General features: G+C 43.8%; 40 protein-coding genes (2 of these 40 cut by a window edge). 19 read left to right on the plus strand and 21 right to left on the minus strand.

The window, feature by feature from the left end; all coding sequences use genetic code 11:
• Positions 1–1,409: the 5' portion of a bifunctional alpha,alpha-trehalose-phosphate synthase (UDP-forming)/trehalose-phosphatase gene (locus tag INQ51_RS21205; RefSeq protein ID WP_233379989.1), read on the minus strand. 793 nt of this gene lie to the left of the window's left edge; 1,409 of the gene's 2,202 nt are visible here — the first part of the coding sequence; it begins with the start codon at positions 1,407–1,409; its stop codon lies off the left edge, out of view.
• Between the two features lie 214 nt (positions 1,410–1,623).
• Here INQ51_RS21205 and ablA point away from each other — a divergent pair, with 214 nt between their 5' ends.
• The 5 genes from ablA (at position 1,624) to INQ51_RS21230 (ending at position 6,671) form a co-directional block, all read left to right on the plus strand.
• Positions 1,624–2,928 (plus strand): lysine 2,3-aminomutase, encoded by a 1,305-nt coding sequence (gene ablA / locus INQ51_RS21210; RefSeq protein WP_233379990.1) that lies wholly within the window; start codon positions 1,624–1,626, stop codon positions 2,926–2,928.
• On the plus strand, positions 2,929–3,765 hold the full coding sequence (gene ablB, locus INQ51_RS21215) for a putative beta-lysine N-acetyltransferase (RefSeq protein ID WP_233379991.1): 837 nt from the start codon (positions 2,929–2,931) through the stop codon (positions 3,763–3,765). It begins immediately after the preceding gene.
• Between the two features lie 189 nt (positions 3,766–3,954).
• A complete protein-coding gene (locus INQ51_RS21220; RefSeq protein ID WP_233379992.1) occupies positions 3,955–4,182 on the plus strand; it encodes a hypothetical protein in 228 nt (75 codons plus the stop codon).
• A gap of 224 nt (positions 4,183–4,406) precedes the next feature.
• The gene (locus INQ51_RS21225) at positions 4,407–5,243 is read left to right on the plus strand and encodes a mechanosensitive ion channel family protein (RefSeq protein WP_233379993.1); all 837 of its coding nucleotides are present in this window, start codon (positions 4,407–4,409) and stop codon (positions 5,241–5,243) included.
• 183 nt (positions 5,244–5,426) lie between these two features.
• Positions 5,427–6,671 carry a glycoside hydrolase family 27 protein gene (locus INQ51_RS21230; protein WP_233379994.1) on the plus strand — a complete coding sequence of 415 codons (1,245 nt, stop codon included), beginning with the start codon at positions 5,427–5,429 and terminating at the stop codon, positions 6,669–6,671.
• A 70-nt stretch (positions 6,672–6,741) separates the two neighbouring features.
• Here the strand turns inward: INQ51_RS21230 and INQ51_RS21235 are convergent, their stop codons facing one another.
• The 10 genes from INQ51_RS21235 to INQ51_RS21280 all read right to left on the minus strand — a co-directional run bounded on the left by INQ51_RS21235 (position 6,742) and on the right by INQ51_RS21280 (position 23,637).
• Entirely contained in the window at positions 6,742–9,633 is a 2,892-nt protein-coding gene (locus INQ51_RS21235) for a M16 family metallopeptidase (protein ID WP_233379995.1), read from the minus strand.
• 81 nt (positions 9,634–9,714) lie between these two features.
• Positions 9,715–10,635, minus strand: coding sequence for a PorV/PorQ family protein (locus INQ51_RS21240; protein ID WP_233379996.1), 921 nt, complete (start codon positions 10,633–10,635; stop codon positions 9,715–9,717).
• A complete protein-coding gene (locus INQ51_RS21245; RefSeq protein WP_233379997.1) occupies positions 10,632–13,313 on the minus strand; it encodes a S8 family serine peptidase in 2,682 nt (893 codons plus the stop codon). The genes INQ51_RS21240 and INQ51_RS21245 overlap by 4 nt, the downstream gene beginning before the upstream one ends.
• 6 nt (positions 13,314–13,319) lie before the next feature.
• Positions 13,320–13,988, minus strand: coding sequence for a hypothetical protein (locus tag INQ51_RS21250; RefSeq protein ID WP_233379998.1), 669 nt, complete (start codon positions 13,986–13,988; stop codon positions 13,320–13,322).
• A 153-nt stretch (positions 13,989–14,141) separates the two neighbouring features.
• Positions 14,142–15,839 carry a hypothetical protein gene (locus tag INQ51_RS21255; protein WP_233379999.1) on the minus strand — a complete coding sequence of 566 codons (1,698 nt, stop codon included), beginning with the start codon at positions 15,837–15,839 and terminating at the stop codon, positions 14,142–14,144.
• Positions 15,840–15,868: 29 nt separating this feature from the next.
• Complete coding sequence (locus tag INQ51_RS21260) at positions 15,869–16,744, minus strand: Calx-beta domain-containing protein (protein WP_233380000.1); 876 nt, start codon at positions 16,742–16,744, stop codon at positions 15,869–15,871.
• A gap of 27 nt (positions 16,745–16,771) precedes the next feature.
• Positions 16,772–18,205, minus strand: coding sequence for a RagB/SusD family nutrient uptake outer membrane protein (locus INQ51_RS21265; RefSeq protein WP_233380001.1), 1,434 nt, complete (start codon positions 18,203–18,205; stop codon positions 16,772–16,774).
• 34 nt (positions 18,206–18,239) lie between these two features.
• Positions 18,240–21,218, minus strand: coding sequence for a SusC/RagA family TonB-linked outer membrane protein (locus INQ51_RS21270; RefSeq protein ID WP_233380002.1), 2,979 nt, complete (start codon positions 21,216–21,218; stop codon positions 18,240–18,242).
• Between the two features lie 341 nt (positions 21,219–21,559).
• On the minus strand, positions 21,560–22,741 hold the full coding sequence (locus tag INQ51_RS21275) for a DUF5009 domain-containing protein (RefSeq protein ID WP_233380003.1): 1,182 nt from the start codon (positions 22,739–22,741) through the stop codon (positions 21,560–21,562).
• A 23-nt stretch (positions 22,742–22,764) separates the two neighbouring features.
• Complete coding sequence (locus tag INQ51_RS21280; protein WP_233380004.1) at positions 22,765–23,637, minus strand: M23 family metallopeptidase; 873 nt, start codon at positions 23,635–23,637, stop codon at positions 22,765–22,767.
• Between the two features lie 53 nt (positions 23,638–23,690).
• On the opposite strand from INQ51_RS21280, the gene INQ51_RS21285 reads away from it, so the two are divergent.
• Positions 23,691–24,161 (plus strand): DUF4268 domain-containing protein, encoded by a 471-nt coding sequence (locus INQ51_RS21285; protein WP_233380005.1) that lies wholly within the window; start codon positions 23,691–23,693, stop codon positions 24,159–24,161.
• A gap of 14 nt (positions 24,162–24,175) precedes the next feature.
• Here the strand turns inward: INQ51_RS21285 and INQ51_RS21290 are convergent, their stop codons facing one another.
• From INQ51_RS21290 to INQ51_RS21305, 4 genes are all read right to left on the minus strand, one after another.
• Entirely contained in the window at positions 24,176–24,673 is a 498-nt protein-coding gene (locus INQ51_RS21290; protein WP_262909974.1) for a cupin domain-containing protein, read from the minus strand.
• Positions 24,673–25,050, minus strand: a complete 378-nt coding sequence (locus tag INQ51_RS21295) for an SRPBCC domain-containing protein (RefSeq protein WP_233380007.1) — start codon at positions 25,048–25,050, stop codon at positions 24,673–24,675. The genes INQ51_RS21290 and INQ51_RS21295 overlap by 1 nt, the downstream gene beginning before the upstream one ends.
• 87 nt (positions 25,051–25,137) lie before the next feature.
• Positions 25,138–27,129 carry a DUF3078 domain-containing protein gene (locus tag INQ51_RS21300; protein ID WP_233380008.1) on the minus strand — a complete coding sequence of 664 codons (1,992 nt, stop codon included), beginning with the start codon at positions 27,127–27,129 and terminating at the stop codon, positions 25,138–25,140.
• 125 nt (positions 27,130–27,254) lie between these two features.
• Positions 27,255–27,713 (minus strand): CYTH domain-containing protein, encoded by a 459-nt coding sequence (locus tag INQ51_RS21305; RefSeq protein WP_233380009.1) that lies wholly within the window; start codon positions 27,711–27,713, stop codon positions 27,255–27,257.
• A gap of 87 nt (positions 27,714–27,800) precedes the next feature.
• Between INQ51_RS21305 and INQ51_RS21310 the strand changes: the two genes are divergently transcribed.
• Together INQ51_RS21310 and INQ51_RS21315 are read left to right on the plus strand one after the other, a co-directional pair.
• A complete protein-coding gene (locus tag INQ51_RS21310; RefSeq protein WP_233380010.1) occupies positions 27,801–28,355 on the plus strand; it encodes an HDIG domain-containing metalloprotein in 555 nt (184 codons plus the stop codon).
• Positions 28,356–28,514: 159 nt separating this feature from the next.
• The gene (locus INQ51_RS21315) at positions 28,515–29,672 is read left to right on the plus strand and encodes a hypothetical protein (protein ID WP_233380011.1); all 1,158 of its coding nucleotides are present in this window, start codon (positions 28,515–28,517) and stop codon (positions 29,670–29,672) included.
• 60 nt (positions 29,673–29,732) lie between these two features.
• Here the strand turns inward: INQ51_RS21315 and INQ51_RS21320 are convergent, their stop codons facing one another.
• The 3 genes from INQ51_RS21320 to INQ51_RS21330 all read right to left on the minus strand — a co-directional run bounded on the left by INQ51_RS21320 (position 29,733) and on the right by INQ51_RS21330 (position 34,085).
• Positions 29,733–31,229 (minus strand): TolB family protein, encoded by a 1,497-nt coding sequence (locus INQ51_RS21320; RefSeq protein ID WP_233380012.1) that lies wholly within the window; start codon positions 31,227–31,229, stop codon positions 29,733–29,735.
• Positions 31,230–31,240: 11 nt separating this feature from the next.
• Positions 31,241–32,233 carry a GntR family transcriptional regulator gene (locus INQ51_RS21325; RefSeq protein WP_233380013.1) on the minus strand — a complete coding sequence of 331 codons (993 nt, stop codon included), beginning with the start codon at positions 32,231–32,233 and terminating at the stop codon, positions 31,241–31,243.
• 70 nt (positions 32,234–32,303) lie between these two features.
• Positions 32,304–34,085 carry an L-fucose isomerase gene (locus INQ51_RS21330; protein WP_233380014.1) on the minus strand — a complete coding sequence of 594 codons (1,782 nt, stop codon included), beginning with the start codon at positions 34,083–34,085 and terminating at the stop codon, positions 32,304–32,306.
• A gap of 326 nt (positions 34,086–34,411) precedes the next feature.
• On the opposite strand from INQ51_RS21330, the gene INQ51_RS21335 reads away from it, so the two are divergent.
• Positions 34,412–37,075: a DUF5686 and carboxypeptidase regulatory-like domain-containing protein gene (locus INQ51_RS21335; protein ID WP_233380015.1), complete on the plus strand. Its 2,664-nt coding sequence runs from the start codon at positions 34,412–34,414 to the stop codon at positions 37,073–37,075.
• A gap of 8 nt (positions 37,076–37,083) precedes the next feature.
• Here the strand turns inward: INQ51_RS21335 and INQ51_RS21340 are convergent, their stop codons facing one another.
• Positions 37,084–42,618, minus strand: a complete 5,535-nt coding sequence (locus INQ51_RS21340; RefSeq protein WP_233380016.1) for a hypothetical protein — start codon at positions 42,616–42,618, stop codon at positions 37,084–37,086.
• Positions 42,619–42,801: 183 nt separating this feature from the next.
• On the opposite strand from INQ51_RS21340, the gene nhaC reads away from it, so the two are divergent.
• The 3 genes from nhaC (at position 42,802) to INQ51_RS21355 (ending at position 45,772) form a co-directional block, all read left to right on the plus strand.
• The gene (gene nhaC, locus INQ51_RS21345) at positions 42,802–44,268 is read left to right on the plus strand and encodes a Na+/H+ antiporter NhaC (RefSeq protein ID WP_233380017.1); all 1,467 of its coding nucleotides are present in this window, start codon (positions 42,802–42,804) and stop codon (positions 44,266–44,268) included.
• 251 nt (positions 44,269–44,519) lie between these two features.
• The gene (locus INQ51_RS21350) at positions 44,520–45,311 is read left to right on the plus strand and encodes a hypothetical protein (RefSeq protein WP_233380018.1); all 792 of its coding nucleotides are present in this window, start codon (positions 44,520–44,522) and stop codon (positions 45,309–45,311) included.
• A gap of 122 nt (positions 45,312–45,433) precedes the next feature.
• On the plus strand, positions 45,434–45,772 hold the full coding sequence (locus INQ51_RS21355; RefSeq protein WP_233380019.1) for a helix-turn-helix domain-containing protein: 339 nt from the start codon (positions 45,434–45,436) through the stop codon (positions 45,770–45,772).
• 59 nt (positions 45,773–45,831) lie between these two features.
• On the opposite strand, the gene INQ51_RS21360 is transcribed toward INQ51_RS21355, so the two are convergent.
• The gene (locus INQ51_RS21360) at positions 45,832–48,855 is read right to left on the minus strand and encodes a DNA polymerase III subunit alpha (protein ID WP_233380020.1); all 3,024 of its coding nucleotides are present in this window, start codon (positions 48,853–48,855) and stop codon (positions 45,832–45,834) included.
• Between the two features lie 211 nt (positions 48,856–49,066).
• A complete protein-coding gene (dinB, locus tag INQ51_RS21365; protein ID WP_233380021.1) occupies positions 49,067–50,281 on the minus strand; it encodes a DNA polymerase IV in 1,215 nt (404 codons plus the stop codon).
• Positions 50,282–50,425: 144 nt separating this feature from the next.
• Here dinB and INQ51_RS21370 point away from each other — a divergent pair, with 144 nt between their 5' ends.
• The 7 genes from INQ51_RS21370 to INQ51_RS21395 all read left to right on the plus strand — a co-directional run.
• Positions 50,426–50,572: a four helix bundle protein gene (locus INQ51_RS21370; RefSeq protein ID WP_233380022.1), complete on the plus strand. Its 147-nt coding sequence runs from the start codon at positions 50,426–50,428 to the stop codon at positions 50,570–50,572.
• On the plus strand, positions 50,563–50,778 hold the full coding sequence (locus INQ51_RS22775; protein ID WP_410796565.1) for a four helix bundle protein: 216 nt from the start codon (positions 50,563–50,565) through the stop codon (positions 50,776–50,778). Before INQ51_RS21370 ends, INQ51_RS22775 begins: the two co-directional genes overlap by 10 nt.
• Positions 50,779–50,828: 50 nt before the next feature.
• A complete protein-coding gene (locus tag INQ51_RS21375; protein ID WP_233380023.1) occupies positions 50,829–51,539 on the plus strand; it encodes an XRE family transcriptional regulator in 711 nt (236 codons plus the stop codon).
• Between the two features lie 379 nt (positions 51,540–51,918).
• Positions 51,919–53,250, plus strand: a complete 1,332-nt coding sequence (locus INQ51_RS21380; protein WP_233380024.1) for a TolC family protein — start codon at positions 51,919–51,921, stop codon at positions 53,248–53,250.
• 12 nt (positions 53,251–53,262) lie between these two features.
• The gene (locus INQ51_RS21385) at positions 53,263–54,357 is read left to right on the plus strand and encodes an efflux RND transporter periplasmic adaptor subunit (RefSeq protein WP_233380025.1); all 1,095 of its coding nucleotides are present in this window, start codon (positions 53,263–53,265) and stop codon (positions 54,355–54,357) included.
• A gap of 8 nt (positions 54,358–54,365) precedes the next feature.
• A complete protein-coding gene (locus tag INQ51_RS21390; protein ID WP_233380026.1) occupies positions 54,366–57,605 on the plus strand; it encodes an efflux RND transporter permease subunit in 3,240 nt (1,079 codons plus the stop codon).
• Between the two features lie 6 nt (positions 57,606–57,611).
• Positions 57,612–57,671: the 5' end (the start) of a hypothetical protein gene (locus tag INQ51_RS21395; protein ID WP_119438356.1), read on the plus strand. The gene runs 249 nt beyond the window's last position; the window shows 60 of its 309 coding nt (coding positions 1–60); the start codon lies at positions 57,612–57,614; its stop codon lies beyond the right edge, outside the window.

Raw genomic sequence — 57,671 nt, forward strand, 5'->3', positions numbered from 1 at the left:
CTTGTCAGCGATTTCATAAATTCATTGGCCCATTTATGAATGTCGTATCTTCTGATTCGTTTTTGCATGGTTCGCATGGCTTTTGTCCGCTCTTCATCGTCCATGGTCAGCGCGTGGTAAATTGCATCCGCCGTATCTGCAATGTTGTTGGGGTTGACAGAAATAGCTTCCCCCAACTCTTTGGCCGCACCTGCCATTTCACTCAATACCAGCACTCCCCGTTGTTTTACTTTCGAGGCAATGTATTCTTTTGCCACCAGGTTCATTCCGTCGCGTAAAGGAGTCAGCAAAGCCACATCGGCCGAACTGTAAAGCTCTATCAGATTTTCCAACGGCATCGACCGGTAAAAGTAAATCACCGGATTCCAGTTCAGGCGGCCAAATTCACCGTTAATACTTCCCACCAGGATGTCCACTTCATTCTTCAAATTCTGATACTGTTCCACATCCGTCCGCGACGGCACAGTCAACATTATCAGCGACACTTTCTCCAGGTATTCCGGGTATTTTTGCAAAAAATGGCGAAACGCTTTCAAGCGCTGTGGAATTCCCTTTGTATAATCCAAACGGTCAATCGAAAGAATCAGTTTACGGTTGGGCATACTCATCAAAAAACGATCAATATCCTGGTGAACAGGCGACCGGTCTTGTATGGGTTTACTTTGAATTTCGGAAGCCAGCTGGTCAAACTTTTTGTAATCGATCCCCATCGGAAATACATCAACAAAAACCTTCCGGTTATCAAGTTTTATCTGGCTAAACTCCACATCGTACCCCAACAGGCGTTTAACGGAGCTAATAAAATGCCGGGCATAATCGTAGGTGTGGAACCCGATTAAATCAGCTCCCAGCAGTCCTTCTATAATTTCTTCGCGCCAGGGTAAAATTCGTATGATCTCGTACGACGGGAAAGGTATGTGCAGAAAAAAACCGATGGTCAGATCAGGGCGTCTTTCCCGAAGAATTTGCGGGACCAGCAACAACTGGTAATCGTGTACCCAAACCTGGTCATTTTCCTTGGCATTGTCGATAATCGTTTGCGCAAAACGTTCGTTTACCTTCCGGTAGGCTTCCCAGTATTCTTCGCTAAACTCGGTGAATTCGGTAAAATAATGAAAGAGTGGCCACAGCGTAGCGTTGCTGAAACCATCGTAATAATTGGAAATCAACTCTTCGTCCAAAAACACAGGCAAGCATTGCTCCTTTTTTACCAGAGAAGTTACTTTTTCTGCTTCTTCGTCCGACTCAGGAATAATACCCGGCCAGCCAATCCAAACGCTGTTGTTGGCTTTGTGGTACGACTTTAAACCTGTTGCCAGTCCTCCGGCACTAGGCGTAATATACATTTCGTCGTCATTCTTGTCAATCTTCACCGGCAACCGGTTCGAAGCTATTATTAATCGTGTCATATGATTATTTCAATAGAAATTATTAATGATACAAAGATAAATAAATTGTTTTAAACGATTCTAAATATCGTGTTAATGCATTGTAAAGTAAGTTAAATGCGGCTTCCATGATTTTCAGAGCTGGTTTTATTTTTATATTTTTGTTCGTATAGAAACTATATAAAATTAGTCTTATCGGATTATTTTCTGAACCGACAAACAAAAACAGACGTACATGATTTTTACCAAAAAACAACAACTTATCGCCAACCAAATTGAAAATGAATCACAAATATCTAAATGGAAAGACTGGAAATGGCAACTAAGCCACTCCATTAAAACATTGGACAAATTTGAGCAACTTACCGGAATTACTTTTGAAGACGAAGAAAAAGAACAGCTTCGGGAAACGCTCGATAAATTCCCATTGTCTATCACCCCCTACTACCTGTCGCTTATCGACAAAACACATTTCAGAAACGATCCGGTATTTAAACAATCCTTTGGCAGCGTGGACGAACTTATTACACTGAAGTCGGAACATGCCGACCCCTTGTCGGAAGAAAAAGACAGCCCGGTTGAAGGCATCACACACCGTTATCCCGACCGGGTTTTGTTTCATGTAAGCAACATCTGTTCGATGTACTGCCGCCATTGTACCCGAAAAAGGAAAGTAGGCGATATTGACTATGTACCATCGAAAGCACAGTTAATGAAAGGCATTGAGTACATTCGCAACACTCCTCAGGTAAGGGATGTGCTTTTATCGGGCGGCGATCCGTTTATGCTGTCTGACAGTAAAATAGACTGGTTGCTTTCTGAAATTTCGCAAATAAAACATGTGGAAGTCATCCGAATCGGAACACGAATGCCGGTGGTACTTCCCTATCGTATTACCGATGATTTGGTTAACATTCTAAAAAAATACCAACCGCTGTGGATCAACACACATTTTAACCACCCGAACGAAATTACTTCGTCGGCAAAAGAAGCCTTGGGCAAACTGGCCGATGGTGGATTTCCGCTTGGAAACCAGTCGGTATTGCTGGCCGATGTAAACGATTGTCCGCGAATCATGAAATCGCTGGTACACAAACTGGTTCAGAATCGTGTACGCCCTTATTATCTCTATCAATGCGATCTTTCGGAAGGATTATCACATTTCAGAACACCCATCGGAAAAGGAATTGAGATCATGGAAAGCCTGGTGGGCCACACCAGCGGTTTTGCACGTCCTACTTATGTTATTGATGCACCCGGTGGTGGCGGAAAAATACCGGTAATGCCGAACTACATTATCTCGTGGTCGACCAATAAAGTGGTACTTCGCAACTACGAGGGTGTTATAACCACCTACCAGGAGCCCGATGCTTATGAGCAAAAGTTCTGCGACCGCGACTGCGACAATTGTAACCTGGATTTGAAATTGAACGAAATAGATGAATCGTATGCCATCGGTATCGAAAAGTTATTATCAGACACCAACGATACCATTTCGCTGATTCCGGAAGACAACGAACGTATTTTGAGGAGGGAGTAAATGCAGGACAAGATCGAAAAAATAGGCACCGGAACATGGATTCAGCATGGTGATTTGAACAAGCGGGTTTATCTGATGAAACTGGCAAAACAAGATTGCCCCGAAATCATACAGAAAATAAACGAGCTGGCAAATAGCAAACAATACTCAAAGATATTCTGCAAAGTACCACAGAGTGTGGCGCCTTACTTTACGGCCAACGGATTTATGGTGGAAGCCCAGATCCCCCGTTTTTTCAATAATTCGGAATCCGTGTTCTTTATGTCGAAGTTTCCGGCCCCTGAACGTTTGCGGTCTATTGAAACCCAAGAACTCAACCAGTTGAGCAGCTTATTAAGTAAGACAAAAGCAATTGATAAGGAAACTCTCGGCGAGAATAGCTATATTGTAAAAATGCTGAAAGAAAGCGATTGTAAAAATATTTCGTCGGTGTATGAAACGGTATTTGAAAGTTATCCTTTCCCGATTTACGATCCGGATTACATCCTGCAAACCATGAACAATGCAGTTCGTTATTTTGGTATTGAACACGAAGGGAAATTGATTGCACTGGCATCGGCTGAGATGGATATGCAAGCACAAAATGCCGAAATGACCGACTTTGCCACCTTACCTGATTTCCGGGGGAAGGGACTGGCTTTAAAGCTACTGGCCAGCATGGAAGAACAGATGAAACAGGAGGACGTAAAAACCCTGTACACCATTGCCCGGTTAAATTCGGCAGGGATGAACAAGACGTTTTTAAAGTTGGGGTATTCCTATTGCGGAACGTCTTTAAAAAACACCAACATATCCGGGAAAATTGAAAGTATGAACATTTACTATAAACACGTATGATGAATTTAGGAAGTAGATGCAGGTTTGCCAGGGAATGCGATATATTTCAGGGCAAAGTGGCGGTAAACACCCCGCTACCTATTTACAGAAATGTATTTTGTAACAGGGGAATAAAAGGTTGGAAAAATTGCGAAAAATACAACGAGTTAATAACCGAAAACAGGATAACCGAGAAAAATTTAAAGGCAAATGAACGATAAAAAAGAAGTAGATATAAGCCGAGTGAATAACCCATATGAAAAAGACGTTTTAACTTTCTTGAGCCGTAACGGAAAATGCATATACGGCGATATTATTAAAGAATTGAGGATTTCGGCCAGCAAAGGCCAGGAAGCCATTTATTCTTTACTAGGCAAAGGATTTATCAAACATCAAGACAAAACATCCTACATTGAGCTAAATGTTGATCTCAAATAATGAATTGGATTGACATTTCCATTTTTTGCGTGCATTAGGAATACATTGAACTATAAATCAATCGCTAATCACTCAGCTCACCGGGCTGAAAAAGTACGCCTCAATAATACGGGCCAGATCAAAACCTATCATTCTCAAAAGTTCAGTAAAACCCGGCTTTCGTTGCTCCATTATTGTGAGAAACAAAGATTTCAACTACATTTAAAAGTAAAATTACAGCTTGTATGGAATCTTTTGAACAACTACTCGACCACACCATTTTTAAATACAAGGAATTTGTTTTTAGCCTGAAATCATTGCTGGTTATTGTGATGGCTATACTGTTCACAATGGCTTTGCTTTGGGTTATCAAAAAAATTCTTTTCCGAAAAAGAAAGGCCATGGACGCCTCAAAATACGGAAGTCTGATCAGCGTATTTCAGATTATAAAATACGTGGTTTGGATCATTACAATTCTTATCATTCTCGAATCGTTTGGTCTTAAACTGACTGTTTTGCTGGCTGGCTCCGCTGCACTGCTGGTTGGTGTTGGACTAGGCTTGCAAAGTACGTTCAACGATTTTATTTCCGGAATTATTCTCTTGTTTGAAGGTTCCATCAGGGTGGGCGATATTCTGGAAGTAGACCAGGACTTGATAGAAATAACTAAAATCGGCTTAAGAACTTCGGAGGCACTTAACCGCGATGACATTGTAGTGATCATTCCCAATTCTACCATCACCAATAATAAAGTGATCAACTGGAGCCACCAGTCACACAAAACCAGGTTTCGGATTAAAGTAGGTGTGGCTTACGGCAGCGATATTGACCTGGTGGAGAAACTCCTGAAAGAAAGCGCACAAGAACATCCCGAGGTAATTGAACACGACAAAATAAAGGCTCGTTTCCTCGATTTCGGCAACTCTTCACTCGATTTTGAGCTGTTGTTTTTTAGCCAGAACATCTTCCGTATCGAAAACGTAAAGTCAGACATCCGAAAAGCCATCAACCAAAAGTTTAACGACAACAAAGTAAATATTCCTTTCCCTCAATTGGATTTGCATATAAAATCAGGCAAATAAAGACGACACACGCGTCAGAAAGAATGTACTCTAATGCGGACTATGGGCATTGTGCATTCGAAACAGAACCTAAAACGAGGTACTTTTTAGTAGCTTTGTCCTGAACAAAAGAAAATACCTGTTTAAAAGAGTCTGTAGTCAATACTTTAAAGCATACAAACTGATTCTAATTAACATACAACCATGACAAAGCTTCAATTCGCTTCCATTATTTTTAGCCTCTTGCTCTTATCGTGCAATACCCAAAGTCCTGAAAATTCAGCAGAAGAACAAGCAGAATTAAAACCACCACTAATGGGTTGGGCCAGCTGGAACAATTACCGGGTTGATATTGACGAGAATATTATTAAATCGCAGGCCGACGCGATGAGCGAGCTAAACTTAACACAGTATGGCTACAATTATATAAACATTGATGATGGTTTTTGGGGAGGAAGAGATTCTTGCGGACAAATAATATCGCATCAGGAGAAATTCCCAAAAGGGATGAAACACATTGCCGAATATATTCATTCGAAAGGCTTGAAAGCCGGAATTTATACAGATGCCGGCATCAACACCTGTGCCTCCTATTGGGACAATGACACCATTGGTGTTGGCATGGGATTATATGGTTATGAAGTACAAGACTTAACTACTTTTTTAAAAGACTGGAATTTCGATTTTCTGAAAGTGGATTGGTGTGGCGGAGAGTGGCTGGGCCTTGACGAAGAAACCCGCTACTCTGAAATCGGACAATTGGCCCGAGCAATAAAGCCTTCGGTTAATTTTAATGTCTGCCGTTGGAAATTTCCTGGTAAATGGGTTACACAAGTTGCCGATTCGTGGAGAATTTCAGGAGATATTGCCAACAGCTTTGGCTCTGTTCTTCATATTATCGATCAGAATGCCGACCTCTGGCAGTATTGCTCCTATGGCCGCTATAACGATATGGACATATTACAGGTAGGAAGAGGGATGTCGTACGAAGAAGATAAAACACATTTTACGATGTGGTGCATGATGCATTCGCCCTTGCTTTTGGGCAACGATTTAACCCGCTTGTCGGAGCAAACAAAAGAGATCATTACCAACAAGGAAATTATTAATTTAAACCAGAGCAAATTTGTTTATCAGGCACGCCGAATAATAGATTACGGTGATCTGGAGGTGTGGGGAAAACCACTCGTTTCAACTACCAGCGGACAGGTTGCCATTGCTTTGCTCAACAGATCGGCCGAAAAACAAACCATAAGCTTCGAGTTGGAAACAGTCGGTATAAACCCGGAAAAAGGTTACATCGCGAAGGATTTATGGTCGAAAGAAATTTTTGAACGTTCCTTTCATACAAGCATTTCAAAAGAAGTTCCTTCGCACGGCGTATTGGTTTTAAAAATCACCGGAGAATCAATTCCCTTTAATGTATTTCAGTACAAGGACAAAGAGTAGATCGGAAACAAAAGAAGAGCCCCATAACTGAGCTCTTCTTTTTTAATTACTTAATAAGCTAATCGATCCATCAAATCTCGCTGAATAACTTCTTTGAATTTAACCGCGTTATTTTTCCATGGTTTTGTTCAATTTGCTTCATGTCGATCAGTTTTGGATCACCTGTTATAACAATAACTATGGGTTTTCCTTTGATCTTTTGTTCATACAAATTTTGAATTTGCTCAAAAGTTAGGTTGTTTATTTTATCCATGTTTATCTTTGCAGGATCATCGGTGTAACCAAGCTTTTCCCAGTCGGCAAAATGCTGACTTTTTGCCCGGAAAGTAGGCTTTGTCGTCAGGACACTCTGCTTCAGGTAAGTTTTGATGTTGTCAATACGCTCCGGATGTAAAGGCATATCTTTCAGCAACGCCATATAAAGGTCAACTGCATCGGCAACTTTGTCGGGCTGCGTACCTACATATCCGAGGAAGTAGGTGTTTTTATTCTGAACAGGAGGTGTAGAAACGTAACCAACTGCCGTATAAGCCATTGAGTTATTTTCGCGAATCTCATTCATTACCAATCCATTAAATCCTCCACTGAAATATTGATTAAATGCGTCTATCTCCACTTCGTCGGAAATACTGTAATCAAAACCTTCTACATAGAAATAGATTTTTGCTTGCTGAACATCAGAATTGGGAAGAAAATAAATTGTCTGCTTATCGTACTTAACGCGGTCGTCAACAATGGGAGATTCACTTGCTTTAACACCTTCTTTCAGCGGCAGGTTTGCTTTTAATATCTCTGTCACTTCTGTTATCGGTCTTTTTCCAACGTAGTGGATATCTAGTTCGTAATCTGTAGCACGGATTATCTCGCCGGTAAGCTCACTTATCGTAAGATAATACACTTCTTCCAGTGTCAAACGATCGATATAGTCTGATTCTTTATTATATAAAGCGTACGTCAATAAAGCGTTGCCAAGTATATCCGCGCTTTTCTCTTCAAACATCAGGCGGTTTGACATTTCATTCCCGACCACACGATTTAGTTGCTTTTCATCAAGTTTAGGCATTAGTGTCTGCCGGGTCATTAATCGGCAAATTTCCTCTAAGTTAGACTCCAAGCCCAGTAAATCGATGTAGAAATAATTGTCAGTAACCCTGTATCTGCAGGTAGCGTTCAGCTCACTGAATTTTCGGCGTACGGACTGCGCATCCATATCGGGCATAATACCGGCTGAGTTCATCAAATCCGTAGCATATTTGAGCTTGGGCATTTTCTTTGTCCCTATGCCATATTTCAATGTAACGGAAAAATAATCATTCATGGGGTTTGACGAACAATGGAGCTTTACTTTGTTGTACAAGTTCACTGTTTCTACATCTGAAAAGTTATTATAAACCTCCGGTACCGGCTTCACGGGAATTGCTTTCAGGTATTCTGCATACGCAGATGTTTTTCCTTTAGGCTGATCAATCGGTTTGATATTTGGCTTTTTCAACTTGTTTTTTTTAGGAGAGCCTGCCTCTATAGACACAGTAAGGTGACCTGCATTGATATATTGTTTTGCAATTCGTTGGACGTCTTTTTTGGTTATGGCCTTTATTCTTTCAGGCATTCGGGTGAAATAGTCCTTCGGAAGATTGTAAACAAACATCATCCTCAACATTGAGACTTTACTAGTGGGGCTCTCCAGCATCATTTCATAATTTCTTAGCTCACTGCTTTTCACTGATTCAATCAGCCAGTCTTCAATATCACCATTCTTCAGCTTATCCACTTGTTCCATTACTATTTTCTCGGTCGCTTTATCAGAGTCGTATCTGCGTTGGTTTGCATCGTAGTATGGAACTGCCTGAACAAGGAAACGTCCCTGATCACGTCGCGAATCGACAGTTGCACCTGCATATTGGACATCGCCGTCGAGCGCTACTTTGTCGAGCAACCCGGTATTCATTGAATTGGATAGCAGGCTCGAGCAGAAATCGAGAAGAAACTCATCCTGATGCCCTACCGGAACACCTTTATACCCCCATATTACAGAAGGGGAATAGCCCAGTTTTGCTTTATAAGCCGGATTTCCAGAAAAGTCGGCTTCGAGATAAGATGGACGTTCAGGCGTGCTTTTTGCTTCCAACCGGCCAAACTTCGATTCAATTAAAGGCTTAGCACTTTCTGCATCAAAATTACCTACTAATATCAATGCCATATTCGATGGTACATACCAAGTGTTGTAAAACTCAATAAGCTTACTCAGCCGCGGATTTTTCAAATGTTCCGATGAACCTATAATATCGCGTGCATAAGGGTGTCCTTCGTATAAATAGGAAAATAAAAACTGGTTGATGTGCGTATTATTATTGTCCTGATACATGTTGAATTCCTCAAATACGTTTTCCAACTCAGCCTGAAATGAACGAAAAACAGGATTCATCATGCGTTCGGAATACAAATCGAGCCATTTTTCTAACTGATATGATGGAAGGTTGTTGTAATAAATAGTCATATCGTAAGAAGTTCCGGCATTTAAGCCTTCTCCTCCCATACCTTCCACCAGATTGGAAAATTCACTGGTATTGGCATATTGAGCTGCCAACAGCGACTCTTCGTTTATTTTTGTCTCTAACTCAGTACGAATAAGTGGATCTGAAGCCTCGGCATATTCGTCGTACAAGTGAATAATGCGGTCGTAATGCGTTTTCTCTTTTTCCCAGTCCAGCGAACCTATTTTATGAGTCCCTTTAAACAGGACATGCTCCAGGTAATGGGCCAGACCTGTATATTCAGCGGGTTCGTCGATAGAGCCCGCACGTACTGCCACCACACCAGTAATATCCGGTTGATTGGTGTCGGGCCAAAGATAAACGGTTAAGCCATTATCCAGCCTGTATGTTTTAAACTCCTGAGAATAAAGGCTGTTTGCAAACAGGCAAAGCACTGTTAGCAAAAAAAGGTTAGTTACACTTTTCATTTCTAAATTTTTAAGAAATTGACAATTTCACAACTTTTAGAAACCTGTTTAATTCATAAAGAATAATTACAGGTAAAAAATCTATCTGGCCCATTTCAAAGAAACGAGCATAGTTTGGTTCATTACATTGTCACTTGGAGCTATGATGTATGCAAAATCGATGGAGATTCCGGAGAAATGAACACCGCAGCCAGCAGTGCCATATGAAGCGCCTATCTTTTCATCTTCAAAATGATAGCCTGTACGCAGGCAAAGCAGGTTATCGTAGGCATATTCGGCCCCAATGCCTCCTGCAAACCCGGTATTATCAGGCGATAATTGGTAAGCTGCGTCCATAACACCTGTCAGCGAGTGTTTTTTTGTAATAGAATAACTGTAGGCAGCACCTGTATTGGTTCGAGTCGGCAAGCTGTATTTTGAATTGCCGTAATCTGTTTTTGTGCCCAGATTAGAAAATCCCAAACCTACGCTCAAACTTTCTTTACTGTATAGAAGCGAGACATCGGCAGCAACAGCCGATGCTTTTTTCGTGCCGCCCAGGTCGGACCCGAAATAACGCACAGTAGCACCAGCTGCAACTTTGGCACTAATCTTATAACCAAGGCCTAGTTCCAGCGCGTATTCTGAAGGAGTGAAGATCCCGGTTATATTTCCGTTATCACTGGTTTTTTCGACAGCCGGCATGTTATTGAAATGAGCGCCTGCTGCAATACTAAAGTTTTTGAACCTTGTGTAGCCGCCAATATTTACAAGTTTGTTGTTTGCATCCTGAGGTTGCCACAACAAGTATGACACTGCTATTTCGGTCGGGCGTAGCGTATCCTGAAATACGGCGGCAGTGTTGCGCTGAGCAGCAAAAGCCGACTGCAAAACATACCCCGCATTACCCATGGCCGCTGTCCTAGTATCCGACATATAGTTTAAAAACGGAACCGCCTGTCCCGACGATAGTTTAACAATAATTGTTAAGAACAGAATGCTTATAAAAAATCGTTTTCTCATAACTTGATTATCTGTTTCTTTATTTCTTTTTCGTCGTATTTTATATGCACATTATATACACCACCACTAAATGCTGTCATATCAATTTTGGCCGCTTCAAAGGGTGAGATATCCATTTCCGCTTCGAATACTTTTGCACCTGAATTGCTAAAAATTGTAACCAACGAACGTTGATCTTTGCCTGTGCGCAACCATACGAAATCTTTTACAGGGTTAGGATAAATGTCAACTTCCTGATTGTCGTCTCGTACCAGAATACTAAACTGCTGTGAGACTGATTTTCCCATAGCGTCAGTTGCAGTGATTGTAACGTGCGACAAACCGTAAGCCATGGACACAGCATATAAGGTTCCATTGTTTTCGTTTACGTTGACCACATTGGGCGCGGTATTGGTAAAGGTATAGCGTAAAAGTTCGTTATCCTGATCGGTGAAATAATTGGCGATAGTAAACGATTTTTGCTGGCCAGTTGCACCAAAATATAGATCTTCAATCGAACTTACAATTTCAGGATCGTGATTTTCAAAAACCTCATAATTGATTGTCTCGGAGACAGACATAGCATATTTGTCTTCCAGGGTAAGCACCATGCTATGTATTCCCGGGTCATTTTCTTTGCCGGCAATGGTAACTTGTGCATTTCCGTTGCCCAAATCGACCAAGTCAACGCCATCGATGGCAGGCTGCAGAGTCCAGGTTATTTCGTGTCCGTCGGGGTCACTACCCGAGAAACGCAACACAACTGTTTCGTGTTTTTTCATTGTGACATTGACGCTGTCTTGGACAACAATAAGAGGTGGATTGTTAGACAGGGTAGTTTGTGTTACCTGTGTTGACAGCGGCGAAAAGTTACCTGAAAAATCGAAGGCATTAACTCTAAAATAATACTGGGTATTAAAATCCAGCCCATTTATTTCAGCTTCATAGGTATCTCCGGCTTTCAGGTTGCCGGTTGAAAAACTGCGGATCATCACATCTCCGGTTGGGTTATTTACATTGAGGCCTGTTAGTGCTGTTTGGCTATAATACACGTTAAAGCCCGATGCTTTCCCGTCGTCAGGATCAGAGGGGACTGTCCAGCGCAGAGTAACGATGTTGGAGCGCACATTGCCGGTAACTGTCCCCACTCCCGATGGTGGTGTGGAACTGCCACTGGCAAGCGCTGCCGTTGCATTTACCAATTTTCCGAGTTTTCCCCGGTAGCTTGAATTGTAGTTATCGATATTTATAGCGCTGTTCTCAAGTCTTGCACGTAACATGTCGGCATTGTAACCACTACGTTTAAACTGCGATAGTACCAAAGCCGCAACTCCCGATACATGCGGGCAGGCCATGGAAGTGCCTTGCATGGAACGGTATCCGCCTACAGCAGTGCTAAGAACGCTGGTGCCCGGTGCTGCAAGGTCAACCCAGTCACCGTAATTTGAAAAACTTGCTTTGCGATAGTCTCTTCCAATGGCTGAAACTGCTACTACTTTTTCGTAAGTGGCAGGCGCTGCCGCTGCCCTGTCTTCATTGCCTGCTGCAAATATTACAATTCCACCGCGCATCGGGCCAGTTTGTTGCCCGTTCTCATCAATTCCAGCGTATTCAATAAAATAGTCAACCGCAGCTTTGTCGGACCCTGGAATTTCGGTAAGCGTTTCGTACCCCCAGCTGTTTTGACAAATTACTGCACCATTGTCAGCTGCATATTTAATAGCCTTGGCCCCATTGTTTCCACCATTGCCAGCATAAGGGTCGCTGGCGTCCACAAAAATCTGACACGACATGAGCCGCACTCCGGAGGTACTTTGCCCATTCCCTCCGGCAATACCACAAACTCCTTTACCGTTGTTATTTACCCCAGCAACGGTTCCTGCTACATGAGTTCCATGATCATGCGGAACCAATTTCCCAATGTCGGAAACAAAATTATAGCCGTAAATATCATCTTTAAAACCATTTCCGTCATCGTCGAGTCCCGAAGTTCCGTTTTTCTCGGCCTCATTAATCCACATATTGGCAGCTAAATCTTCGTGTTCGTAGTCAATCCCTCCGTCGACAATTGCCACCACTACGTCGGGGGTACCGGTAGTATAGTTCCAAGCGTCAAAAAGGTTGATATCGGCATTGCCATCATCGTTTTGATAGTGCCATTGTTCGGACAGCCGCGGATCGTTGAAAGGCAGTGCGGCAGCAGCCGATTTTGTTACATTGCTTGCCACTTCTTTTGTCACTTCTGTCACGCTGTTATCCCGAAACCAAGTTGCAACCGGGCGGTATTCGACCTTCCTTACCCCCTGAATACCGGACAAATTTTGCCGGGCTTCGTTGAGCGGGACCTGTGTGTCAAACTCCACATCGTACCATAAGTGCAGTCCTGCCTTTCGGGTACGCGCTTCAAAGCGCCCTGCTTCCGGAAAGGTGCGTTTCATGGATCGTATTTTAGTTTTCGCAACAACATCTTCGGCGGCTAAAGCCGCAGTTTGTCTTTTTCCGCTGCGAACCGCTATTTCCACTTTGTCAGAAAGCCCTTCCGATAACAGAATGCGGACCTGCCCCTGCTCGTATGTTTGTTCTACCTGCTGTTCGGGCTGAGCGGCCAATTTGACCATATCCTCTTCATTTTGCAACAAAACATCGTTTGTACAGGCAAAAAATAAAAATGCAATCAGCAGTAGATAATGGTGTTTCATTCGATTTTATTTATTTTTTAAGAAATCCAGTAACAACACCAGTGACTCGGGTTGTTTCCACTTTATTTTATTCTGTTTCACAAATCGATTAAACGCTTCCTGTTGGTCTTTTGCCAGTTGCGATTCAATACCCTTACGCGTAGCGGGATATTCCTTCCCTGCAACAACAATAAAATATTTTCGCGTTAGCGGGAGAAGAGAACCGGCATCTTTTTTCTCCCTTAACTCCATATGATTGACGATACTTACGCCGCCAATTTCCATAGACGATAGTTTACGGGTTGCCTGCACGCTTGAAGATGATCCGTAAGCGCCGCTGTTTTCCTTCAGGGCACTAAAATCAGCTTCGACTAATTCTGCAAGAAAGCCTGTATTGTCGCCATTCAGTACATGCATCAATTGATTATTATATACATAGTATTGATCTCTTCCAATACTTACCGACTCAATATCGCCCGAGGTAGCTTCCTTAATTTTTTCATTTTCCAGGTAATGCAACGTACTTTTAACCAGGTGTACGTTAAGTGGTGCTTTCAGCGATTGCTGATCTTTGAAGTAAACGGTACCTTCCTGAAAATCGGGATAGATATAAGGCCACATCGTTGTGACGTTTTGCGCCTTACTTGTAATGGCACTGAACAGGACAATGATGCAAAAAAGGACTTTTTGTTTCATGGTCTTTATTTTTTTTAGAATTTAAATATCAATCAAATATGCTAAATATTTTCATGGTTATCATGAAATCATAAAAATCAAAATTGAGAGAATTAAAAAAAGGGCGTCCGGGAAGGAACGCCCTTTTTATAGAGTTATAAAAAGATCTTACTATTACTTGCGGAAATTTCTATCTTCCTTCAGCAAAGGCAGGTCTGTATCTGGCATAGCGTGAGCCTGCCCCATGATTGATGCCGACTTCGTAGCTGTACGGACAAAAGTGGAAGATGGATCGTACCACCTCAGTGCCCCAATATACGTTTCACCTTTGGCAAAATAATATCCCCAAACATCGCTGGCCGACGTTATTGTTCCCGGCGTAGGTACTGCAAAAACAATTGCAGGCGAGCCGTATGTCGAGAACAAAATATCTGCTGTACCAGCCGTTGGATGTGTCCAGTCAACTGCCAGTATTTGCCAGTCGGGAACAGTTAATGTTCCGCCTACAGGGTCGAAAGTAGCTTTTACTGTTGCTTCCGCTATTCCGAAAAGATTCATTCCAAGGCCTTTGATGAGCACGGCATTTTCATCACTGCTTTCCTCGTCTGCCACAATAGTAATATCAGTCTCAGTTACCGCTACCCCGTTAGTCCTAATTCCATTAAGTTGATAAGTTCCCAGAATATCATCCAGAGTATAGCCATAACTGTACAGATAATTTCCTTCAACAACCAAAGCTGTGTTGGTATTTCCGTAAACATCTTCGAATGCGCCTTCCGGTACAGAGAGGTCAACGGTTGCGCCACGGGCAGGTTCTTCGGGTAACAGGAATACAGGAACGCCGTCCATCACTCCCCACGTTGTAACATCCAGTGTGATCACTTTCCCTGGTTGCCTGTACATTACAGTTGAGATTGTGCTAGCTATTTTTTTCGCTACAGTAATTCCTTCGTCAGCCAAAGCAGGAATGATTAAGTCATCCCATTCGGCAAAAGTAGCCACGGTGTCAGGATTGCTTTCTTCAAACTCGCTGTGCAAGTCCCATGCTTTCACAGCCACACGTACAGTTATTCCCCTGGAAGGGGCACCGTTAATCAGTGTATCAGCTTTGGCAGCATATGCACTACTTCCGTTACCTTCCAGGTCAAGTACAGCGCCGTCTTCGTATGTAATACTGGCATAAGCGCCTGCAGGTGCATTGGGAAGTTCGATTAGTAATTTGCTACCGCTTACAGATAATCCTTCTGTCGGGATTTCAATATCCTGCGCATTGAACTGCTCAAAGCCTGGCTCAACTACCAGCGGTTTGTCACCCGAAACAGTATTTTTTGCAAAGTAGGAAACAAATACTTTCCCGGTTCCAAGGTTCAGCGGTTCGTGGAAAGTAAGTGTAACCGTGGTGTCGGCAATTTCTACTGCTTGTGGGGTAGGTTTGCTGCCATCGTCCAGTGTCCGGAACTGAATATTTTTTACTTCGCCGTTCACACCGTCAACACTCGATGCCACAGCATAAAGCTGATACACGGTAAACGGTGTAAGTCCACTTACGTTAACAGTGGCATCAGGCTGTTCAGCATAATTCCGAATACCGGTTTCCACTCCACTTATCTGTTGTTTCAATACACGGTCGGGAGCATCGAGTATTGTTGAGTCAACCTCTTCCGACTTTACAAGCACCCACGAGTAATAACCTGCAGTCCCTGCCGGTTTAACCGTAAAAGTGACATCATCGCCTAGATCTCCCGGAGTAATACCGGTAATCTCAATTGCCGGGGCCCCGGGAAGAGTCAACTGTGTTTCTTCCCCAAAATCGGTACAACCGACGGCAACTAGCGCTACGCAAGCTATTATATATGCAAAATATTTTTTCATTTCTTTGAAATTAAATTACAGTTTCCAATTTATTTCTTAACAAATACACCGTCGGCCTGGTAGATATTATACCAACCAACAGAAGATGTGGTACCAGCAGTGAATGCCTGACTTCCAAATTCATCTTGAATACGTATAGTTCCATCAGGATCAATTAAACCTGTTATTGATCCGCCATCCTCAATTCCTGTTTCACCATCAGGTCCATAGAACCCTTTTAGTAAAATATCGTAAGATGTACTAGCTCTAATAACCTGACCAACAGGTATTTTAACTTCTGTCTTTTCCTCATTAACCATACCGTAAACAGGTGTTGACGCACTTGAGCCACCATTAACCAGATTGGTTATCCAAACTTTATTCACATCCGAAATGTCTTTGGCAAAAGTAACTGTCCACTCTTCTTTCCCGTTAAAATAACTTGTAGCTGAGGCACTAAATTCACCCAGAATAAAAGCAAGTGGATGGTCAATATCAGCAATCGTTACCCACATTGTGTCGACACTACCGGCATTTACATTACCAGGACTAGTAATACGGACACCAAATTTCATGTCGCCGGTAAATACCCCGCTGTGGTTAACAATATCAATTTCGATATTTTTTACCGCTTCATTTCCTTCGAAATTTAGTACAGAAGCACCGCCCTTCAGGTTATAATCGCGGCCTTTTACGGCTGTGCTATCAATAAAATCAAAGGCAACCGAAGAAGATAATCCCGACAATGAGGTCAGTCGCACTGGAATTTCCAATGTACCTGCATCTTCTGTTACCATCATGGTCTCGGAACTGAATGCAACAAACGCATCGGCGTCGTCGAATTTAGGAAAATCGTTTAGTTCGCACGAGCTGAAGAAAAGAACGATGCCCGCTAAAAAGCTAATATAGATTGTTATTTTTTTCATCTTTATTCAATTTTACGCATTAATCTATCAATTATCGTATCCTGGATTTTGAACTAAATTTTCGTTCACATCCAACTCGCGTTTGTTGATTGGTAGCGCCCAGAATTTACTATCTGCCGGCACATTTTGGTTAATCGACGAGCCGCTATAATGCGTACGGGTAATGCTACCGCCTGTACGGGCCAGGTCATACCAAAAATGTCCTTCCCATGCCAGCTCAAGACGGCGTTCAAACATTACATCCACTTGCGAAGGATTGTCGTACAAAGTAGCGCCACGGTTTTCACGAATGGTATTTATATCGCCCATTGCCGTAGCTCCAGCTATTGAAGCTCCTCGTGATAATGCTTCGGCTCGGTTCAGGTACATTTCGCTCAGGCGGAGCACAATGGTGTTGCTCACATCAGGCGTTCCTTTGTCTTTTCCGGCATACTTGGTCGTCCAATAAGTGTTTGGCGCTTTATCAGGGTTATTGATAAACATCTCACCTCTCACATCATCTTCTGCATAGAGCGACATCAGGTCGTTACTGGCAGCACAGTCTGCATAACCATCAGGATTGGTTTCCCAGGTAATGGCATCCCAATATCCATCATATTCATTGTTTTTCAGACCATATATTTCAAAAATAACTTCGCCTCCTTCGCGGACATCTTCTTTAAAAGCTGCCGCATATTCATCGGCTTTCCACATCGAAAACTCGTCATTGTCAATTACAGCTGTAGCATAATTCGCTGCTTTCTGCCATTCACCCATGTACAGATATACGCGTGAAAGCAGAGCTTGGATAGCAGGCTTGCTTACCACCGATTTGGCGTTAGCCACTCCTTCGCGAGAATAATCTGCAGCAATAAGAGTTTCGGCCTCTGTTAGGTCTTTCACGATGTTGTTGTATACTGTCTCCACATTGTCGCGCTCCGGTTTTCCTGCAGGGTCAGTTACATATAGGTAAGGTACCCCAAGAGCTGTTTTATCAATGGTGTATTGTTTGCCATATGTACGTACCAGATCGAAGTGAGCCAAAGCACGCAGGAACTGACATTCTGCCTTAAGGTTGTTGACATCCTGCTCGGTTACACCATCTACTCCAACTTTATCTTCCAGGTTTGCCAATACATTATTTGCTGCTGAAATTACGTAATAAGCGGTTCCCCATAACGCAGGAGTACTGGTAGAAGTATAATTCAGGTTGTAAGATACGGTGTAACGCCCGGAATTAAGGTCTACGTCACGGAAACCATTACCGCTACGCATTTCTGCGTCGAGTACAAACGATGCACCATACCAATTTACAGAAACCAATGGAGAGTACGCACCAAAAGTAGCATCATTCAACCCGTTATAGGCAGCAATCGTAAGTTCCGTACTCTGCGACATTGCAGGTTCCTCAGAAAGAAAGTCTGCACAGCTTGTAAACAACAAAGTTGCCGCTACAAAACTTAATATAATTATCTTTTTCATTTTCATTGTTTTTCAAATGTTAAACTGATTTTTATCAAAACGACAGATCAATTCCAGCCGTCACTGCTTTTGTCATAGGATAAATACCATATCCGATACCGTCAATACCGCGTTCAGGATCCCACCAGTCTACGTCGTGGAAAGTGAATATGTTCTGCGCGCTTACATAGAACTTCAGTCCGCCAATTTTTGCCTTTTCTACTAATTTCGTTGGGAAAGAGTATGACAGGGTAATGTCTTTCACACGCAGGAAATCTCCTTTTTGCAGAAAGCGGGTAGAACTAAAGCTATTACTATTGGTAGCATTCCCTGCAATAGGTTTTGGGTTCACTCCTGTATCTCCAGGTTGTTTCCAATAATTAAGCGCTTCCTTTAACTGATTATTATTCATTTGCCCACCGTCTGAAGACAAGTAGCGTTTTTCTATCAGCAACACATGGTTACCGCCTTTAAATTCAAAAAATGCTCCCAGACTCAGTCCCTTATAGGAAAGGTTGGTATTGAAACCTCCGGTATACTTCGGCTCAGGTGAGTAATCGTAATTGTAAGCAGCTTTACTGTAATCATTGGAGATGTTTCCGGCCGCATCGCGCCACAATGCTTCTCCGTTGGTTGGGTCAACTCCGGCATAATCGAACAAGCGGAAAGTAAAAAGAGAATTACCAACTATATGGCGCAAACGACCGTCTTCAGAATAAGCAATTTCTTCATTATCTCCCAGTTCCAGAATTTTGGTTTTATTGAAAGAAATGTTTCCACCTACGCTCCATACCAGATCGCGGGTATTCAGTATTTCATAATCCAACTGAAGTTCAATCCCCTTGTTTTCAAGCGAACCGATATTCAGGAAGTTGGAAGAAAAACCTGTGGTTTGTGGCACATTTTTGTCTAAAAGCATGTCGGTCGTTTTACGTTTATAAACGTCTATATTACCGTCCAGGTTTTTGAAGAGAGTAAAATCAAGACCGACGTTCCATGACCCGTTCTTTTCCCACGACAAGTTGGGGTTTTCCGGGCGCGACGGACGCATACCGGTTGTTCCGTTGTAGGCAGAGCTTGCATACACGCCAAAAGCCCTGTACGCAGCTATATTGTTATTTCCACTAAGCCCATAGCTTCCACGCAGCTTCAACAGGTCGATAAATGAAAAGCCTTCCATAAAGTCCTCGTTGTGAATATTCCATGATAAGCCCACAGAATAGAAAGTACCCCACTGGGTATTGCTGCCAAAAAGCGAACTTCCATCCATACGAACAGATGTCTGCAAAAAGTACTTATCTGCATAATTATAGTCCACCATTCCGAAAAATGAAAGCAAGGTACGAGTCTCGTCCCCTTGTTCTGCCTCAATACCTCCGGGTGTTCCTGTCTGCGCATAAGGAATATCCGGATTTACTCCCGGGGCATAAATAAATTGATAAGCACCCGAGTGTTTCATGGCTTCCTGTCCCAATAGCACACGCACACTGTGTTCATCCAGTAGCACATCTTTATACTCTGCTGTATTTGAAGTAGTCAGTCGCTGATATTTATTCATGGTTGTTTGTAGCGTTGCCTCCCCTTCATTGGTCTCAGGCGACCAGTAACGACGTCCTTCACCATGAACTGTTTCGATGGCGTTGGTGGTTCTAAGAGTTACCTGTTTAACAGGCTTCCACTGTAAATACATGTTTCCCATCAACTGGTAAGACTTACCCCACTGATCGTCGTATTGAGCGGTTGCCCTCGGATTGGTACGGCTGTTTTCGGTAATATCTACATTGTGTTTGCCGTCTTCTGTATATGCAGGTGTCCATGGCAAAATCATCATACCGGCAAATACAGGGTTAGAATAGTAGAGGCTTTGCATAGGCACATCCATTCCTTCCTGATAAGTCAGGTTTACACGGCCTCCACTTTCGAGTGTGTTGGTGAGCTTATAATCGGCATTGAGACGCCCGGTTATTTTGTCCAACCCTACACCGTAAAATACACCGTCTGTATTGTTGTAATTCAGCGAGGTATAATATTTACCTTTAGCATTGCTACCTGTCGCGTTAATTTCATACTCCTGAATCGTCCCATAACGTGTTAAGTGATCCATCCAGTTGGTAAGCGGACGACTCTGCAATTCTTTCGGACGATAGTAAGTACCCATTGGATCGTCCGGGTTCCCACCTGCATTGATAACCGCATCTCTCTGGTATTGAAGAAGCTGTTGGGCATTCATTATACCAAAGTCATTATCGTTTGCCAGCCACGAAGTACCATATTTTGCACGCGCTGAAAAACTTGTTTTTCCGTCTTTGCCACTTTTGGTAGTAATTAATACTACGCCATTGGCAGCGCGGCTTCCATAAATAGAGGCGGCAGCAGCGTCTTTTAGCACGGTTATACTTTCAATATCATTAGGGTTCAGTGAAGCCAAGGCATTTCCGGTATTCAAAAAGTCATTGGTATTTCCAGTAACAACCGGAATACCGTCAACTACCCATAAAGGGTTGTTCCCTGCATTAATCGATGATGTTCCGCGGATACGAATATCGGAATGGGCTCCAGGCTGACCTGAATTGGAAGTAACTGACACCCCGGCAATTTTTCCGTTTAAGGCCTTGTCAACCGAAACAACCGGAGCTTCTGCAATCTGTCCTCCGCTTACCGTACCTACCGCACCGGTTTTAGCCTCCCGGCTCGTTATACCGTAAGCTGTTACAATCACTTCGTCGACACCAATTGTTTCAGGACTCAAACTCACATCCACAGAAGTCTGATTACCTATGGTAACTTCCTGTGTTTTCATGCCCACAAAAGAAAAAACTAATAATTTAGCGTCGTTAGGCACATCCAAACTGTAGGTCCCATCCATGCTTGTAATGGTACCAATTGTTGTTCCTTTTACACTTACTGAAACACCAGGAATACCTATACCATCTTCCGAACTTGTAACAGTTCCGGTAACAGTTTTAACCTGAGCCTCAGCTACAAGCATGCCCCAAAAGGCAATGCTAAACAGCATTAGCGCAATTTTTTTCATAGAATAAAATTTAAATATTAATAACTCACTCACTCAATAAGCTGACTAAAATAGAAAAAAAACGAAAGAGTTAACATATTTTCACAAATTATTAGCTCTATCTTGTTTTTTTAAATACTTAAAGCCAATTGCTTTATAGAATAGTAATGTTTACTGACTTTTGGCAATAAAATCACATTTCCTCTCTAATAAGCTGATTCTAAATTATATTTTTTGAAGGAAACATTAATTGATCTTTATCATAAAAACGAACTGACCATAGGATCAATTGATTAAAAGCTTATTAACACAAGTTAAAACTTTCTGTAAAAAAGGTTAAAATAGATCAAAATAAACATTTATTACAATTTGAGCTGAACCTTTATTCCTGCCAGTTTCATAGTTAAAACAAGCATTAATAATGACCATACAATGGAACCAGTTATTGCCAGTAAAGGAGAAAAAGACTGTTTATATACAAAAAGAGGAATATTCGCATACCAAATAATATAATAAATTACGCTTGGCACCAAATAAGTGGTCAGAGAATTAGTTCCTGCCTGCTGAAACAGGAAGGTCCATTTGCTTTTATGGTACTTATCGATTATTACATATAATAATACAAATACCAAAATACTGATTCCAATGCAAAGTATTCCCCAGCTGGGAGTGCCTTTTATTTTGGAAATGATAAACCAGTTTCGCAGGACAAAGCCCAGCAAGATGGAAAATAAACCCAGAATGGTACTGATTAGAATGAACCGACTGGGAGACTCTTTTAGTTTTCGCAAAAGAAGGCTGATGATCAATCCGGAGATCACAATCAGAGGAACATTGCCATCCAGAACAATCCCGAACAGTGTTTTTACGGGGTCCATAAATTCAAGATAACCCAACTGTGAAAAAATATTCAACACGAGAAACAGGAACCAAGTCATTGTTGTAACAAACAAGTTATCGCGGGCAAAAAGATAGGTCAACGAAGTTACCAGGTACCCCCAACCTATCAACCCCAATATTCCCCACCAGCCAGTAACTAACCAGCCTGGCTCCTCCTCAGTGCCTGACCTAAATAACACAAGAAGCACCATCAGGCAAAGAGCGGCCGGTATCTTTAAGGCAAGGGCTTTTGACGAATTGCCTTCAGGATAGCGGTTCCAGATAATAAATACACAGACATACATTAAAATAGCCCACAAATATTTGTGCATTCCTGTTAAGTCTGGATTTAAACGCCCGCTGTTTAGCATTAAAACACCAATCAATAACAAGCTGAATGTCCGGGTAAAAACATGTACCAGTATTCTGCCAATCGAATCTCCTTTTTTAAGCCTGTTCTGAACGGCAAAGGGAACCGCCATTCCAACCATAAACAGGAAACCGGGGAAAACCCAGTCGGCCAGCCCCATGCCATCGAAATCAGCCGGGCGGTGCGTAAGCCATTCGGGCACACCGTCGACATACAAATCGTTTACAAATAGCATGAGAAAAAGCGTGATCCCACGCATTACGTCGATCGAAAGTATACGTTTTGATGCCGCCATATTTAACCTATTTGATTTTAAATCTATTTCCCAAGAATGCGACGTTGCTCTTTCTTACTCATTTCAAGGGCGCGAATTTCACGGAGATGAGTAACAATATAGGTCGTACTCGAATTTAGAATCCCCTTTCCGTTCTCATCTGTTACAAATTGCGGAATGACAAAAAGCAGGTTCTTCGAATTCAACGAATCGTGAAATATCAGCACCTTTATATGGTCGGCACCTTCTGTCACCTTTCCTATTTTCTCGCCGGCGTATATTGTCTCACCTGCTTTCAGCTTTTCAGAAGAGGCCCAAACATTCCGGTAGCAGATCAATGTTCCATCGGGCTGTAACAGGGTAATCGAGTTATTCCAGATATGGTACCACGACTTTGGATCGCCTTTTCTTTCTGCTCCCACGACTTCTACCACAATCCCGGTTCTTGCCGCATATACTGCGTCTCCCGGCTTTGCCCAAAAACCTGTTGCCGACCAGGAATCAAGACCGTCCTTCCCCCAGAAACCACTGATTTCCTTCACATCAAAAACCGTTACTTTACTACCTGGTGCAAACGGAATTAAATAGGGAAAGTCAAGATCAACCCGGGCCATTGGGTCAGAACGAAACATTTTTATGTCGTAATTAAACCGGGGAACATCGGCATCCGGGTCGCGCGGCAAGGTAAACAAGTTATTAAAACCCGGTGCAAGTCTTTTAACATATGGCAGCGGCTCACTAAAATAGGTGTTTTCCAAATCGGCAAAATTTATTTGCAGGTAAACCGGTACCGCCGCGTTATTGTAGGCCGAAAACAAACAATCGCCCAAAGCATTGTAATCGGCCTGAACCTGGACTTGAGCCTTTAGATTGTGATAGCTTAAAAGTACTGCAATAAAAATCAGGAGTCTTCTCATAAGTTGCGTATTTCAAACTCAAAAATAATCATTTAAACCAATAACTTTGCCGCATGTATTCTAAAGAAGAGATTAAGCAGTTACGGGTCAGCTTTTGGGAAAAATTTGGACAACGTTGTGAAATTCACCCTGATTTAATGTTCAAAAAAAGAAAGTGGATTTTGCACCGCACAAAAATTAAAGACGTGGCTTTTCGCTTTGATGTAAACCGCCAGAACGCACAAGTTATACTGGAGCTGGGAAACCGTAATGAAGACCTTCGCTTACGAGCCTTCGAATTTCTGGAGCGCTACAAAGTAGTGATGGAGGATGGCTTTGAGAATGGCTTAACCTGGGAGTTCTTTCACGAGCGTGAAGACAGCAACAAACAAGTTTGCCGGATTTACACCCAGCTAGACGGAGTTGATTTTCACCGCCAAAACCAATGGCCCGATATTTACAATTTCTACATTGAGAACATGCTCCGGTTGGAAGAGAATTTTATGTCGATCAGAGACCTTTTGCAGCAGGAACTAAAGCAATAACAAAAAGAAAAATGCTAGTGTTTTACTAGTGCAGCAATATCGGTTGCCAGCCCCGGGAATTCATCCAGCAGCTTTTCATCTGCCATTTCAAAATCGTCAAACTGAAAACCGGGGGCTACCGTGCACCCCACCAATGCAAAGCCACTCCTATCGGCTAGGCGGGCAGCAAACCATGTATTCTTGGGAACAACGGCCTGAAAAGCATCTTTCCCACCCACACCAAGCACAAATTGTCTGAGATTTCCGTTATCGATCCACAAAACTTCGATGGCTGAAGTTCCGGTGTAATAATGCCATATTTCGTCCGACTTTATCCGGTGGAAGGCAGAGAAATCGTCCCCTTCCAAGAGATAATAAATGGAAGTACAGACATTCCGTTCGCCGCGTTGCTGAAAACAGGCCGGATCCGGCAGCATTTGCTCTTCGGAGCGGTACACCTCCTTAAACCAGCCGCCTTCCGGATGTCGCGCCAAACCTAACTTTTCAATCCAATATTGCGGGGAATAGTGCATCAAATAAACAGTTCGGCGAGTGCACCAAAATAATCTTCGTCCCAGCCATCCGAAATGTTTTCATAGGCATCGTCCGGAATGTTGGTGTGGATCAGCTCAACGCTTGTTCCTTTTTTATGAGGGTGAAGTTTTATGGTCACAATCGACTCCTTTTCATCGTCGCCAAAAAACCATTGCTGAACGATCTTTTTGTTTTCCTCAAACTCCAGGTTGATCCCGCTTATACTACCGTTCCACAACGAAAATTCGGTATTTGGCTCGGTTTGCATAAGCACCTCTTCGCCGGTCCAGATTTCAAGCATTCGCTGGTTGGTCAATGCATTGTAAACATCCTTTGGATCGGCATGCAGGGTATAATATCTTTTTAAATCTTTCATTGCTAAATACTTTTATTCAAAAGTAAATTTTCCTGTTAAAACGCGGAAGAACAAAACTCAGAAAAAATAAGCCACAATCTGCACAGGCTATCTGATTCTCCGGGTTTTCATTACTTTTTTGTTGATTTTGTAGTTAAATCCGATGGTAATGAATTCTTCCAGCTGAAGTTTTGCCTCGTGACCAACCACCTTGCCTGCATCGTCCTTAATCGGGAATAACACATTGTCATCGTAAATCAGATGAAGCATTATCCGCATGTTCATATGGTCTGTAAATTTTACCTGCAACTGGTTTTCCAAGTCGATATCGAGGTTGTTAAACGGATCGTTGTAGTTAAAGAACGTTTTGAACTTTGTCATCAAGGTAATATCCTCCGTAATCTTGGTATTCATTTTCAGGTCGGCGTTCAAACCGATTTCCCAGAAAGCCCTTTTATCTGCATCAATACCAAATTTTGTCTGATCGATCAAGGCAGTATCCTTTACAAAAACATTTTTGAGCGATAAAGGAGAAAGCAACATCGAAAACCGATTGTTGGGTTTGTAGTCCATCCCTACTTTGAATACGGTTTTGGATGGCCCCAGAAAGGCAGAAATAGGTGTTGGATTATTGGCTTTCGGATATTTATACCCTCTGAAAAACTGGGTATTAAAGTTTAATTCAGTACTGTAGAACCATTTTTTGTAGGCACTTAAACCAAAGCGCGATGTAAATTCAAATTTATCGTCGTTTTTACGCACTTCCTCGCCACCACCGGGTTTCATCCAGCCGTTACGAATTTCGGCCGAGTTTTCCCATTTCTTTTTCCCGTTGGCACTGTTGTAGTTGGCAAAGCCTTTTAACACCAGCAATATAGAGAGTGCACTTTGTCCCCCTTTCTTCCAGTTTTCGAAATAGGTCTGTGTAAACCCCGCATTGCCGTCGCCACCAATCACCCAGGGAGTTTCCAGTTCGTAACTTTTCCCCAGTTTCGAGAACTTCGAGTGGTCGGTTTTCAAGGTTTCAAAATCAAAACCTTTGGTCTGGCGGGTAGAAAAGCGGCTAAAAGTCACCCCGTCGTTAAGCAGAAACTGCATTTCCCGCTTTCCGGTAGACTTTATCAGCAACTGGAGCGAATCTTTTTGTTCGTTCTTTAACCATACCCGCGCAAAGCGTTCAATATTGTTTTGCAACACAATGTCGCTCCCTTCACCATTCAGGTTTTTCATCCGGATCGAGGTCGTGTCGATATAGTCGGCATATGCAGTTAACACTTCAATTACAGTTCTGATACTATCGTTAACCATCGCAATTTCGCGGTTGTTGTACTCGTTCAGCACCTCGTAATTATTAAGAGTTACTTCGTCTTTATAGCGCTTTGTCCTAAACCGAAGTTGTTCTTCAAACACCAGCTTTCTGAAATCGGCTACCCGTTTGTTTACAAACTCGTTGGTAACAGAATCGTTGTAGGCCAGTCGTTTCTGTTCAACATACACATTGCGCAGGCTATCGATTGCCACCAGCTTTTTGAATTGCTCCGGCGAATTAAGCACCGAATCCGGAATAACTTCCGGAATGATCAGTTGTTTTGGGAACGAATAAACGGAATCAGCAAAAAGGTCCAGCCCTTTTCCTGCCGGAACTACCGGGGCCAAACGTTTGGCATCGTCAATCACCCGCTCCGGAACCGGAATCGGATTCTTTTCGACTTCGCTTCTGAAATCGGAGGCTATTTTTTCCACATTCTGCTGAACAAGCGCCGATGAAATATACCCCGGGACCTGTAAACTGTCTTTCACATTCCCGGGCAAACGGTACACATAAATACTGTCGCGTTGTTGCGCCTGATTCAGGTTATTCAGAATTGAGTCAATCGGTTTATCTTCCAAGAAATTTATAAGCCCTGAAATGTTTGAATGAACATCTGACTGTGTTAGATGCCAGTTATTATCTTCCAAAAAATAATTACGAAGAATACGGATCCCGTTCTCCAATACTTTTTCATCTTCATTTTTTACATTCTCCTGCGCAAACGAGTACTGAAACAGAAATGCGCCAAAGAGAACAATGAATATTGATTTCTTTTTGAAATGGAACATTGACTTGTTTTTTAGCTTTTAGTTGGAAACGTAAAATTAGTATTTATGTTATTCGTGAACATAAATATTCAGTTTTACTTTCAACAATTCATTATTAATAAATTATTTAACGCTGCTACACAATTTTACCACGCCGAATAAGGCTTTTGAGACATGTACGAATTGTAATACCGTAAATCCTGTGTCACTTCTTCCCCAACCCACTCAGGAAATTGCACCTCTTCATTCTCGTGCTGCAACTCAATCTCGGCCAGAAGCAATCCCTCATTTTCACCTTCAAAAACATCTATTTCCCACCATTTTCCGGCATGAAGTTCTGTGTAGCGGGTTTTCTCAATCGGGTGGTTCAAACACATTTTCAATAATGCAAGTGCATCATCTACCGGAATTTCATACTCAAACTCGGTTCGTGTGATTCCCTGCATTTTCCCTTTAATGGTCAGAAATGCCTGGTCGCCCTTTGTGCGCACCCGCACCACTCTCTCTTTATCGGTTGACAGATATCCCTGTCGTATTCTATCGCCTGCAACCGATGGCTTCCACTTGTTATTATCTACCAGAAACTTGCGTTCAATTTCCAACATATTCAATCAATTAAATAATACAACAGCCGAAGCAAATCGCTGTCCGGCAAAATTATTATTTTTATGATGCCGTAAAAATTATCATCTATGATTTCAAGAGAAGAAGCCATCCAGTTACTCGAAGACTGCATTAAATCGGAGAACATGCGCAAACACTGCCTGGCCTCAGAAGCTGTATTACGGGCAGTGGCCCGACGTTTGGGCCGAAACGAAGAAGAATGGGGGCTGGCGGGCCTTTTACACGACATTGACGTGGAAATCACCAATGCCGATCCGTTTACACACGGTCCGTATGCCGAAAAACTATTGAAAGGAAAGGTAAGCGACGAAATGCTGGATGCCATTGTTATGCACAACGAAGTTGCCACCGGCAAAGAACGAACCACCGAGTTTCAGCATGCCCTGGCAGCCGGCGAAACAATTACCGGTTTAATTACGGCCACTACCCTGGTTTATCCGGATAAAAAACTGGCGAGCGTGCAAGCCAAATCCGTTACCAAACGCATGAAACAAAAAGCTTTTGCGGCATCGGTTAAGCGTGAAAACATTCTGGAATGCGAACAAATCGGAATCCCGATCCACGAATTTGCAGAGCTATCCGTCAACGCCATGCGCGATGTAAGCGACTACCTCGGTCTTTAAACAGTTTGCAAATCAATTTCTACCTGCTCAACCATTCCTCTCCCCCACATCCATTTTATAATCATGCAATTTATCCTTTGGGAAATTACAGGGTGAGTGTTGCAAAATCAAAGTGTGTTTTTACTTTTGTACACATCAACACCCGATAAAAACCAGAGCATGAAAACGAACATCCTGCTAAGCCTTAGCTTTCTCATCCTGTTTCCCATTTTTGCATTTGCACAGAACGACATCCGGCAGCAAATCATTGGTTATACCGACTCTACCGAAATAATAATCCGAAACGGAAGAAAAATGGTAGTAGACAAAACCATTCACGGAGACAGCCAGGGAGCCACCGAAACCATCAATTTCCTGAAAAACAATGTCAACAAAGACTATGTGATCTTTTACCCGGTAGAGGAATTATTATTAGCGCTTACCAACAGCAACTTTGAACAATTTCTTTTTGCGGCGGCCAATTTTGATAATCTTCTGGAAGGAAAAACCAACTATATCCAGGTGGAAAACATTACTGGGCAGTTACAAATGTTTCTGGGCCAGGAATTAACGCTAATAAAAAAAGATCTGGAGCGTACCAACCTTCCGGCGGCAGACAAAGAACTCATTGAACTTTACATCCGCTACTTCGAAGGAGAGGACATTTACAAAACCAACCGTTCAATTCTTGCCTACCGAAAGTCTTATCCCGACACAAAGTACAGTTCATTTCTGGAACTTATCCAGGGCTATGTGGCACCTTATGCTATGAATTTCTGCCTGGGTTACGGACATGAATTTTTGAACGGGAACATCAATCAAAACTTCACCTCACATTTTCAAAGTATGAATTTTGAGCTGGAATGGTTTTTTAACCAGCTTTATCTTTCCCTGTTTTTTCAGGGCAGTGTGGGACAAGTGCATTCGAAGGTTGACATGCCGGTTAAAAAGCACGACCTTATTCACACTCCCGACGACAATGTATTCGCGATAAAATACGGGTTAAAAATTGGTAAAGCCTGGGTTACAACGCAGCACATTAATTTCTTCTCGTATGTTTCAGTGGGAAATTACCAAATGAAATCCGACAAATCGAACTTTGATATTCCGGATGATGAGACAGCCAACCTGAAACTTACCAGTGTTTTTAGTCCGGGAATCGGCACTGCCTGCGATATTAACCTGAAACGCTTTAAGAGCAAATTCAGCGGCGAAAATGTTGGCAAGTGGTTTATCCGTCCCAATGTTTCGTACGACTTCTTTTTAACCGGAAAAGAAAAGGCCAAAGGCGGCAGTTTATTTGCCGGCATAACCATGGGGATCGGAATTGGCAATTAGCAGGCTCAGGAGAAGCGTCTGCAATTTAATCAGACACAAAAACCGGCATCGCTTGCCATTCTAGTAGGTATAGGAAACAAAAGCCACTTTTTTGGAATCGGGACTCCACGAAGGCACGTTGAGAGTTCCCTGTCCACCATATAAAAAGGCCATGCTTTTTATGTCGCCACCCGACGCGGGCATTACACGTAGCACCACCCGCTGATTATGCGGATGCGAACTGGCCGGAACTTCCTTCGGATAAGAGATCATAATGAGTTGTTTTCCATCCGGAGACGGGTGTGCAAACCAATTCTGAAAGTCATCAAAAGTCACCTGTTCCTGGTCTGCTCCATCAGGTTTCATTCGCCATATTTGCATCATCCCACTGCGTACTGAATTGAAATAAATAAATTCCCCGTCCGGTGAGTATTCCGGGCCATCATCAAGGCCTTCGGAGTTTGTTAGGCGAATTTCCGCCCCTCCTTCCGACGAAATCTTATACACATCGTAATTTCCGTTTCTTTCGGCACAATACGTCAGCCATTTCCCATCGGGCGACCAACCGTGCCAGTACGAGGGGCCTTTGGCGGTTATTCGTTTGGGAGTGCCGCCCTCAAGCGGAACCGTAAAAATGATGGAATGACTGTTGCCACTCTCCTGCACGTGGTTGCTTATGGCCAGCGTTTTCCCATCGAATGAAATTCCGTGATCGTTGTTGTTCGACTGCGCAAAACCGGTGTTGATCTCCACAGGAGCTTTTTTATCCAGATCGAAACGGTACAACTTTCCACCCGAATTATAAATGAGAAATTTCCCGTCGCGTGACCAGTTGGGAGCTTCAATGTGTGCATCGGTTTCGTAGACAATGGTTCTTTGCCCCGTTTCAACATCCAGAATTTCCAGCCTGCTTGGCGATAGTGTCCGGTAGCCATCAACACCTGCAGCCGCCGGAATCTCAAGGCGAACATTGCTGAACCGCGCCGTTTCAATTACAGCTTCGTCGTGTGAACAAATGAATAACCCGGCCAGCACTTCTTCTCCCAACTCCAGCTCTTTCTGAGCAACCGTTACCAAGGCCTGTCTGTCTTTCGAGATCCGGATAATGTAGGTATTTCCTTTTCTTTCAAGTTGAATAAACTCAGGTGCTAAAATATCCGATTTTACCTCTTGCGTGTTTTCACCGCCCTTTTCGCGGAACTGCATCCCGGTAAGCCCGTCGCCATGCACACACGCATCTGCATATGCCGAACCCGCTCCGGAACCGGAACGTGCCATTATTCCCAGTTTTCGATGGGCATTTACGCCCTCACCAACAAACTCAACATTGGCGGAAAGGATAAAATCACCTTTGATTTTGGTACACTCAAACCAGCATTCGTCGCGATCAAACCACATATTTGTTCCGGCTCCTTTCAGGGTAAACACCTGACTATGCTCATCAAAATCTGTGCTTCCTGTTAATTTTGGATCACCTACGGAGATACCTGAAAACCGGTCAAACGTGCTTTGACTGTTTGAATCAGGCGAGAATGTTAAGAGGCTCATGCTAAGTAGAAAAGTGTAGAGTTTATTCATCATTTTAAGGTTCAAAGAGAATCCCTTAAAATTAATGAAGTAGATAAGACTTTTCCAACTTTGTGTTTATGTTGTACAAACGTTGCCACCTCATGTCCCATTTCTTCAAAATTGGTGGAGATAACCGTAATTCCGCCACCCACAATCTGTTTCATGGGCGTATCGTTGTACGAAATGATGCCGACCTGTTTCCCCAGCTCCAGTTGGTTGGCACGGCACGATTTAATCACTTCCACCAAATCAGCATCGCGAATAACAAAATAAGCCTGCCCACTTTTTAGCTGCGAAGAATTGAACCTGCCTACGCGTGAAAATTGAATGGAATGCGTTTTACAAAACGACTGAATGGCCGGAACCACCTCTACCGGATGCGGTGTGTCTTTTTCGGAATAAATCAAAACCAGCTCGTTGTATTTGCTAAGCTGCCCGGCACCTTCTTCCAGGCATTTCACTACCGACTCACCAAAATCCTGCAACAGGTAGTTCACCTTGTCATTATCGGGTTTTCCCATGTCGAGCAGTAAAAGCTTGTTCGCATCGATTTTATGCAAAATGGGCTCCATCGACTGGTGATCGATGTTCATAACCACATACATGCTGTAACGTCCCAAACTGCTTTCGATCAGCTGTGCAAATACGTCGCGGTTGTAATGGTGAAAAAGCAAATCGACGGAATACGACTCCGGAAGATTTTGACGTAAGGCCTGGTAAAGTTGTTCTTTGAAGGCACTGAAATCATCGAGTAGCACAAAAACCCGGTACGATTCGTTGGCCACAAAATAACCTTTCGTTGGCGCCGACTCAACAATGCTGCGCTGCTTTAAAATGTTGTAAGCTTTAAATACGGTATCGCGCGAAAAACCACTTTCGCTGCTCAACTGATTCACCGAAGGAAGCGGATCGCCCGCCTTTAGTTCCCCCTTCGCTATTGCCTCCGTAATGGAATGAACCAATTGCTGCAACTTGGTTTGCCCTGCCGCTATTTGTGTCGATTGCAATTTCATGAAAGGTTCTGACTTGTTTTTGGAAAAAAGATGGCAGCATTTTTTGCCACCATCTTTTATTTATCCAATGTTATTTATAGATCGGACCAAAATTAGCACATGCGCGGTAATCTGATCCTTCTTTGTCTTCACCAAAAGCATTCCAGGCACTCGGACGGAAGATCTGATCTTCTTCCACGTTGTGCATACAAACCGGAATCCGTAAAATCGAAGCCAGCGTAATCAGATCAGCACCAATGTGTCCGTAGCTGATAGCACCGTGGTTAGCACCCCAGTTGGCCATCACTGAATATACATCTTTGAAAGCACCTTTCCCGGTTAATTTTGGCACAAACCAGGTAGTTGGCCAGGTTGGATCGGTTCTTTTATCCAATACTTCGTGAATATCATTATCCAAATCAACGGTGTAACCTTCGGCGATTTGCAATACCGGCCCCTGCCCTTTTACCAGGTTTACACGGCTCATGGTAACCGGCATTTCTCCGGTCGTTTTAAACTGGCTGGAGAAACCACCGCCTCTGAAATATCCTTTGCTTCCCGGACAGAACTTTGTATTCTCCAGACAAGCCTTCACGTCTTCTTCGGTAACATCCCAGAACGCTTTCATTACAGAATTACCATTCGCATCTTTTTGCTGTCCGGTAGCATCCATGGTAGTTGAGCCCGAGTTGATCAGGTGAATTAGACCATCTTTGGCCGTTCCGCTCAGTTCTTTGCCCGTTACACGTTTCACTGCATCGGGGCTCCAGTAGGTACGAACATCCGAGAAAATTTGTGCAGTATTGGTCAGCAGGTGTCCGAACAACATCGGAACAGCATTCAAACTATCGTTTTCGGTAGCAAATACAAAAGCCTCGCGAATTCCGTTCCAGTCAAAAGATGTATTCAGAATCGTTTCTGAAAAGTCACCGTTCGGATAATAATCGGTCCACTGACGTTGCCCCTGGAAACCACCAGCAATGGCGTTATGTCCGTGCGATTCCTCGCCAAAACCGGCTTCCTTCAGTTTGGGATTACCAATCATCAGGTCGCGCATGATCAGGGTCATCTTCACAACCACTTCCCATTCCCAGTCTTTGCGTGTACGGTCTGATTGTGCTTCCGGTGCGTTGTAATCATCGCCTTCGGTAATGTTTTCCTTGGTCCAGGCCATTGCTTTTTCAAACTCCGCCTGGTCGTAGATACCTTCGTCCAAGCGACGTTTAACTTCTACCATGTCCACAAACTCGGTACGCATTCCGAGGTATTCCTGGAAGAAATCGGCATTTACCATAGAACCGGCAATCCCCATCGAAGTATATCCCAGCGACAGGTATGATTTTCCTTTCATTTGTGCAGCAGCCAAGGCAGCTTTTACAAAGCGAAGGAGTTTTTCGCGCACATCTTCCGGGATAGTTTCATCGCCCGAATCCTGCACATCGCGGCCATAAATACCAAAAGTTGGAAAGCCTTTTTGTGTATAGCCAGCCAGGGCAGCTGCCAGGTAAACCGCACCCGGTCTTTCCGTTCCGTTAAAGCCCCAAACTGCTTTCGGAATCAGCGGAGTTGCATCCATAACTTCGGTTCCGTAACACCAGCATGGAGTAACAGTCAGAGACACGCCAACACCTTCGCGTTCAAATTTGTCGGCACACAAAGCCGCTTCTGCCACGCCGCCAATGGTAGTGTCAGCAATTACGCACTCTACTTTTTCACCTCCCGGAAAACGAAGGTTTTCTTCGATCAGCCGGGCTGCATTTTTAGCCATGTTCATGGTTTGAACTTCGAGCGACTCGCGTACGCCTCTTTCGCGCCCGTCAATTACCGGACGAATACCCACTTTGGGAAGTCTTCCTATTAATCTGTTTGCCATTTTTGATTATTTATTGATTCAAAATTTCAATGTTGACAGGCTCGTTATGCTGTCCTGTACTGTGCTGCAATTTATCAATTAAAACAGACAGAAAAAATAGTTTTTACAACATGTTTTGTCTTTAATTATTGTAAGATATTTTTATAAAACCTGACTGCATTCAATAAAACTATTTAGAGAAAATTAGCAATGTTTGTAGTAGAATCAGGCCCCCAACCGTTATAGTATTGTGTAAGTAAATCCTATAAAATCTTAAGGAAACATAAAATACTCTTACGCTTATCGTAAATTTGTTTACTTGTAAGCCGAAAACAAAAAACAGAACTATGAAACCCGGAAACCTTACTTATTCTTTTGATCGGATTTTTCTGAAAACCCTCCTCCTCTTCTTTTTTGCAATGATCTTTGGGGCAGCAAAAGCGCAGGTCATTTACGGAAAAATAAGCGACGAAAACGATAAGCCCGTTCCCTATGCTACCATTTTCATCAGCGAAACCAAGGAAGGCACTACCTCCAACATCGATGGGAACTTTCACCTGCAACTCCCCAAAGGAACGTATCATTTTACCATTCGTTCGATGGGCTATCTCCAACAAAGCAGGCAGATCACGCTGGATCGCGACAGCCTCTACCTCCCCATTACCATGCATGTTCAGAAATTTGAATTAAAAGAAGTCAAGATCTTTCCGGGGAAAGAAGACCCGGCATATTTAATAATGCGAAAAGCCATTGCAAAAGCTCCTTATTTCCGCGACCGGATCAAACACTACACGGCCGACCTCTACATTAAAAGTAATTTTGAATTTCAGAATATTCCGAAAATCATCAAGCAACAGGAAATGGATGATGGCCGGAAATTCAAGGATTATTTCAAGGAAAATGTGACCTACGTAATTGAGTCGCACAACAAAATAACCTATGATTATCCGAATTCCTACAAACAGCAGGTAATAAGCAAACGCACTTCGCTAACAGGGATTGATGAACCTCCGGTAATGGGATTGATGACCGAAAGCTTCTACCAGGAACGCCCGGCAGAGGTGATCTCGCCGCTTGCTCCCATGGCCTTGCGCCATTACGATTTTCAGTACGAAGGATTTATTACCGTGGGTGATTTTGATGTTTTCAAAATAAAAGTGACCCCAAAACGCAAAAGCGACGAGTTGGTGGATGGCTACATTTACATCGTTGATCAGCTTTGGTGCATTTACAACCTCGATTTCAGTTCCACCATAAAGTTTGTGGAATACCGCATAAAACAGCAGTTTGAAAACCTGGGGAGCGAAAACTGGCTTCCGGTGACCCATCACCTGACCGGAAGTTTTGGGGCGCTTGGCATGCGGGGAAATTTCTACTACGGCGCTTCTGTAAAATACGATTCGATTGTGGACAACTACACCTCGGGTGTTTTGCCGGAAGTGGCAGAAATTGATACCGGCAAAGTAGAAACGGTTGCAGAGAAAAAGGAAAACGAAGACATAAAAAGAATGCAGCGGGAGGTGGAAATCATTACGCAAAAAGAGCACATGAACAATGCCGATGTTCGCAAAGTTGCGCGTTTAAACCGGCAGATAACCAAAGAGCAATTCAAGGAAATGGAAACCACCAACTATTTTCAGAGTTACGACATTGAGGACAAGAAAACCACCGCAAGTCACGAAGAAGCCTGGGATTCGATCCGAACCATCCCTTTGACACCTGCCGAGGTACAGAGCTATCAAATGGCTGATTCGATCCAGGCTCTGCACAACATGAGCCGGGATACTTCTGCAATAGGTTCCAAAGCCAAAAACAAGTTTGTGAAAACACTTCTGGCCGGTAGTTTCGATTTAAGCTCCGACTCCCTGATACGCCTGCGATACCGCGGCTTACTCGATCCCAACAACTTCGATTACAACGCTGTTGACGGGTACAAATTCATGCAATACATGCGCCTGAGGTACAACCCCGATACGGCAAAGTTTCTGAATTTTGAAGGCCAATTGGGATACGCCTTTAACCGAAAAACCTTGTTTGGAAACTTCAACACCAGTTTCATCAATGTGTTTGGTAAAATGAATCGCGTTGATTTGTCTGTTGGCAAAGAAAGCCGCGATTTCAAAGGAACCAACAATGGGATCACACCGTTAGTAAACGCGGCAAGCACTTTCTTTTTTGCCGAAAACTACATGCGTCTGTACGAAACCTCTTTTGTTTCGCTGAATATTGGGCAACGACTTCAGAAAAACCTGACATTGCGTGCCAACGCGTCCTACAATCATTTTTACCCGCTTACCAATCATGCCTCCTTCCCTTTGAGCGACAAAAAACACTACGCACCCAATATTCCCAAAGGTTACGAGGCTGACAGTCCTTTTTTAAGTGAACAGCAAAGTTTTTCGTACGCTGCCGGAGCCACCTACCGGAAGCGTATTCGAAAGCCCTGGGCACAACAATCACCCTTTCTGTTTATGAGTGACTTTTACCGCTTCGACCTGAATTTCCAACAGGGAGTAAAAGATATATTTTCCTCGGTGGCCGATTTTAGCCGGATTGATTTTCGTTTTCAGCACCAGGCAAACCTATCCATCAGTACCGGAATTGACTGGAGTGTGAATGCCGGTTACTTTTTCAATGCCGACCAGTTGCATTTTTCACAATTCAAACATTTTAACACATCCAACATTCCGGTTAGCATGAAATCGTTCTCCGGAATGCTGCAATTGATCGATGATTACCAATACAGCACCAACAAAAGCTATGTTAATGCTTCTTTTGAACTGCGTTCTGAATACCTACTGCTACGCTATTTGTCGTTGGTTAACCGAAAGGCATGGAGCGAAAGCCTGCATTTTAATTACCTGACCACTCCCGCATTGCATAATTACTGGGAACTTGGATACAGTTTGAACAACCTCTTTTTTGTGGGAAATCTGGGAGTTTTTACCGGGTTCGAAGGAGGAGAATTTAAAAGCATAGGTTTTAAATTCTCCCTCTCCTTAACCGACTGAACGAGTGACTAATTTCTGGTTGCATTTAAGCCATCACGGGCTTCCTGGTTTTCAGGATCAAGCTCCAGTGCTTTTTTGTACCAGAAACGCGCCACGTTCATGTTTCCTTCATCAAAAGCCTTTTTCGCGGCAGCATTGAGTTGAATCACCCGGTCAGCCGATCTTCCCTGTAAACGTTCCTGAACCAGTCGTTCAATTTCTGCCAACTGGTCTTTCGGGTATTTTTCGTTTGGCTTCTGGCTCAGTGCCTGGTTGTACCATCCACGCGCAACGGCCAGTTCAGCATCCCTGAAATTGTTGTCGGCCAAGTCGATAAAACGCTGGTATTCGCGGTCGCGCTGACTGGTCATCATTCCGTTTAACAAACGATTGATTTCATCGATTCGCTGTTGCGGGTAAGCCTCTTCCGGCTTCAGGTCGAGCGCTTTGAAATACCAGGCACGCGACACATTGTACTGCGTATCGTCAAAGAAGGCATCAGCCTTTTGAATCAATTGATCGTACAGGGCATTTACGCCCGATTCTGCCAGGATCTTTTGTTCGTCGAGCTCTTCCTGCATCTTGGCAATGTTCGTCCGGCGGCGATCCACATCGGCAGCCGCGTTGGCCTCTGCCTGTTTACGCGCTTCGGCCTGTGCCAGCAGTTCATCTATCCTTCTGATCTGCGACTTCGGATATTCTTCATCAGGTTTTACACCCAATGCAATTTCGTACTGAACTCTTGCATCAGTATACTTCTGCGTGCGGAAAAATCCATCGGCCACCACAATTATGTTACGGTACTTTTCATCCTGCGCGCGCTGTTCCAGAATCCGGTCAATTTCCACTATCTTATCTTTCGGATAGACCTCTTCCGGTTTCAGATCAGAAGCTTTCTGGTAATGTTCTTTAGCCGGTGTAAAGCTGTTGGCCGCGAACATCCGGTCACCTTGCTGGATCAGCGTCGCATATTGTTTATCAAGCGCTTCCTGAGCTGCTTTCGCATCGGCCAGTTCTTTCAAAATATTGCCAATCTCGTCGATCCGTTGTTGCGGATAAGCTTCTTCCGGTTTAATATCCAGTGCTGCACGGTATTCTGTTCTTGAGTTATCGTAATTCTTTTCGTTGAACAAGTTATCAGCTTTGGCAATCGCATCGGCATAATTCTTATCCTTTTCAGCCTGAATAGCTGCCAGTCTTGCGGCTTCGGCTTCAGCGGCTTCTTTTGCCAAACGTTCGCGGGTTGTTACAATCGAATCAATTTTCGCCAGCTGTTCATCCGGATACGTTTCGCCGGCCTTGGCTTGCTTCGCCTCGTTGTAAGCAGCAATGGCAGCTTCCCAACCTTCGTTTTTAAATTCGCGGTCGCCTTTTGCCACTGCATCTTCATAGGCTTTCTGTGCCGCTGAAAGTTGCGCCAGAAGGTTACCGATCTCGTCGATCCGTTGTTGAGGATAGCTTTCATCCGGCTTGATACCCAGTGCAGCACGGTACTCAGTCCGCGAATTATCGTAATTCTTTTCATTGAAAAGGTTATCAGCTTTGGCAATCGCATCGGCGTAGTTTTTATCTTTTTCAGCCTGAATCGCAGCCAGTCTTGCGGCTTCCGCTTCGGCAGCTTCTTTTGCCAAACGTTCGCGGGTGCTTACAATCGAATCAATTTTCGCCAGTTGCTCATCCGGGTAAGTTTCATCAGCCTTGGCTTTCTTCGCTTCATTGTAGGCAGCAATCGCAGCTTCCCAACCTTCGTTTTTGAATTCACGGTCGCCTTTCGTTACCGCATCTTCATAAGCCTTTTGAGCCGCTGAAAGTTGCGCCAGAATATTCCCGATCTCATCAATCCGTTGTTGAGGATAAGCTTCTTCCGGCTTAATATTCAATGCCGCACGGTACTCCGTCCGCGAGTTATCGTAATTTTTCTCGTTGAACAGATTATCTGCTTTGGCAATCGCATCGGCGTAGTTTTTATCCTTTTCAGCCTGAATAGCAGCCAGACGGGCGGCTTCGGCCTCGGCAGCTTCTTTTGCCAGACGTTCGCGGGTGCTTACAATCGAATCAATTTTTGCCAGCTGTTCATCCGGGTAAGCTTCGTCGGCCTTGGCTTGCTTCGCCTCGTTGTAAGCAGCAATGGCAGCTTCCCAACCTTCGTTTTTGAATTCACGGTCGCCTTTCGCTACCGCATCTTCATAGGCTTTCTGAGCCGCTGAAAGTTGCGCCAGAATGTTGCCGATCTCATCGATCCGTTGTTGCGGATAAGCTTCTTCCGGTTTTATTTCCAGTGCAGCACGGTATTCGGTCCGTGAATTATCGTAGTTCTTTTCGTTAAACAAGTTATCAGCACGGGCAATTGCATCGGCGTAGTTTTTATCCTTTTCTGCCTGAATCGCAGCCAGTCTTGCGGCTTCCGCTTCGGCAGCTTCTTTTGCCAAACGTTCGCGGGTTGTTACAATCGAATCAATCTTCGCCAGCTGCTCATCCGGGTAAGTTTCATCAGCCTTGGCTTTCTTCGCTTCGTTGTAGGCAGCAATCGCGGCTTCCCAACCTTCGTTTTTGAATTCACGGTCGCCTTTCGCCACTGCATCTTCATACGCTTTTTGCGCAGCCGAAAGTTGAGCCAGAAGGTTGCCAATCTCGTCGATCCGTTGTTGCGGATAAGCTTCTTCCGGTTTAATATCTAACGCTGCACGGTACTCCGTTCTTGAGTTATTGTAATTTTTCTCGTTGAACAGGTTATCTGCTTTGGCAATCGCATCTGCGTAGTTTTTATCTTTTTCAGCCTGAATCGCAGCCAGTCTTGCGGCTTCCGCTTCAGCAGCTTCTTTTGCCAGACGTTCGCGGGTGCTTACAATCGAATCAATCTTCGCCAGCTGTTCATCCGGATACGTTTCGTCGGCCTTGGCTTGCTTCGCTTCGTTGTAGGCAGCAATTGCAGCTTCCCAACCTTCGTTTTTGAATTCGCGGTCGCCTTTCGCCACTGCATCTTCATAGGCTTTTTGAGCCGCTGAAAGTTGCGCCAGAAGGTTGCCGATTTCGGCGATCCGTTGCTGTGGATAAGCTTCTTCCGGTTTTATTTCCAGTGCCGCACGGTACTCCGTCCGCGAATTATCGTAGTTTTTCTCGTTGAACAGGTTATCTGCTTTGGCAATCGCATCGGCGTAGTTTTTATCCTTCTCTGCCTGAATCGCAGCCAGACGGGCAGCTTCGGCTTCAGCAGCTTCTTTTGCCAGACGTTCGCGGGTGCTTACAATCGAATCAATTTTTGCCAGCTGCTCATCCGGATACGTTTCATCAGCCTTGGCTTTTTTGGCATCGTTGTAGGCAGCAATCGCGGCTTCCCAACCTTCGTTTTTGAATTCACGGTCGCCTTTCGCTACCGCATCTTCATAGGCTTTCTGTGCAGCTGAAAGTTGTGCCAGAATATTGCCGATCTCATCGATCCGTTGTTGCGGATAAGTCTCTTCGGGCTTAATATTCAATGCCGCACGATATTCAGTTCTTGAGTTATCATAATTTTTCTCGTTGAACAGGTTATCGGCTTTGGCAATCGCATCGGCGTAGTTTTTATCCTTCTCTGCCTGAATGGCGGCTAGTCTTGCTGCTTCCGCTTCAGCGGCCTCTTGTGCCAGGCGTTGCTGTTCGGCAACCAAGCCGTCAATTTTGCCGATCATTTCGGGCGGATAAGTTTCTTCGGGTTTTATTTTTCCGGCATCTGCAAAAGCTGTCCGGGCATCCGGATACTGTTTTTGCTGGAACAACCGGTCGGCCTTAGCCACAGCGTTCTGGTAATCGGCATTGGTTTTGGCAATGGCCGCCAGAAGAGTTGCAATCTCCGTCAGTTTTTGTTTCGGATAATCTTCCTTCGGTTTTATGCCCAACGCTTCGTTGTATCCATTTCGTGCACTCTCGTAATTTTTCTTGGCAAACTGATCATCAGCCGAAGCCAGCACCTGTGCGTAACGCGCATCCACCTCCATTCCGGCCACAATCTGATTGATTTCGGCAATCCGGTTACGGGCGTGTTCATTTTTTGCATCCAGCTCCAACGCTTTCTCATAAAGCGCTTTTGAGTCAGGATATTTCTGTTCATCAAACTTTTTATCGGCCTGCGTCAGGTAACTATCAATGCTTTGTTTGGTGTAAAGAATCTGACGAATCTCTTCCACCCGTTTTTTGGTACGAGGTTCATCGGGAACCAGCGTCAAAGCCTCTTCATAATTCGAAAGCGCGCTTGCATAATCTTCCTTTTTGTAGGCTTTGTCACCTTCTACAATCAGGCGGTCAAAAGTCATTTGATTCAGGATGCCCTGCATAATTTTCCGCGTATCTTCAATCCTGCGGGTGGCTTCCAAATCGCCCGGTTTGTATCCCAGTGCATTTTCAAACTGGGTAAGCGCGCGGTCGTAAAACTGCTTCGAGAACTGACGCTCCCCTTCCATCATGGCGTCTTTGTAGTTCTTTTGCTTCTCGGCATCTTTCGCCTGGTTGGCGATCAAGCCGTTTATCTCATTGATCTTGTTTTTTGGGTATTGCTCATTGGGTCTTATCTCCAAAGCCTTTTGGAACAAGCCCAGCGCTTCGTTGTAAAGTAATTCTTTAATCGATTGGTCTCCGTTGGCAATCAACTCCTGGTATTCCTGATCCAGCAGCTGCTGTTTCTGAAGTGTCGTTATTTTCTTGATCTGATCGTTTACGTATTCATCAAACGGCTTGATGGAAAGTGCGCGGCTGTACGAATTTTTTGCATCGGGGTAATTACGCTGCGAAAAAGCCAGATCGCCTTCCTGTACCAATTTATTGAAACGCTCGAGCATAGCTTTATCCAGCTCTTCGGCGGCCATAATCAGGCCCAGAAGATCGTTGATTTCATTGATGCGGTCTTTCGGAAACTGTTCCTTCGGGAAAATTTTGCTGGCTGCTTTGTACCCGTCAAGCGCATTCAGAAACTCTTCATTTGAATATTCTTTTCCGGCCTGCTCCAGTAATTTGTTGTATTCCTGACGCAACTCAGCCAGTTCGGCGCGGGTAAGTTTCGACATGTAATCGGCCCGTTTATCCACAATTTGTGCCTGCAAAACAGCCTGCTCAATCAGTTTTTTTATCTGGGCATCGTTGTAATACAGCTCCTTAACGAAATTGTCGACACTCGGACTGTAAAAGATTTTCAGAATATTGTTTTCCGAAAAAGAAGCATCTATTCCGGGGATTTCGGTAAACAATGTAATATCAACCGGAAAGGGAGGAAAACGCGGATCGGTATCCAAAACATTTTTCGGAACAGCCGTTTCAACCGCTATTTTTTGCGAGAAATGCCCCGCATGTTCAAAAACCAACTCGTACTTGTGGTTGTATTCCAACTCCACTTTGTAGTGCCCATCGGCTCCAACTCCGTAATTATCCAAACGCAGGCCGTCGCGGTGCATCTGAATAATGGCTCCTTCGGGCGAGCCATCTTCAACCGATATTTTACCTTCAACAGCCAAACCGCTACTTCGCTGAGCAAAAGCAGCGTTCACACTAAAAATCAATACAATAACAGCAAATGTCCGGACGTAAATTCCCCTCATAAAAACGCACTTAATTATAAACAAACGAAAATAAGACTATTTAATTATCCAATATTAAAAATGCAGGCTGAATTTAAAACAGCAACATCTTTTTATAATTTGCAGGAAACAGTCCGCATTTTTTGACACTTTTAAATTCAAAAGTATTATTTTGCCTTATCCTAAAATTTTCGACATACAATTATGGTCAAAAAAGAAGCAACACTTCTGCTGGCATTGCTGCCAATTCTCATCCTGATTTTTCTGCTTACCCTGAATGTGATTTTATTTGAAGACACGCTGGCCGGTGCCAACCAGATTGCACTGATGCTTGCTGCTGCGGTGGCCGGCTTGGTAGCCACTAAACTGGGGTACGGATGGGGCGAAATCAGCGCGAAGATTGTTTCAACCATCGGATCTGCCATGCCCTCTATTTTGATTCTTTTACTGATTGGTTCGCTGGCCGGGACCTGGCTGATCAGCGGTGTTGTTCCCGCCATGATTTACTACGGACTTGATCTGATCAGCCCCAAGCTGTTTCTGTTTACGGCCGTTGTGGTAAGCTCGATTGTGAGCGTGGCCACCGGAAGCTCCTGGTCAACGATTGCCACCATTGGCGTGGCACTGTTGGGAATCGGGCAAGCCATCGGGATAAACGAAGCGATTGTGGCCGGAGCCATTGTCAGCGGGGCCTATTTTGGCGATAAAATGAGCCCGCTGAGCGATACCACCAACCTGGCACCTGCCATGGCCGGAACGGATCTTTTTACTCATATTCGTTACATGATGTTTACTACTGTTCCCACCCTGATCATTACCCTGATCATTTTTCTGGTGATCGGATTTCGCTACGATTTTTCAACGGCTGTGGTAGATGTGGAAAATGTAAAAACAGCCATTGCCGGAACCTTCAATACTTCTCCCCTGCTTTTTGCTGTTCCGGTAGTCTTACTCGGTGTCATTATTTTGAAAGTGCCACCGCTGCCTTCGCTTTTTATAGGAACCTTGCTGGGGGGTGTTTTTGCCGTTATTTTTCAGCCGCATATAATCGAAGAAGTGGCCGGACACCTTGAAAATTATGCGACTGCCTCTTATTATTCCGTTATGCAGGCCATGTTTGGCGACATTAGTCTTACCACCCCCGATGAAAACGTAAACGATTTGCTGAGTACATCGGGAATGAGCGGAATGCTCGATACGGTTTGGCTGATCCTGTCGGCCATGATTTTTGGCGGCGTAATGGAATCGGCCGGATTGCTGAAACGAATTACCCAGCCCATTGTAAAATATGCACAAAGTACGGGCAGCCTGGTGGCTTCAACGGTGGGCACCTGTTTGTTTTTCAACACCACTGCCTCCGACCAGTACATTGCCATTGTGGTACCGGGCCGCATGTACCGAAAAACATTTGAAGAAAAAGGACTGAAGCCCGAAGTACTGAGCCGCACCCTGGAAGACAGCGGGACCGTAACTTCCGTGCTTATCCCGTGGAATACCTGTGGGGCAACGCAGTCGAGGGTGCTGGGTGTGGACACCTGGGCTTACGCACCCTATGCTTTTTTTAATATCATCAGCCCGTTTATGACCATGTTGTTTGCCTACCTGAATATCAAAATCAGAAGGTATGCCGCCGGCGAGAAACCGAAAGCGGTTGAGCAGGAAGAGGATTAATTTTCAGTATTTAGTTGCCATTGGTCATTTGGAAATCAGAAAGATTAAAAGTTTATTATTTTGCACCGTGGCTTTAGCCCGATGATTTGAGAATATTTCAGATTAAAATGCTTTAGCCGTTAACTATTCTGATTGAGGGCTAAGGTAACATCTATTTTAAGCCCTAATCACCAATCTACTAATATTAACAATAGTTAATATATTTATCAACAAATATTGCAACTCACTCCTTAATGTATTACATTTGAAACATGAGTTTTAAAATTGAACTTAAAGGAATTAGTTTATTGGATCGGTTTGACAATATTGTTTTTGCAGAAAAACAAACTAATATTAAAAAGTTAAGCAAGCTTTTTAAGTCAGCTAGTTCTCAAGAACGCAGATTTCAACAATCATTGAATCTTGATTCTGTTCTTGAACAAAAAATTTATTTTTCAGATGAAGAAATCCAGGCAGCCATAAAGAGGCTTGAAAAGAATGATGATTTATCTAAAACATCTGCTGCGGGATTTAATTTGGCTATTCAGTTTAATGGAGATACCGATATAGAAACTAGCAACAGAGAGTATAACTCATGGTATGAGGTTCTCAACAAAGTAGAACCAGTTCGTCATTTCCATTATCCAGACAAATATTCTCTGTTTCTTATGGAACAGGAGCCATTTGTATTATTTCTTATTAAGGCTATTTTAAGTTTATTTTTTCCAAGCTTTAGACAAGAATGGCTTTCAAAAGTACCAGATCCATCTTACATTTTGAGCAATTATGAAGCTGATATTCAGGAAAAAATAATAGCTGATTTATACATTAGGAATGCTATCAGATCAATAAAAAATGATCTAATTTCTAACTTTAAATCATTACACTTAATATCAATCCAAACTCACTTAAAAGAAGTTCTATTTGAATATTTTGATATTGTTTTCTCTCTCAAAAAAGAGGTTGTTTTGATTTCCAAACATGTTATCAATTCTATAACAACATCTTTAATTAAACACAATGACGAGAGAAGAAACATTAGATATATATCGGTTACTTGTTGAACTTAAAATTGGAGATTCAATACCAGAAAAAAATAAAAAAGAATTAGACCGCTCCATTAGCTATCTGGAAGAAAACCTTAAAAAGAGTGATTTTAAAAAAGTAAAGTTTAATACTGAAATAATTGGGACAATTGCCACCATATTTAGGGCGTGGCTTTTCCCTCCCTAGAATTATGAAATTAGGACCGACCATAAGGAGATTGAGAAAAGAAAAAAACATTAGGCAAATAGATTTTGCGAAACAATGCGGTATTTCTCAGACTTATCTATCACAATTAGAAAACGATGACAGAAACCCCACCATTGACGTGCTGGAAAGAATAAGTAAGGTTCTAGAAGTTCCTTATCCTGTACTATCTTTTCTTTCGTTGACTGAAGACGATGTTTCTGAAGAAAAACGCGACATGTATCAACGAATGCAAAAAGTTATGTTTGGTCTCGTTGAGGATGTATTTTTATAAAAAGTACCTATGTACTTTGCTTCGAGTAAATGACAATAAAAAATTGGTTCAATTCCTTTTTAATGTCTCAAAATCCAACCGTTTAATATTTCCTCAGTTTTCCCTCGCAACGCCATTGTTTTGGGTACTTTCAAACGCGTTGACGGCTCTTCCATGTTTTCATTGGGCAAACGGTACAGCTCTGTTGTTTCGATGCTGATAAAGCCAAATTCTTCCATCACTTTTCCTTTAATGAAGTAACAACCACCGCCTCTGAAAGGATATTTTTCAGCCACAGTCGGAAACTGAACCGTATCGATCCAGTGGCCTTCAAAATCGATAAAAACACCAAAAGTCATGCTTTTGCCATTGCCGGAGCGTGTGTATTTCACATTGACCAAGCTTCCGACAATCGACACATGTTGTCCAATCAGCCCCGTTAAATCAGCCGCCACTGTCTGCGGAAGTTTTAGCTCTTCCAATAAACCAAAAGGCGAACGCGTAACCGGAAATCCCAACAATTCAATTTCATCGTATGCATCTTCCAGCGGATGGTAGTAAAGATCGGGAATGGTAAACTCCTTTACCTCCTGTTGGAAAAGGGTTCGTTCGGGCGCCGTTTTTTTTGATTTGGAGAGGATGAAATGCGCATTCCAAAGCAGTTCTTTTTTTGATTTTCCGGTAAAGTTAAAAGCACCCACACGAATCAGAATACTGACTTGCTCGAGCGAAACCGGCACACGCAATAAGAAATCCTGCAAACTTCGGAAATAACCGCTTCGCCGGCGTTCTGTTAAAACAGCATCGATAGTAGTTGCTTCAAGGCTCTTCAAAAAGCCCAGCCCGAGAAAGATCACTTTTCCGCCGATCACCGTTTCTTCATTGCTGCGATTCACGCAAGGCGGAAAGATCTTGCCTCCGTTCATGCGCGCTTCGTGCACATACAATTCGGTCCGGTAAAAACCACCACCGTTATTAATGGTGGCCACCAGGTATTCGAGCGGATAATAAGCTTTCAGAAACAGTGCCTGATAACTTTCCACGGCATACGAAGCCGAGTGCCCTTTGGAAAATGCATAATTGGCAAAACTCTCTATCTGTGTCCAAACCCGTTGTACCAAACCACGGTCGTACCCTTTTTCGGCACAATTGGAGAAAAACTTATCGTGCACCTTTCCGAATTCGTTGCGCTGCTTGAATTTCCACGACATTCCCCGCCGTAAAATATCGGACTCGGCCAATGTTAACCCGGCAAACAGGTGGGCTACTTTGATCACATCTTCCTGGTACACCATTACCCCGTAGGTTTCTTCGAGCAGGTGGTACAATTCGGGTGCTTCATTTCGGGCTGCCACACAACGGCTCCGGTCGCGGTAACGCAAAATATATTCGCGCATCATTCCGCTTTGCGCCACCCCCGGGCGAATGATCGAACTGGCAGCCACCAGCCGCAGGTAATCGTCGGCTTCGAGCTTGGTCAATAACATTCGCATAGCCGGAGACTCCACGTAAAAACAACCAATGGTATTTCCGTGTTTCAGTAGCTCTTTTACCTGTTCATCTTTCTTGAAAGCGGGTAAATCATGGATATCAATTTCGTCGCCCTTGTTTTCGCGGATGATGCTGATTGCATCTTCAATTTTACTGAGTCCGCGCTGACCGAGAATATCAAATTTGGCGAAGCCCAGGTCTTCCGCTTCAATCATACTAAAATGAACCGTTGGAAAACCTTTGGGCGGCATAATGGTGGCGGTATAAGCGCTTATCGGTTCTTCTGAAATCAAGATTCCGCTGGAATGAACACTCAGGTGCGACGGAAACCCGTGAATGAGTTTGCTGTATTTCAGCACCAGCCGGCCAATGTCATCCAGCTCCTGAAAATCTTTTACCGCTTGTAGCTTTTCTATTTCGAGGGCAGGCAGGCCAAAAACTTTCCCCAGTTCACGCACCATCGATTTGTATTGAAAGGTGATGTAAGTTCCGACCAAAGCCACGCGATCCCAGCCATAACGATCGAAAATATAGCGCGTAATATGATCGCGGTCGCGCGAAGCAAAATCGATATCAAAATCGGGTGGGCTTTTTCGCGAAGGGTTGATAAAACGTTCAAAATACAGATCGAGTTCAACAGGATCGACATCGGTAATACGAAGCAAATAAGCGATCATACTGTTGGCACCACTTCCCCGCCCCACGTAGTAACAGCCCTGACTGCGTGCGCACTGAACCAGGTCCCAGTTGATCAGAAAATAAGCGGCAAAATCCATCTGCTTGATAATAGACAGCTCTTTTTCCATTCGCTCGACTACTTTGGGCGAAGGCTCGCCGAAACGATAGCCGATACCTTCCCACGCCATTTTTCGCAACAGAATAAAATCCTCGGCAGGCGAGCTCATAAAACACTTTTTATTTTTTGATTTTTTAAACGTGAATTCGATGCAACAGCTATCGATAAGCCTTAGGGTATTTTGAATCAGTTGCGGAAAATCGCGGAATTGCTCGTAAATATCCTGCCGCGGCCACATAATCTCATCGGGGCTGGCCTCCTCGCTTTTGGACAGAAGGCTTAACAGGGTATTGTTATCGATGGCACGCAGCAAGCGATGTACATTAAAATCGCGTTTATTCCGGAAAGTTACCGACTGGAGTACCACCAGTTTTTCCGGGTATTTCCGAAGGTCGCCAAACACACGGTTAACCTGCGAAGGCCGCACCCCGATAAATTCATTTTCTTTTAAATCCGTAGGATGAACCGCCCCGATGGGGTAAATAAAATACGCATTACCGATCTCCGGCGCCCGGTCGGGAATCTTTTTCCCTGAATGCAGATGACAGATTAGATGCTCGTTCATCGCACGGAAGCCATCGTTGTTGCGGGCAATCCCCACGTATTTTTGCTGTGCACCGTTCCGGAAATCGATGCCGACTACCGGCTTGATATCCTTGGCGGTACAAAGCCGGATAAAATCGATGGCCGCCGAAGTATTATTTATATCAGTAAGTACCAGCGAGCGGTAACCTTTCTCAATGGCTTCCTGGATAAGTGCGTCAATCGAAATCGTTCCGTACTTGTAACTGAAATATGTATGGCAATTTAGTAACATAAAAATGCGTTAATGCTTTAATACGAGAATGCTTAAATGAGCTTCGCACCTATAGTTGCTAGCTTTTAGCTTAAAAACATCAAACCCAGAAACACTGAAAACTGAGACTGGATACTGAGACTTTTCTTCTTTTCCTTCATCAATCTTAAATCGTTAATCATCATTCGTTATTCTGTACAATAAAGTTTCCCTTGGGGGATCTAGGAGGTTTTTACATCCTCCGGTGTGCGGGTACACCCGGCGACAGCCCGTTAAAAGGATTTATCGCCTGCCCAACTCCGCGGATGCCAAGTGTAGATGCCCGAAAAATGGCATCCTGTCCAAAACGGTTGCGCATTTTATCCATTTGCTGATACAGGCGGATCAGTTTGGTATTGTCCTCAAACAACCGCATCTGGTAACTCCCGCCAATTAAATGGCTAAACCGGACCCCCACCAAACGCACCAAAACCCGCCGGCTATAAAGCTGATCAAAAAGCTCCATCACTGTTTCAATCAAGGTATGATCGAGCGAAGTGTAATAAATCCGCTTTTGTCGGGTACGTGTATCAAAATCAGAGTAACGTACGGTTACGGTTACACACGAAGTAAGTTTGTTGCTGTTTCGCAACTGAAATGCCAGCTTCTCGGTCATCGACAATAACAGGTTTTTCAGGGCCACTACGTCAATCGTATCTTTCTCGAAAGTAAGCGACGACGAGATGGATTTTCGCTCGCTGTAAGGCTCCACCAGCGAGTTATCAATCCCTTGTGCCTTTTTCCAAAGCGCAACTCCATTTTTACCCATCACTTTCTCCATCAGCTCAACGGGCATTTCCTGAATCGTCTTCACGTACTTAATGCCCATACTTAGCAGCATTTTGTAGGTTTGATCGCCTACCATCGGTATTTTCTTTACCACCAGCGGCGCCAAAAAACTCTTCTCCTTCCCTTCTTCAATCTTCACATGGTTGTTGGGCTTTACTTCGTTGGTAGCCACTTTCGATACGGTTTTGTTGGTCGAAAGGCCAAACGAAATAGGCAAATGTGTTTCTTTAATGATCCGGTCGCGCAGTTCCTGTGCCCATTTGTAACTACCGTAAAACTTGTCCATTCCCGTTACATCAATGTAAAACTCGTCGATGGAAGATTTTTCGTACAGTGGTGCCTGTTCGCTGATCATCTCAGTAATCGTATCCGAGAACTTGCTGTAAATGGAGCTGTTCCCTCTTACCACAATTGCATGCGGACAAAGTTGCTGTGCCATTCGCATAGGCATGGCCGAATGCACTCCGTATTCGCGGGCTTCGTAACTACAGGCAGCTACTACCCCGCGTCCGCTGGTGCCTCCAACCAACACCGGCTTCCCTTTTAGCTCCGGGTTCATCAGCCGTTCACACGACACAAAAAAGGTGTCCAGATCAATATGTACAATATTTCTGTTCAAAATGTCGATATTATCGTCAATATTCCGACTATAATTTAGTCATTATTTTTATCTTTATGCTGAAAAAAGTTGGAAGATAGGAGTGGGAAGTTTGAAGCACGAAGATGGAAGAACCAGAAAGTTTAATTAAAAAAAACATATAAAATGGAATTTAAATTTGAAAACCTGATCATCTGGCAAAAAGCAATGGACTTTGCAGAAGAGATTAATGCAATAGCATACTCTTTCCGCAAACAGAACTTTATAATCTCTCTTCTCAAATCAGACGAGCAGCTGATTCCATTGCCTTGAACATCTCTGAAGGTTCTATTGAACAATCCTCTCAAGAATTTAAAAGATTTATGAATTATGCCATCCGTTCACTTGCTGAAGTGGTGACATGTTTGCACAAAGCAAAACGCAGAAAATACATTACGGAGGAATTATTTAAAAATCATTACGGATTTGCATTCAATTTGATGAACATGATGATTGCATTTAAAAACAAAATAAAATGACTGTAATCCGAGGATATAAGACTTCCCGCTTCTAACTTCAAACTAAAATCATGTATTTTGCAGACAATTTAAAATTTCTACGGATCCGGCGAAGGAAATCGCAGATGGATCTGGCAGCCGAACTCGAACTGACCCGCACCACCTTGTCGGGCTACGAGAAAAATGTACAACCACCTTTTAAGGTATTGATCCGCATCTCGGAGTATTTCAACATTTCGCTGGATGCCCTGATCAAGTATCGGTTGGAAGCACTTTCCGAGTTTCAGCTTTCGCAAATTGAAAAGGGTTTTGACGTGGACATAACCGGAAACAAGCTCAGGCTACTCACTATTTCGGTGGATAGCAAAGGCGAAGAAAACATTGAGATGGTGCCCATAAAAGCACATGCCGGTTACACCAACAGCTACGGCGATCTTGATTTTATTGCTTCCCTCCCCAAGTTTAAACTTCCATTTCTGCCACAAAACCGCACCTACCGTAGTTTCCAGATCAAAGGCGACTCGATGTTGCCCATAAAAGAAGGTGCGTGGGTAACCTGCTCGTTTGTTGAAGACTGGACCGGAATAAAAGATGGCAAAGCCTGCATTATTGTTACAAAAGACGACGGCATTATTTTTAAGTTGGTGTACAAACAACAGAAACAAAGCCATTTCTTGCTGGTTTCATCCAACCGTGAGTATTCTCCTTACAAGATGCCACTGACACAAATTCAGGAAATCTGGCAGTTTGAAACCGTAAACAGTTTTGAGTATTCAGAATAATACCTCAATTCTGCAAGCCGAATTTAACGGCACACAGAGAACGCAGATTTACGCAGAAAATGATTTCATCCATTGGGGTAATAAAATTTGTGGTAATCAGTGCAATCCGCGCGAAATAAAGGTATAAATGAAGTATTCAGGAATAAACACTGAGTACAGGAACAGCCAAACGGCATCACAGTAACACAGCCCCCTACCCCTGTTTGCAGAATCTGGTATTCTGTATCCGGATCAGGTATTCACCCCCAAATAACAACCAAAAATCACACCTCATAGATACAGGATATACCCCATAAAATACTCATATATCTATTTATATAGATATTTGTATTTTATAGCATATATTTGTGCCCAAAATTAGAAATAAAACCATTTGCATATGTTTAAAGATCGATTTACCAAAGTACTGATTCTTTTTCTTGCCATACCTTTCTTAAACAATGCCCAAACCAGGCAGCTAAGTCTGGATGAAGCGTTGAATCTGGCAGCAGAAAACAATCTGAACATTAAAAGTGCAGAAGCGCGAATAAACACCGCAAAAGCATCGTACCGAATGACCAATTCTGTTTTTTTACCCGGAATTGAAGCCAGTCATACCGGTGTTACTACCAACGATCCTCTTTCTTCGTTTGGATTCAAATTAAAACAGGAGATCGTTCAGCAAGCCGATTTTGATCCGGCCCGCCTAAACGATCCGGGAAGCAATGAAAATTTCGGAACAAAAATCGAAATTCAGCAGCCACTGCTTAACCTCGATGGAATTTACGCACGAAAAGCTGCAAAAAAGCAATTCGAAGCCATGACTTACCAGGCTACACGGGTGCGCAAAAACATTGAATACGAAGTAAAGCGTGCCTATTTTATGCTGGAACTGGCTGAATCTTCGGTGAATGTGCTGGAGCGTTCTGTTAAAGTAGCAGAAGAAGCGCTTCGCCTAACCAAAAACAACGAAGAGCAGGGATTTGCCAAACACGCCGATGTACTGGAAGCTTCGGTTCGCTACGAAGAGCGCAAAAACCAACTTTTGGAAGCTCAGAATCAGCGCGAAGCAGCCCACGATTTTCTGGCTCATTTGTTGGGGCTGGAACTGAACGAACAAATTACCACAACCGATTCACTGGTTCAGGCGCCTACGCAAATGCTGGCCACTCAACCGGATTATAATTTGGAAAACCGCTCCGACCTCCTGGCCTTTCAAAAACAAATTGAAGCAGGAGAAAACATGGTCCGCAGCAACAAAATGAAGTTTGTTCCGCGTGTAAATGCCTTTGGTGCGGTAGAATGGAACGACGACAAACTGCTGGGAACCTCCGCCAATAATTACATGCTTGGCGCGTCACTCAGCTGGAAATTATTTAATGGATATAAAAATACCGGTGCCGTGCAGCAGGCCAAATCCCAACTGGACGAAGCACGTTTTAGCTATCAGGATTACCTGTCTCAAAGCCAGGTACAGGTAAACAATGCCATCAGAAACGTAAACCTTAACTACAGTCGTATTCAGTCAAGTAAACTGGCCAAAGAACAGGCACAGGAATCACTCCGGATACGCACCAACCGTTTTGAACAGGGACTGGAGAAAACAGCTGACCTGCTGATGTCGGAAGCCCTGGCCTCCGGAAAAGAACTGGAATACATACAATCTATTTATAACTACAGACAGGCCATTTTCGAAATGGAACTGCTCATGGAAAAAGATATTAATCAATAAAAGCCTTATAAAATGCAAGTAAAATCAATTAATAAGAACCTTTTCATCGCCCTTGCCGCGATGGGATTATTTGTTGTCGCGTGTGGTAAAAAGGAAAACACCGCAACAATCAGCAATCCGGAGAAAATTCAGGTGAAAGTAGCGACAGCTAAACTGGAAGAATTTCCGATGGAGAACAGTTTTTCAGGAAAACTGGAAGCTGACAAGCAAAGTAACCTGAGCACCCGGATGATGGGACAGATTACAGCAATTTACGCAAAACCAGGCCAAAAAGTAAGCAAAGGCGACCTGCTGATCCAGATCCGAAACCAGGATATTCTGGCAAAAAAAGCACAGGTAGAAGCCAGTAAAGTAGAAGCAACTACCGCTTACGAAAGTGCCCAAAAAGACCTGAAACGTTTTGAAGCCTTACACGCTGCCAACAGCGCTTCGGACAAAGAACTGGACGATATGCGTACCCATTTCCAAATGGCCAAAGCACGTCTTTCGGCAGTGGAGCAAATGGAACGTGAAGTAGAAGAAAACATTCGTTATACCGCTATAAGAGCGCCTTACAACGGAACTATTACCGGCAAATTTGTCAACGAAGGCGACATGGCCAACCCGGGAATGCCTTTGCTAAGCATGGAAAGCCCTTCGCAATGGAAAGTTTATGCGCGCATTCCGGAGCTGGAAATTGCCAACGTAAAATTAAACGATCCGGTAAAAGTGCAATTTACAGCATCACCCGGCACCGAAGTGGCAGGAGCTATTTCCGAGATCAACCCTTCATCTGCCAATACCGGCAGCCAGTTTGAAGCAAAAATTCTGTTGGATGCTGATGCTGTAAAATCCATCGATCTGTATAGCGGAATGTACGCAACTGTTCTGCATGCAAAAGGAACCGAAAAAATGATCCGCGTTCCCCAGAGCAGTTTGGTTAAACGTGGACAACTAACCGGACTTTATACAGTAGGCGCCAACAACAACTCGGTGTTGCGCTGGATCCGCACCGGAAAAACATACAACGATTCCATTGATGTTCTTTCGGGACTTAGCGATGGAGAAAAATACATTCTGTCGGGCGAGGGTAAATTATACGACGGAGCAATTGTTGAAAACAAATAAGTAGAAAAATGAAGACAGGATTTGCAGGCGGAATAGCCAAAGCATTTATAAATTCGAAGCTGACACCGCTTCTGATGGTCGCTTTCCTGGTCATCGGAATCTACAGCTCGTACCTTACACCGAGGGAGGAAGAACCTCAGATTGACGTACCTATTGCCGACATTTTTTTCCGCTATCCGGGCGCAAGCCCCACGGAAATTGAATCGCGGGTAATGCAACCGCTCGAAAAAGTAGTAGCCAATATACCGGGAGTTGAGTATGTGTATTCGACTTCGATGCCGGGCCAGGCCATGTTGATCGTACAGTTTTATGTGGGCGAAGACATTGAACGCTCGCTGGTAAAAATGTACAACGAGATTATGAAGCACATGGACCAGATGCCGGCGGGAACTTCGTTACCGCTCGTAAAAACCCGCTCGATTGACGACGTACCGGTGCTTGGCCTGACTTTGTGGAGTGAGAATTATGACGATTACCAACTCAAAAGAATAGCCCAGGAACTAAACAACGAAATTGAGCAGGTCACCGATGTTTCGGAGACCAAAGTGATTGGAGGCCGTTCGCGCGAAATTCGCGTGGTATTGGACAGCGAGAAAATGGCTGCCGCCCATGTGGATGCACTGATGATTGCCCAGCAAATTCAGCTGGCAAACAGTCAGTTTCAAGCCGGTTCTTTTAGCAAAAACGATACAGAATACCTGGTGGAAGCCGGTGATTTCCTGAAATCATCAGAAGATGTTGAAAACCTTGTTGTGGGCGTTTTCAACAATCATCCGGTTTACCTGAAACAGGTGGCCGAAATTATTGACGGACCACAAGAACCAATCCAGTATGTAGAATTTGGCTATGCACAAATGGACCAGCAGAAAGCTGATCATCCGGGGGAATACCCGGCCGTAACTATCTCGGTTGCCAAACGCCGCGGCGCTGATGCCATGCGCGTTTCTGACGAAATTTTGCAAAAGCTGGACGTTCTGAAAAAAGACCTTATACCAGAAGATGTACAGGTAACTGTAACTCGTAATTACGGGGAAACTGCCTCGCACAAAGTATCCGAACTGCTGATGCACTTATTTGGTGCCATCATCTCGGTAACCATAGTAGTAATGCTGGCCATGGGCTGGCGCGGTGGACTGGTGGTGTTCCTTTCGGTACCTATCACCTTCGCCTTAACTATGTTCAGCTATTATTTTCTGGACTATACACTGAACAGGATCACTTTATTCGCGCTCGTATTTGTGACAGGAATTGTTGTGGACGACTCCATCATTATTGCCGAAAATATGCACCGGCACTTTAAAATGAAAAAGTTGCCCTTTATACAAGCGGCGTTGCGCTCGATAGACGAAGTTGGTAACCCAACCATTCTGGCGACATTCACCGTAATTGCTGCGGTATTGCCCATGGTTTTTGTGAGCGGATTAATGGGGCCTTACATGAGCCCGATGCCGATTGGCGCTTCCATCGCAATGATCTTCTCGTTGTTGGTAGCACTGACCATCACTCCATACCTGGCTTACCGCCTGCTGAAACACGACAACAAAAAAACGGAAAAGGAATTCCGGATGGAGGATTCAGTTATCTACAAACTGTATAAGAAAACCATCAATCCGATGCTGGAGTCTCCTTTCAAACGCTGGGGATTTATTATTGGTGTTACCGTACTCTTGTTCGGATCGATGACTCTGGTATACTTCAAAATGGTGGCCGTAAAAATGCTTCCGTTTGATAACAAAAATGAGTTCCAGGTGATCGTTGACATGCCCGAAGGAACTACGCTGGAGCGCACCGCCGTTGTTACAAAAGAACTGGCAGCCTACATTGCTCAGCAAAACAATGTGCTGAACTACCAAACCTACGTGGGAACCGCTTCGCCGATGAACTTTAACGGTTTGGTACGCCACTACGACCTGCGCCAGGGATCCAACGTTGCCGACATCCAGGTAAACCTTACTGATAAAGGCAACCGCAGTCTGCAAAGTCACGACATTGCCAAGGCTATGCGTCCGGGCTTGCAGGAAATTGGGAAGAAATACAATGCCAATGTTAAAGTGGTGGAAGTTCCGCCCGGACCTCCGGTATTATCAACACTGGTAGCCGAAGTGTACGGTCCCGACCTGGATGCGCAGACAGAAATTGCCCGCCAGGTGAAAGCCTTGTTTGCTGAAACGGAGGATGTGGTGGACATTGACTGGTATCCTGAAGACGACCAGGTGGAGTACAAATTTGATGTACTGAAAGAAAAGGCTGCTTTGCATGGTCTGACTACGCAACAGGTTACACAAAGCCTGGCAATGGCATTGGGCGGACAGGAAGTAGCTCAGCTTTACCAGGAACAGGAATACGAGCAAACCGGAATTAAACTGCGCTTGGGCGAAAAAGACCGTTCGGGGCTGAACGAGTTGAAAAACATCAACATCATGAGCCAAAGCGGACAAATGGTTTCGCTGGGCGATGTGGTGGAAATAGAACAAGGTCTGCAGGACAAAAGCATCTACCGGAAAAATCAACGCCGTGTGGTTTACGTAACCGCCGATGTGGCCGGAAGTCTAGAAAGCCCTGTTTATGCAATCCTTAACATGTCGGAAAAACTGAAAGATATTCAGGTGCCCGAAGGATATTTGCTTAGCGAAGAATATACGCAGCAACCTTTCACCCAGGAAAATTACAGCCTGAAATGGGACGGCGAATGGCAAATTACCTACGAAGTTTTCCGCGACCTTGGAACAGCCTTTGCGGTGGTACTGCTGGTTATTTACATGCTGATCATTGGCTGGTTCCAAAACTTTAAGGTGCCGTTTGTCATGATGATTTCCATTCCGCTATCGCTGGTTGGTATCCTGGTAGGCCACTGGATGATGGGTGCTTTTTTCACCGCAACATCCATGATCGGGTTAATTGCGCTCGCGGGCATTATGGTCCGAAATGCCATATTGCTCATCGACTTTATCAACCTGCGACTGGCCGAAGGAATTCCGCTGAAAGAAGCAGTAATCGAAGCCGGAGCGGTGCGTACCACCCCTATTCTACTCACCGCAGGAACCGTGGTAATTGGCGCCGTAGTTATTCTGTTCGACCCTATTTTCCAGGGGCTAGCCATTTCGCTGATGGGTGGTAGCATCGCGTCTACTTTCTTGACACTTGTAATTGTTCCGCTCATCTACTACATGACTGAAAAGAAAAAATACCAGAAACAGGAAGCGGCAAATATGATTGAAGAAGAAAATACCAATAACCATAACGAATAGAGGACTATGAAATTTGTAATGATTCAATGTGTGGAAGCACATCACCACAACCTGGCTCACATTTTA

This window comes from Maribellus sp. CM-23 (assembly GCF_021354595.1).
In the GTDB taxonomy this organism is placed as follows: Bacteria; Bacteroidota; Bacteroidia; order Bacteroidales; family Prolixibacteraceae; genus Draconibacterium.

Coding starts and splice junctions, on each gene's coding strand:
- INQ51_RS21320 (WP_233380012.1), bottom strand. CDS start 31,229: ATGAATAAACTCTACACTTTTCTACTTAGCATGAGCCTCTTAACATTC.
- INQ51_RS21270 (WP_233380002.1), bottom strand. CDS start 21,218: ATGAAAAAAATTGCGCTAATGCTGTTTAGCATTGCCTTTTGGGGCATG.
- INQ51_RS21360 (WP_233380020.1), bottom strand. CDS start 48,855: ATGTTACTAAATTGCCATACATATTTCAGTTACAAGTACGGAACGATT.
- INQ51_RS21240 (WP_233379996.1), bottom strand. CDS start 10,635: ATGAGAAAACGATTTTTTATAAGCATTCTGTTCTTAACAATTATTGTT.
- ablB (WP_233379991.1), top strand. CDS start 2,929: ATGCAGGACAAGATCGAAAAAATAGGCACCGGAACATGGATTCAGCAT.
- INQ51_RS21255 (WP_233379999.1), bottom strand. CDS start 15,839: ATGAAAAAATATTTTGCATATATAATAGCTTGCGTAGCGCTAGTTGCC.
- INQ51_RS21330 (WP_233380014.1), bottom strand. CDS start 34,085: ATGGCAAACAGATTAATAGGAAGACTTCCCAAAGTGGGTATTCGTCCG.
- INQ51_RS21375 (WP_233380023.1), top strand. CDS start 50,829: ATGTATTTTGCAGACAATTTAAAATTTCTACGGATCCGGCGAAGGAAA.
- INQ51_RS21280 (WP_233380004.1), bottom strand. CDS start 23,637: ATGAGAAGACTCCTGATTTTTATTGCAGTACTTTTAAGCTATCACAAT.
- INQ51_RS21275 (WP_233380003.1), bottom strand. CDS start 22,741: ATGGCGGCATCAAAACGTATACTTTCGATCGACGTAATGCGTGGGATC.
- INQ51_RS21305 (WP_233380009.1), bottom strand. CDS start 27,713: ATGTTGGAAATTGAACGCAAGTTTCTGGTAGATAATAACAAGTGGAAG.
- INQ51_RS21250 (WP_233379998.1), bottom strand. CDS start 13,988: ATGAAACAAAAAGTCCTTTTTTGCATCATTGTCCTGTTCAGTGCCATT.
- INQ51_RS21235 (WP_233379995.1), bottom strand. CDS start 9,633: ATGAAAAGTGTAACTAACCTTTTTTTGCTAACAGTGCTTTGCCTGTTT.
- INQ51_RS21295 (WP_233380007.1), bottom strand. CDS start 25,050: ATGAAAGATTTAAAAAGATATTATACCCTGCATGCCGATCCAAAGGAT.
- INQ51_RS21380 (WP_233380024.1), top strand. CDS start 51,919: ATGTTTAAAGATCGATTTACCAAAGTACTGATTCTTTTTCTTGCCATA.
- INQ51_RS21265 (WP_233380001.1), bottom strand. CDS start 18,205: ATGAAAAAGATAATTATATTAAGTTTTGTAGCGGCAACTTTGTTGTTT.
- INQ51_RS21285 (WP_233380005.1), top strand. CDS start 23,691: ATGTATTCTAAAGAAGAGATTAAGCAGTTACGGGTCAGCTTTTGGGAA.
- INQ51_RS21315 (WP_233380011.1), top strand. CDS start 28,515: ATGAAAACGAACATCCTGCTAAGCCTTAGCTTTCTCATCCTGTTTCCC.
- INQ51_RS21245 (WP_233379997.1), bottom strand. CDS start 13,313: ATGAAACACCATTATCTACTGCTGATTGCATTTTTATTTTTTGCCTGT.
- INQ51_RS21220 (WP_233379992.1), top strand. CDS start 3,955: ATGAACGATAAAAAAGAAGTAGATATAAGCCGAGTGAATAACCCATAT.
- INQ51_RS21335 (WP_233380015.1), top strand. CDS start 34,412: ATGAAACCCGGAAACCTTACTTATTCTTTTGATCGGATTTTTCTGAAA.
- INQ51_RS21310 (WP_233380010.1), top strand. CDS start 27,801: ATGATTTCAAGAGAAGAAGCCATCCAGTTACTCGAAGACTGCATTAAA.
- INQ51_RS21230 (WP_233379994.1), top strand. CDS start 5,427: ATGACAAAGCTTCAATTCGCTTCCATTATTTTTAGCCTCTTGCTCTTA.
- INQ51_RS21225 (WP_233379993.1), top strand. CDS start 4,407: ATGGAATCTTTTGAACAACTACTCGACCACACCATTTTTAAATACAAG.
- INQ51_RS21325 (WP_233380013.1), bottom strand. CDS start 32,233: ATGAAATTGCAATCGACACAAATAGCGGCAGGGCAAACCAAGTTGCAG.
- INQ51_RS21340 (WP_233380016.1), bottom strand. CDS start 42,618: ATGAGGGGAATTTACGTCCGGACATTTGCTGTTATTGTATTGATTTTT.
- ablA (WP_233379990.1), top strand. CDS start 1,624: ATGATTTTTACCAAAAAACAACAACTTATCGCCAACCAAATTGAAAAT.
- INQ51_RS21350 (WP_233380018.1), top strand. CDS start 44,520: ATGAGTTTTAAAATTGAACTTAAAGGAATTAGTTTATTGGATCGGTTT.
- INQ51_RS21370 (WP_233380022.1), top strand. CDS start 50,426: ATGGAATTTAAATTTGAAAACCTGATCATCTGGCAAAAAGCAATGGAC.
- INQ51_RS21300 (WP_233380008.1), bottom strand. CDS start 27,129: ATGTTCCATTTCAAAAAGAAATCAATATTCATTGTTCTCTTTGGCGCA.
- INQ51_RS21390 (WP_233380026.1), top strand. CDS start 54,366: ATGAAGACAGGATTTGCAGGCGGAATAGCCAAAGCATTTATAAATTCG.
- INQ51_RS21385 (WP_233380025.1), top strand. CDS start 53,263: ATGCAAGTAAAATCAATTAATAAGAACCTTTTCATCGCCCTTGCCGCG.
- INQ51_RS21290 (WP_262909974.1), bottom strand. CDS start 24,673: ATGCACTATTCCCCGCAATATTGGATTGAAAAGTTAGGTTTGGCGCGA.
- INQ51_RS21260 (WP_233380000.1), bottom strand. CDS start 16,744: ATGAAAAAAATAACAATCTATATTAGCTTTTTAGCGGGCATCGTTCTT.
- nhaC (WP_233380017.1), top strand. CDS start 42,802: ATGGTCAAAAAAGAAGCAACACTTCTGCTGGCATTGCTGCCAATTCTC.